This is a genomic window from Moritella sp. Urea-trap-13 (assembly GCF_002836355.1).
Lineage (GTDB): Bacteria > Pseudomonadota > Gammaproteobacteria > Enterobacterales > Moritellaceae > Moritella.
In genome coordinates this window covers 1038090-1095760 of record NZ_PJCA01000031.1, presented here as the reverse complement: position 1 = coordinate 1095760, position 57671 = coordinate 1038090, and the positions used below count along the sequence as shown (strand labels likewise).

The 57671-nt window shown below is 41.5% G+C and carries 48 protein-coding genes (1 of these 48 only partly in view); 26 read left to right on the top strand and 22 right to left on the bottom strand.

Features of this window, described 5'->3' with window-relative positions:
* Positions 1–54 carry the start of a glucose-1-phosphate adenylyltransferase gene (gene glgC / locus CXF93_RS12915; RefSeq protein ID WP_101062901.1) on the bottom strand. The gene continues 1164 nt to the left of window position 1, outside the view, so only the first 54 of its 1218 coding nucleotides appear in the window; its start codon is at positions 52–54; its stop codon lies beyond the left edge, outside the window.
* 309 nt (positions 55–363) lie between these two features.
* On the opposite strand from glgC, the gene CXF93_RS12910 reads away from it, so the two are divergent.
* Positions 364–1197: a patatin family protein gene (locus tag CXF93_RS12910; protein ID WP_101062900.1), complete on the top strand. Its 834-nt coding sequence runs from the start codon at positions 364–366 to the stop codon at positions 1195–1197.
* A gap of 85 nt (positions 1198–1282) precedes the next feature.
* Positions 1283–2740 carry a catalase gene (locus CXF93_RS12905; RefSeq protein WP_304442120.1) on the top strand — a complete coding sequence of 486 codons (1458 nt, stop codon included), beginning with the start codon at positions 1283–1285 and terminating at the stop codon, positions 2738–2740.
* A 119-nt stretch (positions 2741–2859) separates the two neighbouring features.
* Here the strand turns inward: CXF93_RS12905 and CXF93_RS12900 are convergent, their stop codons facing one another.
* The 10 genes from CXF93_RS12900 to CXF93_RS12855 all read right to left on the bottom strand — a co-directional run bounded on the left by CXF93_RS12900 (position 2860) and on the right by CXF93_RS12855 (position 14031).
* Positions 2860–3165, bottom strand: coding sequence for a helix-turn-helix transcriptional regulator (locus CXF93_RS12900; protein WP_101062898.1), 306 nt, complete (start codon positions 3163–3165; stop codon positions 2860–2862).
* A gap of 6 nt (positions 3166–3171) precedes the next feature.
* Positions 3172–3603, bottom strand: a complete 432-nt coding sequence (locus CXF93_RS12895) for a YeeE/YedE family protein (protein WP_101062897.1) — start codon at positions 3601–3603, stop codon at positions 3172–3174.
* A gap of 13 nt (positions 3604–3616) precedes the next feature.
* Entirely contained in the window at positions 3617–4045 is a 429-nt protein-coding gene (locus tag CXF93_RS12890) for a YeeE/YedE family protein (RefSeq protein ID WP_101062896.1), read from the bottom strand.
* Positions 4046–4924 carry an MBL fold metallo-hydrolase gene (locus CXF93_RS12885; protein ID WP_101062895.1) on the bottom strand — a complete coding sequence of 293 codons (879 nt, stop codon included), beginning with the start codon at positions 4922–4924 and terminating at the stop codon, positions 4046–4048. It lies immediately after the preceding gene.
* Positions 4925–5047: 123 nt separating this feature from the next.
* Positions 5048–7264 (bottom strand): acetoacetate--CoA ligase, encoded by a 2217-nt coding sequence (locus tag CXF93_RS12880; protein ID WP_101062894.1) that lies wholly within the window; start codon positions 7262–7264, stop codon positions 5048–5050.
* A gap of 7 nt (positions 7265–7271) precedes the next feature.
* Complete coding sequence (locus CXF93_RS12875; protein WP_101062893.1) at positions 7272–8240, bottom strand: hydroxymethylglutaryl-CoA lyase; 969 nt, start codon at positions 8238–8240, stop codon at positions 7272–7274.
* Positions 8240–10348 carry an acetyl-CoA carboxylase biotin carboxylase subunit gene (locus CXF93_RS12870; RefSeq protein ID WP_101062892.1) on the bottom strand — a complete coding sequence of 703 codons (2109 nt, stop codon included), beginning with the start codon at positions 10346–10348 and terminating at the stop codon, positions 8240–8242. The genes CXF93_RS12875 and CXF93_RS12870 overlap by 1 nt, the downstream gene beginning before the upstream one ends.
* 5 nt (positions 10349–10353) lie before the next feature.
* A complete protein-coding gene (locus CXF93_RS12865; RefSeq protein ID WP_101062891.1) occupies positions 10354–11169 on the bottom strand; it encodes an enoyl-CoA hydratase-related protein in 816 nt (271 codons plus the stop codon).
* 76 nt (positions 11170–11245) lie between these two features.
* Positions 11246–12853: a carboxyl transferase domain-containing protein gene (locus tag CXF93_RS12860; protein WP_101062890.1), complete on the bottom strand. Its 1608-nt coding sequence runs from the start codon at positions 12851–12853 to the stop codon at positions 11246–11248.
* A gap of 5 nt (positions 12854–12858) precedes the next feature.
* Positions 12859–14031, bottom strand: coding sequence for an isovaleryl-CoA dehydrogenase (locus tag CXF93_RS12855; protein ID WP_101062889.1), 1173 nt, complete (start codon positions 14029–14031; stop codon positions 12859–12861).
* 613 nt (positions 14032–14644) lie between these two features.
* On the opposite strand from CXF93_RS12855, the gene CXF93_RS12850 reads away from it, so the two are divergent.
* A complete protein-coding gene (locus CXF93_RS12850) occupies positions 14645–15853 on the top strand; it encodes a NupC/NupG family nucleoside CNT transporter (RefSeq protein ID WP_101062888.1) in 1209 nt (402 codons plus the stop codon).
* 284 nt (positions 15854–16137) lie between these two features.
* Positions 16138–18192 (top strand): methyl-accepting chemotaxis protein, encoded by a 2055-nt coding sequence (locus CXF93_RS12845; protein ID WP_198551655.1) that lies wholly within the window; start codon positions 16138–16140, stop codon positions 18190–18192.
* A gap of 169 nt (positions 18193–18361) precedes the next feature.
* Here CXF93_RS12845 and ugpC read toward each other — a convergent pair whose 3' ends face one another.
* The 4 genes from ugpC to CXF93_RS12825 form a co-directional block, all read right to left on the bottom strand.
* Positions 18362–19465: a sn-glycerol-3-phosphate ABC transporter ATP-binding protein UgpC gene (gene ugpC, locus CXF93_RS12840; protein WP_101062886.1), complete on the bottom strand. Its 1104-nt coding sequence runs from the start codon at positions 19463–19465 to the stop codon at positions 18362–18364.
* Between the two features lie 77 nt (positions 19466–19542).
* Positions 19543–20385 (bottom strand): sn-glycerol-3-phosphate ABC transporter permease UgpE, encoded by an 843-nt coding sequence (gene ugpE, locus CXF93_RS12835; RefSeq protein ID WP_101062885.1) that lies wholly within the window; start codon positions 20383–20385, stop codon positions 19543–19545.
* Positions 20386–20419: 34 nt separating this feature from the next.
* Entirely contained in the window at positions 20420–21301 is an 882-nt protein-coding gene (locus tag CXF93_RS12830) for an ABC transporter permease subunit (protein WP_101062884.1), read from the bottom strand.
* Between the two features lie 72 nt (positions 21302–21373).
* On the bottom strand, positions 21374–22666 hold the full coding sequence (locus tag CXF93_RS12825) for an extracellular solute-binding protein (protein ID WP_101062883.1): 1293 nt from the start codon (positions 22664–22666) through the stop codon (positions 21374–21376).
* 178 nt (positions 22667–22844) lie between these two features.
* Here CXF93_RS12825 and CXF93_RS12820 point away from each other — a divergent pair, with 178 nt between their 5' ends.
* The 7 genes from CXF93_RS12820 to CXF93_RS12790 all read left to right on the top strand — a co-directional run bounded on the left by CXF93_RS12820 (position 22845) and on the right by CXF93_RS12790 (position 28868).
* Complete coding sequence (locus CXF93_RS12820) at positions 22845–23258, top strand: DUF3568 domain-containing protein (RefSeq protein ID WP_101062882.1); 414 nt, start codon at positions 22845–22847, stop codon at positions 23256–23258.
* Between the two features lie 299 nt (positions 23259–23557).
* Entirely contained in the window at positions 23558–24544 is a 987-nt protein-coding gene (locus CXF93_RS12815) for an acyltransferase (RefSeq protein WP_101062881.1), read from the top strand.
* An 82-nt stretch (positions 24545–24626) separates the two neighbouring features.
* Positions 24627–26279: a non-ribosomal peptide synthetase gene (locus CXF93_RS12810; RefSeq protein WP_101062880.1), complete on the top strand. Its 1653-nt coding sequence runs from the start codon at positions 24627–24629 to the stop codon at positions 26277–26279.
* Positions 26280–26512: 233 nt separating this feature from the next.
* On the top strand, positions 26513–27253 hold the full coding sequence (locus tag CXF93_RS12805; protein WP_101062879.1) for a DUF1538 domain-containing protein: 741 nt from the start codon (positions 26513–26515) through the stop codon (positions 27251–27253).
* The gene (locus CXF93_RS12800; RefSeq protein WP_101062878.1) at positions 27250–28062 is read left to right on the top strand and encodes a DUF1538 domain-containing protein; all 813 of its coding nucleotides are present in this window, start codon (positions 27250–27252) and stop codon (positions 28060–28062) included. The genes CXF93_RS12805 and CXF93_RS12800 overlap by 4 nt, the downstream gene beginning before the upstream one ends.
* A gap of 63 nt (positions 28063–28125) precedes the next feature.
* Positions 28126–28476: a P-II family nitrogen regulator gene (locus tag CXF93_RS12795; RefSeq protein ID WP_101062877.1), complete on the top strand. Its 351-nt coding sequence runs from the start codon at positions 28126–28128 to the stop codon at positions 28474–28476.
* Complete coding sequence (locus CXF93_RS12790; RefSeq protein WP_101062876.1) at positions 28473–28868, top strand: CBS domain-containing protein; 396 nt, start codon at positions 28473–28475, stop codon at positions 28866–28868. Before CXF93_RS12795 ends, CXF93_RS12790 begins: the two co-directional genes overlap by 4 nt.
* 153 nt (positions 28869–29021) lie before the next feature.
* Here the strand turns inward: CXF93_RS12790 and CXF93_RS12785 are convergent, their stop codons facing one another.
* On the bottom strand, positions 29022–30356 hold the full coding sequence (locus CXF93_RS12785) for a sodium-dependent transporter (RefSeq protein ID WP_101062875.1): 1335 nt from the start codon (positions 30354–30356) through the stop codon (positions 29022–29024).
* 491 nt (positions 30357–30847) lie between these two features.
* Between CXF93_RS12785 and CXF93_RS12780 the strand changes: the two genes are divergently transcribed.
* From CXF93_RS12780 to CXF93_RS12760, 5 genes are all read left to right on the top strand, one after another.
* Positions 30848–31909, top strand: a complete 1062-nt coding sequence (locus CXF93_RS12780) for a Glu/Leu/Phe/Val dehydrogenase dimerization domain-containing protein (protein ID WP_101062874.1) — start codon at positions 30848–30850, stop codon at positions 31907–31909.
* Positions 31899–33008, top strand: a complete 1110-nt coding sequence (gene pdhA / locus CXF93_RS12775; protein ID WP_232784196.1) for a pyruvate dehydrogenase (acetyl-transferring) E1 component subunit alpha — start codon at positions 31899–31901, stop codon at positions 33006–33008. Before CXF93_RS12780 ends, pdhA begins: the two co-directional genes overlap by 11 nt.
* Positions 33005–33982 (top strand): alpha-ketoacid dehydrogenase subunit beta, encoded by a 978-nt coding sequence (locus tag CXF93_RS12770; protein WP_101062873.1) that lies wholly within the window; start codon positions 33005–33007, stop codon positions 33980–33982. Before pdhA ends, CXF93_RS12770 begins: the two co-directional genes overlap by 4 nt.
* Positions 33982–35136, top strand: coding sequence for a dihydrolipoamide acetyltransferase family protein (locus tag CXF93_RS12765; protein ID WP_101062872.1), 1155 nt, complete (start codon positions 33982–33984; stop codon positions 35134–35136). Before CXF93_RS12770 ends, CXF93_RS12765 begins: the two co-directional genes overlap by 1 nt.
* Positions 35137–35288: 152 nt before the next feature.
* Positions 35289–38882, top strand: a complete 3594-nt coding sequence (locus CXF93_RS12760) for a methylmalonyl-CoA mutase family protein (protein WP_101062871.1) — start codon at positions 35289–35291, stop codon at positions 38880–38882.
* 509 nt (positions 38883–39391) lie between these two features.
* On the opposite strand, the gene CXF93_RS12755 is transcribed toward CXF93_RS12760, so the two are convergent.
* The gene (locus CXF93_RS12755; protein WP_101062870.1) at positions 39392–42328 is read right to left on the bottom strand and encodes an HD domain-containing phosphohydrolase; all 2937 of its coding nucleotides are present in this window, start codon (positions 42326–42328) and stop codon (positions 39392–39394) included.
* Positions 42329–42658: 330 nt separating this feature from the next.
* Between CXF93_RS12755 and hisA the strand changes: the two genes are divergently transcribed.
* The 3 genes from hisA (at position 42659) to CXF93_RS12740 (ending at position 45516) form a co-directional block, all read left to right on the top strand.
* Entirely contained in the window at positions 42659–43417 is a 759-nt protein-coding gene (gene hisA, locus CXF93_RS12750) for a phosphoribosylformimino-5-aminoimidazole carboxamide ribotide isomerase (protein ID WP_101062869.1), read from the top strand.
* A 219-nt stretch (positions 43418–43636) separates the two neighbouring features.
* A complete protein-coding gene (locus tag CXF93_RS12745; RefSeq protein WP_101062868.1) occupies positions 43637–44914 on the top strand; it encodes an HD-GYP domain-containing protein in 1278 nt (425 codons plus the stop codon).
* A gap of 77 nt (positions 44915–44991) precedes the next feature.
* The gene (locus CXF93_RS12740) at positions 44992–45516 is read left to right on the top strand and encodes a type II secretion system protein (protein WP_101062867.1); all 525 of its coding nucleotides are present in this window, start codon (positions 44992–44994) and stop codon (positions 45514–45516) included.
* 49 nt (positions 45517–45565) lie between these two features.
* Here the strand turns inward: CXF93_RS12740 and CXF93_RS12735 are convergent, their stop codons facing one another.
* Entirely contained in the window at positions 45566–46393 is an 828-nt protein-coding gene (locus CXF93_RS12735; RefSeq protein ID WP_232784195.1) for a DUF547 domain-containing protein, read from the bottom strand.
* A 299-nt stretch (positions 46394–46692) separates the two neighbouring features.
* Here CXF93_RS12735 and CXF93_RS12730 point away from each other — a divergent pair, with 299 nt between their 5' ends.
* Positions 46693–48033 (top strand): BamA/TamA family outer membrane protein, encoded by a 1341-nt coding sequence (locus tag CXF93_RS12730; protein ID WP_101062866.1) that lies wholly within the window; start codon positions 46693–46695, stop codon positions 48031–48033.
* A 95-nt stretch (positions 48034–48128) separates the two neighbouring features.
* Here the strand turns inward: CXF93_RS12730 and CXF93_RS12725 are convergent, their stop codons facing one another.
* Positions 48129–48473 carry a YajD family HNH nuclease gene (locus CXF93_RS12725; protein WP_017219807.1) on the bottom strand — a complete coding sequence of 115 codons (345 nt, stop codon included), beginning with the start codon at positions 48471–48473 and terminating at the stop codon, positions 48129–48131.
* Positions 48474–48660: 187 nt separating this feature from the next.
* On the opposite strand from CXF93_RS12725, the gene CXF93_RS12720 reads away from it, so the two are divergent.
* Positions 48661–49188 carry a YgjP-like metallopeptidase domain-containing protein gene (locus CXF93_RS12720; RefSeq protein WP_101062865.1) on the top strand — a complete coding sequence of 176 codons (528 nt, stop codon included), beginning with the start codon at positions 48661–48663 and terminating at the stop codon, positions 49186–49188.
* A gap of 24 nt (positions 49189–49212) precedes the next feature.
* On the opposite strand, the gene CXF93_RS12715 is transcribed toward CXF93_RS12720, so the two are convergent.
* Together CXF93_RS12715 and CXF93_RS22430 are read right to left on the bottom strand one after the other, a co-directional pair.
* Positions 49213–49464 carry a hypothetical protein gene (locus CXF93_RS12715; protein ID WP_101062864.1) on the bottom strand — a complete coding sequence of 84 codons (252 nt, stop codon included), beginning with the start codon at positions 49462–49464 and terminating at the stop codon, positions 49213–49215.
* A gap of 35 nt (positions 49465–49499) precedes the next feature.
* Positions 49500–50018: a type II secretion system protein gene (locus CXF93_RS22430; RefSeq protein ID WP_101062863.1), complete on the bottom strand. Its 519-nt coding sequence runs from the start codon at positions 50016–50018 to the stop codon at positions 49500–49502.
* Between the two features lie 252 nt (positions 50019–50270).
* Here CXF93_RS22430 and CXF93_RS12705 point away from each other — a divergent pair, with 252 nt between their 5' ends.
* The 5 genes from CXF93_RS12705 to CXF93_RS12685 all read left to right on the top strand — a co-directional run bounded on the left by CXF93_RS12705 (position 50271) and on the right by CXF93_RS12685 (position 55992).
* Entirely contained in the window at positions 50271–52823 is a 2553-nt protein-coding gene (locus CXF93_RS12705; RefSeq protein WP_101062862.1) for a YdbH domain-containing protein, read from the top strand.
* Between the two features lie 9 nt (positions 52824–52832).
* On the top strand, positions 52833–53015 hold the full coding sequence (locus CXF93_RS12700; protein ID WP_101062861.1) for a YnbE family lipoprotein: 183 nt from the start codon (positions 52833–52835) through the stop codon (positions 53013–53015).
* Positions 53016–53032: 17 nt separating this feature from the next.
* Positions 53033–53353 (top strand): YdbL family protein, encoded by a 321-nt coding sequence (locus CXF93_RS12695; protein ID WP_101062860.1) that lies wholly within the window; start codon positions 53033–53035, stop codon positions 53351–53353.
* Positions 53354–53563: 210 nt separating this feature from the next.
* Complete coding sequence (locus CXF93_RS12690) at positions 53564–55069, top strand: thymidine phosphorylase family protein (RefSeq protein WP_101062859.1); 1506 nt, start codon at positions 53564–53566, stop codon at positions 55067–55069.
* A gap of 2 nt (positions 55070–55071) precedes the next feature.
* Positions 55072–55992 (top strand): ribose-phosphate diphosphokinase, encoded by a 921-nt coding sequence (locus CXF93_RS12685; RefSeq protein ID WP_101062858.1) that lies wholly within the window; start codon positions 55072–55074, stop codon positions 55990–55992.
* 110 nt (positions 55993–56102) lie between these two features.
* Here the strand turns inward: CXF93_RS12685 and CXF93_RS12680 are convergent, their stop codons facing one another.
* On the bottom strand, positions 56103–57377 hold the full coding sequence (locus CXF93_RS12680; RefSeq protein ID WP_101062857.1) for an aromatic amino acid transport family protein: 1275 nt from the start codon (positions 57375–57377) through the stop codon (positions 56103–56105).
* Positions 57378–57671 lie beyond the last annotated feature (294 nt).

The window sequence follows — 57671 nt, the reverse complement described above, 5'->3', positions numbered from 1 at the left end:
TGAAAGGCGCGCGCCCATTCCACCAGCGAGTACTACCGTTAATGTATCTTGCATATTTAAATCACTCCCTAATTCATTTAAAAAGTCACGGCTAGGTATGCAGTATGTATATCAAAATTCGAGCCAAAAGTTAAACATTTGAAACGTAATAGTATTTATAAATGGGTATATCTGTTTTCACCATACTAAAGCGGAGTTTAATGCTGTAGGCACTAAATTGGTGCGCGATATGTTTAATTAATAAGTTGGCATCTAATTAGATTTTAAATAGGTATTGGCTATTGATAGTTTCGATTAAACCACTTTTCCTTTATGACAGATCCACTATATTCTTTATGTATTGATTTGAAAGGGGATAAGCCAATGCAAAAAAGAGCGATAATAGTTGAAGGTGGTGGTATGCGCGGTATTTTTGCTAGCGGTGTATTAGATGCTTTTATGGAACAGGACTATTTGCCTTATGACTTTGCTATTGGTGTCTCAGCTGGAGCCTCTAACTTGGTTGGCTATCTGGCTAATGCACCACAGCGTAGCTTTAATGTCATTACCACGATGGCAACAGAGAAGGCCTTCTTCAATCCTATTCGCTTTGCTAAAGGTGGCAACCTTGTCGATGTTAAATGGCTATGGGAAGCATCCGTTGAACGCTACCCGATCGATCATGAAAAACTATTTAGCAATATTCCTATGTATGCCGCAGTAACCAATATCGATACCGGGCATGCTGATTATCATCGAATTAAGCCAGACACATTATCCAACGTGCTCGAGGCCACGACCGCGCTACCCATTGCTTATCGTGACACGCCTTGCTTTTCAGGCGGCTGCTATACTGATGGAGGCGTTGCCGATTCGATCCCCGTTCGCAAAGCATATCGACTTGGTGCTCGTGATATTACCGTGGTGCTTTCACATCCACTCAGTTATAAAAAGTCCGTAATTAAATATCCATGGTTAATAAAAAAACTGTTCTCTCAACATCCAAATATCGCCAAATCTATGATGGTAAGAGCGAACAACTATAACGAATCTCTAGAGTTCATAAAAAATCCACCAAATGACTTAACCATTCGGGTCATTGCGCCCCCTGAAAATTTTTCAGTGAAAAGATTAACAATGAATCAGAGTACCTTAAATAAAGGTTATTCAATGGGTAAGCAAGCGGGTCAAACACACATAGAGCATGTTTTTAATTAAAAGAATACCAGTCGCATAGATACAAACAAGATGGAAGTAGCAAGATAAGTTCGTTTCTACAATCATAAATAACATCGATAAGGAATTGGATATGAGTAAAAAATTAACCACAGCAGCAGGTTGCCCTGTTGCTCATAATCAAAACGTACAAACAGCAGGTAAAAGAGGACCGCAACTGCTTCAAGACGTGTGGTTTCTAGAAAAACTAGCGCATTTTGATCGCGAAGTGATCCCTGAACGTCGTATGCACGCTAAAGGTTCTGGCGCTTATGGCACCTTTACCGTGACCCATGATATTACTCGATTTACCAAAGCAAAGATTTTCTCTGCGATAGGTAAAAAAACTGAGCTATTCACGCGTTTTACCACAGTCGCAGGTGAGCGTGGCGCTGCAGATGCTGAACGTGATATCCGTGGTTTTGCGATGAAGTTCTACACTGAAGAGGGTAATTGGGATCTAGTGGGTAATAATACCCCGGTATTCTTCTTACGTGACCCGCTTAAATTCCCCGATCTAAATCATGCGGTTAAACGCGATCCTCGCACTAATATGCGCAGTGCCAAGAACAACTGGGACTTTTGGACGTCATTACCTGAAGCATTACATCAAATCACGATTGTGATGAGTGATCGCGGTATTCCAGCAACCTATCGACACATGCACGGATTTGGTAGTCATACCTTTAGTTTTATTAATAGTGATAACGAGCGTTTCTGGGTTAAATTCCACTTCAAATCACAGCAGGGTATTAAGAATTTAACTGATGCAGAATCAGAAACCTTGATTGGTAAAGACCGAGAAAGTCATCACCGTGATCTATTAGAAAGCATTGATAATCGCGACTTCCCTAAGTGGACGATGCAAATCCAAATTATGCCGGAAGATGATGCGTCGAAAGTGCCTTACAACCCGTTCGATCTAACGAAAGTATGGCCGCATAGCGATTATCCTTTGATTGAAGTGGGTGAGTTAGAGCTTAATCGTAATCCTGAAAACTTCTTTGCGGAAGTGGAACAGTCTGCGTTTAATCCAGCAAGTGTTGTACCTGGTATCAGTTTTTCACCGGATAAAATGTTACAAGGTCGCTTGTTCTCGTATGGCGATGCCCAGCGTTATCGCTTAGGTGTTAATCATCACAGTATTCCAGTGAATGCGCCTCGTTGCCCTGTACACAGTTACCATCGTGACGGTGCTATGCGTGTTGATGGTAATCATGGTGGAACGGTAGGGTATGAACCAAACGATCAAGGTGAATGGGCTGAACAACCTGATTTCTCTGAGCCACCGTTAAGTTTAGATGGCGCTGCGGCACATTGGGATCACCGTGAAGATGATGATTACTTTAGCCAACCAGGGGATTTATTCCGATTAATGACCCCAGAGAAGCAAGCTGTATTGTTTGATAATACCGCGCGTAATATCGATGGTGTGCCAGAAGAAATTCAGCTTCGTCATTTAAGACATTGTTTCAAAGCTGATCCTGCCTATGCCCACGGTATTGCTAAATTGCTAGGTATTGAGGCAAGTAAATATAAAAACTAGGGAGTAGGCTGGTTATAACAGTAAAACTTAGTCAGCAAAAAGGGTGCATATATTTGCACCCTTTTTTACTGTTATCTTTTTGTATCACAACCGTAGAATCAAACTACTGTCTCAAAAGCTTAATCACAAAAGATGTCGTGTAATACGTTAATCACTTTGGTCACGTTACTATCATCCAGCTGGTAGTAGATAGTCTGCGCTTCGCGGCGAGTTTTTACGTATTTCTCACGTCTTAACCAAGCAAGATGTTGTGATAAAGTCGATTGCGGGATCGGTATTAATTCATTAAGCGCTGATACGGACAGCTCACCTTGCTGCAATAAGCACAATATCATTAAGCGATGCTTGTTACTTAATGCTTTCATCAGTGATTCAGCTTTAGAGGCTTTTTTCTCTAATCGCTCAATGCTCATTTGTTCAGTCATAGTTAATCAATCTTTTGGTTTTGATAGGGTTATATTAACATAGTTAGAAATATACATCCCCAGCATCATCGCAAATATAAAGACCATAATCTTAGGATCGCCAGCGCTGACATTAACAATTGCAGGACCTGGACAAATACCTGAAATACCCCAACCGATACCAAATAATCCAGCGCCAATGATGAGCGGGCGATCTATTAATGTTTTCACCGGTAGGCTAAATTCGTTGGCAAATAACGGTTGTTTTAACTTTTTCTTTAAAATTCGATAAACAGGGATGAAAAGTAATAACGCCGACCCCATGACCAAGGCCAAACTTGGATCCCAATCACCAGTAATATCAAGAAAGTTGAATATCTTATTTGGGTTGACCATTTGCGAGATAATTAAGCCAATACCAAATAAGATACCGCTGAACAAGGCTATAAATAATTTCATTCTTTATCCTAACTTATACTGTCGATGACAAAAGGTTGTTGACGATAAACACAGTAATCACCGCTGTGCTCATAAAGATGATAGTGGCGACGAGTGAACGTACTGAAAGGCGACCGATACCACAGATACCATGGCCACTGGTACAGCCGGAACCAACACGAGTGCCGATACCCACAAGCAAGCCGCCGATGACAATAGCAGGCCAACTCACATCGATGCTGCTAGGTAGTGAAAATCCTAAAAAATGAGCAAAGAAAGGACTTATCACTAGGCCGAGGATAAATAATATTCGCCAGTATTCACTGGGCGATTTGCTGTTTTTTAAGTTGTAAAAAATACCGGAAATACCACTGAGCTTACCGATACCAAAGAGCATTAATAAAGCGGAAATGGATAAAACCAGACCGCCTAAAATTGAATCTAAAATAGTTAACTGCGTCATTTATTTGCTCTCTGCTGTTGGTGTATAAACAGGTATTTTGAAAAATACTTGCTTGCGTTTATCTTCTTGAGGGAGTTGTCCTGCTTTAATATTAACTTGCAGTGCCGGGTATAACAGTTTGGGTACGGCCAAGCTTTTATCACGAGTCTGTCTAATCGCGACAAAGTCATCATGTGAGACATTATCACGAATGTGGATATTCGATTTTTTACTCTCTGCCACTGTGGTTTGAAATTGCAATTCTCTGCCGTTTGGTTGGTAATCATGGCACACCCAAAGCTTGGTATTGTCTGGGAGTGAATAGATCTGCATTATGCTCTGGTATAATTCTGTGGCCGAGCCACCAGGGAAGTCACAACGTGCAGAACCGCTATCGGGCATGAATAAGGTATCGCCAGTAAATGCATTATCTTCGACGAGATAAGTGACACTGTCTTTAGTATGCCCTGGTGTTTCAATGACGTTGATGGCGACATCACCAAGATGAAGCGTGTCATTGTGGCTAAGCAGTACGTCAAACTCTTTACCGGAGACTGATACTTCGTCATCACTGAAGCCAAAGATGTCCTTAAATACATGCTGTACTTGAGTGATGTTTTTGCTAATCGCAATTTTACCGCCAAGCTGTGTTCTTAAATAATGTGCTGCGGATAGATGATCGGCGTGAGCGTGAGTTTCAAAAATCCATTCCAGTGTTAACTTGTGGTCTTCTAGGAATTCAATTTGAGTATTAGCAAAATGAAACGCAATGTTGCCGGAGTTATTTTCATAATCGACAGCGCTGTCAATGATTGCAGCTTTTAGGCTCTGCGGATCATAGATAATGTAACTGATAGTAAAAGTATCGTGATGAAAAAATGGTTTAATAATGGCAGACATTTTGACCTCCTCAATACTGTTCGTTACTGATCATTCGTATATCGTACATTGTAAATATGCGATATGCAAGTGGTCAGTAAATCAAGTATAGAAAACAATAAATCAAGTATAGAAAAATGAACACTATTTACATTGTAGTTCAGCTAAATTAGCAAACAAGGCGAGTGCTTCAGGATTGGCGAGGGCATCTTTATTGGTTACGGCAATACCGTGCACCACGTTACGCACTGCGAGTTCGACGATCTTACCACTGATGGTTTTGGGGATATCGGCTACAGCGATGATTTTAGTGGGTACGTGTCTTGGGCTAGTATTGGCTCGAATGACCTGTTTGATTTGGCTTATTAATTGGCTGTCTAACTCAACGCCCTCTGATAAACGCACAAACAAGATCACCCGCACATCATCCTGCCATTTTTGGCCAATAGCGATAGATTCTTGAATGGCTGATAGTTTTTCTACTTGTCGATATATTTCCGCGGTGCCAATACGCACGCCGCCGGGATTTAATACCGCATCAGAGCGGCCGTGAATAATGACGCCTACTTGCTCAATATTGATATCTGTAATGTCATTAATAGCGTGACCTGTTATTTCATTAATATAATGGTAAATCAGTTCACCGTAATCACCGTGTGCCCAGATATTATGGAAACGCGAAAAGTAAGCGTTATGGTATTTTTGATCATCGGGATCTTGCCAAAACCCCGTTGGCATTGACGGGAAAGGTTGTCGGCAAACCAGGTCGCCTTTACCTTTGGCATGACTAAGTCGAAGTGGGATTGGTGACTGATTTTTACTTGTTGCGTTTGTTGCTTCCTCTTCATCACTTTTCATAAACGCCACGTCCATGCCTAGACCTATGCATTGCAGCTCACCGCGGTACACAGGTAAGGTTGGCATACCTAACATAAAGCAAGAAATAATATCAGTACCGCCACAGATACTAGATAGGCACACATCCTGTTTAATATGTTGATAAATATAATCATAGCTTTCATGGGATAGGGTAGAACCCGTGGATAACATAGTTTTTAAATGGCTGAGTTTATAGGTCTGTGCCGGTCGTAACTGGGCTTTATCACAGGCTGAATAATATTTGGCACTGGCTCCAAAAATAGACACTTTTTCAGTGTCAGCCAATTCAAAAAGTATTTGTTTATGCGGGTGAAAAGGCGAGCCGTCAAACAATACTAAGGTTGCGCCCTGAGATAAACTACTGACTAACCAATTCCACATCATCCAACCACAAGTAGTGTAATAAAAAATGCGGTCATGAACTTGTACATCGGTATGTAATGCCAGCTCTTTGACATGTTGTAATAAGGTACCGCCAACACTGTGGACAATACACTTAGGCATACCCGTTGTGCCAGAGGAGTAGAGTATATACAAGGGGTCTGCGAAGGCCATCGCTTCAAAACTTAAAGAGCGTGGGATCGCCGCACAAAAATGTCGCCAGTTACAGGCTGTGGTTTTATGCAATGTACAGGATGTTGCTTGTTCGTTCTGTTCGTTCTGTTCGTTCTGTTCGTCTAAGTCTAAGTCTAAGCCCAGTTTTAAATAGGGAACGATGACCAGTTTTGCTAAGTCTGGTAGGGAGTTTGCTATCGCATTAACCTTTTGGCTAATATCAATTTGCTTACCAGCGTAGTGATAACCGTTGCAGGCGAATAATAGTTTAGGCTGAATTTGGGTGAACCTGTCGAGCACACCTTGATGACCAAAGTCTGGCGAGCAGGATGACCAGATTGCGCCAATACTGGTGGTCGCTAACATGGCAACAATAGCTTCGCTGCAATTGGGTAATATGGCCGCCACACGATCGCCTTTTACAATGCCTACTTCACGCATAGCGCCTGCAATACGCGTGACTTCTTCACGTAGTTGTTGATAGCTGAGTTGTACTCTCCGACCATCTTCACCACAACTGATGATGGCAAGTTTGTCTGGATTGGTGCTGCTGTTACTCGATATGCTGCTCGATATATTGGGGGGCTGCATGTTATCGGTCGAAATTTTATAGTTAGAAATGTTATGGGGAAATAGCAGGTTTTCGGCGAAGTTTAATGTTGAATCTGGAAACCATTGGCAATGATAAAAACAGTCATCGTGGACAAAAACACGCTCAAGATTAAAGTTACCTTTGAGATTAAAAAAGCCAACGATTGAACCCCAGAATACCGCAGTATTGTCGATACTCCATTGATGCAATTGCTGATAATGGACAAACGTCAGGCAGTATTCATCGCGCAAAAACTGCAGGTAACGGGTGATGTTACTGCCATCAATACGCGCTTGGCTTGGGGTCCAGATTGGAATAGTTGACTGCGCTGTCATTGTCACCTCATATTTTCGATTGAAATCGAGCTTGTGCGGTTGGGTAGGCTAACGCTACCTTAGAGCCATTGGCGCGGTTTAAACGTTGGCAAATGAAGTTGCCCGCGGCAATTAATTCATTTAAATCAACGCCAGATTCAATACCTAAACCATTGAGCATATACACCACATCTTCGGTGGCGACATTACCCGATGCGCCTTGAGCATAAGGACAACCGCCTAAACCAGCAACAGCACTGTCGATAACGCTAATGCCTAATTGCAATGCGGCATAAATGTTAGCCAGTGCTTGGCCGTAGGTATCATGAAAATGGACGGCTAATTTTTCGACAGGCACGTGCTGGCTAACTGCGTTAATCATGGCTTTGGCCGCTTCCGGAGTCCCGACACCGACGGTATCGCCAAGGCTTATTTGATAACAACCCATGTCGTGTAATTGCTGCGCCACCTTCGCGACTTTATTTATACTAATATAACCTTCATACGGACAACCTAAGGTACAGGATATGTAACCCCGCACGGGTAAACCTGCTGCGAGCGCTTGTTTTACCACGGGTTCAAATTGATGTAACGACTCGGTAATCGAGCAGTTTATATTTTTACGGCTAAAGCTTTCTGATGCCGAACCAAAGATGGCTATTTGGTCGACGTTTGCAGCTATTGCAGCATTTAAACCGACTAAATTGGGGGCGAGTGCTGAGTAGGTGACTCCATGAATACGTTTGATGCGTTTGAAAAGCTCACTGCTATTAGCCATTTGTGGTACCCATTTAGGTGACACAAAACTACCCGATTCAATCATGGTTAAACCTGTATGACTAAGCATATTCACCAGTGAGACTTTGTCGCTTAGGCTTATTTCAATTTCATTTTGCAAGCCGTCACGAGGACCGACTTCGACTATTTTAACCTGTTCTGGTAGTTGATACCCTTTGTTAGAAAGCTGATTAACGTTTGTTGAAATGAGTGACGCCATTAGGCCTGTTCCTTGTTATCAAGAATGAGAGAAGGGGTTAACTGTATTAATTCAGCACCATCTTCAACCATGTCACCTTCTTGATAACACACGGTGGTAATTGTGCCTGCTATAGGAGCTATAATATTACACTCCATCTTCATCGCTTCCATCACGACTAAAGGTTCACCCGCGTCGACAACTTGATCCACTTGACAAAGGACACTGACGATAACGCCATTCATTGGCGCGGTTATTTTGGTTTCTACTTTAGTATTAATATTAGTTGTTGAGGCCTTATTTTGCATAGCCGCTTGGCGAAACAATACCGTATTGTGACCAGCATAAAATACCGTGATTTGTAATGGCGAGATAACAAGGGTTGCCTTGATTCGATGGCCATCAATAAATGCGCTGAGTTCATGGCCAGCAAGTTCACCGTGAACTGTGTATTCTTGCTGCTTATGGGCAGGGTCACGAAGCTTAATTTGATAACCTTGAGCGAGTGTTCTCACATCTAGGCTGTATTGGTACTGCTCTTGTGCTTGATTGTTATTCGCTGTCGTTAATTTAACGGTGTTGGTCGCCGGTTGATTTAAACGCCAGCCTGTCGTTTGTGCCCAAGGGGAATCACTATCCTCGATGCTGTTATGAAGTGTATTATGCCGTGCTCTAGACTGCTTAGCTTGAAGTTGCAAGGCGAGTCCCGCTAACAGTAAAGCATAATTAATATTCGCGGGCACAACTGATAATAGCGCAGCATGGATCTGCAGGAAGTCGGTGTTGAGATCTGCGCTTTGCAGTGCCGACACTTTTGACAGCTGCGTTAGAAAGCCAATATTAGTTTTAATGCCCGCTATCTTATAGTCCGATAAGGCGGTTTGTAGACGCGTAATAGCCAAGTCGCGGCTATGATCCCAGACGATTAATTTGGCAATCATGGGGTCGTAATAGGGGCTGATGTCATCGCCTTGCACAACCCCCGTATCAATACGTACATGTCTAGATGCTGGTGGTTGATTTAAGTAGGTAATATTGCCGCTGGCAGGCATAAAATCCTTCTCGGTGTCCTCGGCATAAATACGCACTTCGATAGCATGACCGTTGATTTTAACTTGTGTTTGAGTCAGTGGTAATGGCGCGCCGTTGGCAATATGTAATTGCCATTCGACCAAGTCTAATCCGGTGATCATCTCAGTGACGGGATGCTCGACTTGCAAACGGGTATTCATCTCCATGAAGTAGAATTGACCTTGTTCGTCGTATAAGAATTCGACTGTGCCAGCGCCTTGATAATTGATTGCTTGGGCTGCTGCAACAGCTGCTTCTCCCATGGCGACTTGTGTGGCTTGAGGTAATGCGGGAGCAGGGGCTTCTTCGAGTATTTTTTGATGACGACGTTGAATTGAACAATCACGCTGCGATAAGTAAATGCAGTTGCCGTGATTATCGCTAAATATCTGAATTTCGACATGACGGGTCTTGGTTAAGTAGCGCTCGATGAGCATGTCATCATTGCCAAAACTGGCCATTGCTTCACGCTTGGTTGCGGCGAGTGCTTGGCTAAACTCTTCGGGATGATAGACGATGCGCATGCCTTTCCCCCCACCGCCATATACCGCTTTGAGCAATTGTGGGTAACCAACTTGGTGTGAGTGATAGGTTAATGTTTTTTCATCTCGAGCGTTGCCATGATAACCGGGGACAAGTGGTACATCTGCGGTTGCCATAATCGCTTTTGCAGCACTTTTACTGCCCATCGTGGTGATAGCCTCAACACTTGGGCCAATGAAGATTAATCCTTGTTGAGCACAGGCTTGGGCGAATGCTGCGTTTTCGGATAAGAAACCATAACCAGGATGAATGGCTTGTACATTAGCTTGTTGGGCAATGGTGAGTATGCGTTGGCTATTAAGATAAGATTCTGTCGCGGGTGCTGGTCCCAAATAAAACGCTTCATCGGCCATTTTTACATGCCGCGCGTTGCTGTCTGCCGCAGAGTAAATAGCCACACATTTAATACCAAGTCGTTGCGCTGTTGCTATTATGCGGCAAGCTATTTCACCGCGATTGGCGATAAGCAGTTTGTTAAAGGGTTTGGGTTGATTGATTAAGACCTGATGCGACATCGGCGTTATTCCTTGGTCCAGTCGGGTTTACGTTTATTCAGAAATGCATCTAGCCCTTCCTGAGCTTCGTTCGATACCCGAATTGCAGCGATTCGTTGACTGGTATCGGCAATTAATGTGTCGTTGATGGCATGGTTACTAATATCATGCAGCAGCGATTTTACTGCTTGCATCGCGGCGGGACTATTGTCGAGTAAGGTATTAATAAAGGGGGCAGCGAGTGCATCTAAATCATCATCAAGCCGATGGATTAAACCATACTCAAGCGCTTGTTCTGCGCTAAATAGTTCACCGGTTAAACAATAGCGGCGGGCTTGCCTTACCCCCATAGCAGCTACGACATAAGGACTTATCACCGCAGGAATAAGGCCTATTTTCACTTCACTTAAGCAGAATTTGGCCGTTGAGGTCGCCAAGGCAATATCGCAACAGGCCACCAGACCAATTGCACCGCCAAAACAAGCGCCTTGCACAAAGGCAATTGTGGGTTTGGGGAATTGGTTTAGTTTGTCCATCACTTTGGCTAATTTCCCGGCGTCAGCGAGGTTTTCTTGGTAACCTAATTTGACAACATCTTTCATCCAGTTTATATCGGCGCCCGCACAGAAGTGTTCGCCCTGCGCGCGTAATAGCAATATACGTACAGCAGGATCATGCTCTAATACCGCGAGCGTTGTTAACAGATGATTAATCGTGTCGACGTTAAACGCATTGCGCACCTTGGGTCGTGTCAGGGTGATTGTGGCGATACCGCGATCATCAACAGCCGTGTGGAAGTGTTCTGCATTGATAATGTTTAGCTGATCGGATTGTTTTGTCATTCATGGATCCTAACTCTGATGTGTAATGTGTAATGTGTAATGTGTAATGTGTAATGTGCGATTAGGCTTATCGAAGTTACATTCTAAAAATACCAAATTGGGTATCGGCTATCGGTGCGTTTAGGGCTGCTGATATAGCTAAGCCAAGTACCTGTCTTGTTTGTAAGGGATCGATGATACCGTCATCCCACAGGCGGGCGCTGGCATAGTAAGGATCTCCTTGGGTTTCATATTGTTCAATAATGGGGGCTTTGAATTGCGCTTCTTCGTCAGCATTCATGCTTTTATTATGACGGGCTAAGCCGTCTTTTTTAACTTGGCTTAGCACGCTGGCAGCTTGCTCTCCGCCCATCACCGAAATTCTGGCATTCGGCCATATCCATAACATCGTTGGGCTATAAGCGCGGCCACACATACCATAATTACCGGCGCCATAACTGCCGCCAATAATCACGGTAAACTTTGGAACCTGAGCGCAAGCCACTGCGGCGACCATTTTCGCCCCATGTTTAGCAATACCTTCTGCTTCGTATTTTTTACCTACCATAAAACCGGTGATATTTTGCAGGAAGACTAACGGGATCTTACGTTTACAACACAGTTGAATAAAGTGAGCGCCTTTTTGCGCTGATTCAGAGAATAACACCCCATTATTGGCAATAATGCCGACAGGATAACCATGAATGCGAGCAAAACCACAAACCAGTGTGGCGCCGTAGTATTGCTTAAATTCATCGAACTCAGAGTTATCAACAATGCGGGCAATGACCTCTTTAATATCGAATTGTTTTTTTAAGTCGGTGCCGACAATGCCATATAACTCTAAGCTGTCGAATAGTGGTGGGATACTGGGATAGACAGTTAAATTGGGCCGTTTGAGGTGATTGATATTGGCGATAGCTTGACGCACAAGTTGTAATGCGTGGGCGTCATCTTCGGCGTAATGGTCGGCAACTCCGGATATTTTGCAGTGTACATCGGCGCCACCGAGCTCTTCAGCACTGACTTCTTCACCTGTAGCCGCTTTGACCAGAGGCGGGCCAGCTAAGAAGATAGTACCTTGTTGTTTTACAATAATAGATTCATCTGCCATTGCTGGTACATACGCACCGCCTGCGGTACATAAGCCCATAACCGAAGCGATTTGTGGTATGCCTTTGGCTGACATATTAGCTTGATTAAAGAAGATACGACCAAAGTGGTCGCGGTCAGGAAATACTTCATCTTGGCGGGGGAGAAACGCGCCGCCAGAATCGACTAAATAGATACAAGGTAGACAGCAACGTTCGGCAATTTCTTGGGCGCGTAAATGCTTTTTCACTGTGAGTGGATAATAGGTCCCGCCTTTAACCGTCGCATCGTTAGCGATGATCATGCATTCGATACCATTAACCCGACCAATACCGGCGACGACACCAGCAGCGGGTACGGCATCGTCATAATACTGCCAAGCCGCAAATTGCCCGAGTTCCAGTAATGGCGAACCAGGATCTAATAACGCATCAATACGTTCACGGGCGAGCATTTTGCCACGGGCTAAATGCCGCTGTTGAGCTATTTCGCCACCGCCTTGTTTTACTTGTTGAATATTGCTTTCGAGCTGTTGGACAAGTTGCTGCATAGCCTGTTGCTTTGCTATAAACAGAGGGTGTTTGATGTTAAGCGTCGTGCCGATTTTAGCCATGTTCGCTATCCTCTTGATTCGTTAAACAGTTCACGACCAATCAGCATTCTGCGCATTTCAGATGTGCCCGCGCCAATTTCATAGAGCTTGGCGTCTCGTAGTAAGCGACCTGCAGCATATTCGTTACTGTAGCCATTACCGCCTAATAACTGGATGGTATCGAGCGCCATTTTAGTCGCTAATTCTGCGCAATATAAAATCACGCCTGCGCAATCCTTGCGGCTGGCTTCACCGTTATCACAAGCACGGGCAACCGCGTAGGTATAACATTTGGCGGCATTCATTTGACTATACATGTCGGCCATCTTGGCTTGCACAAGTTGAAACTCACCAATGGCTTTACCGAATTGTTGACGCTGGTGAATATAAGGCACCACAAGATCCATACAGGCATCCATGATCCCCAACGGACCTCCAGTTAGTACCAAACGTTCGTAATCAAGGCCACTCATGAGTACTTGCACGCCGTTATTTAATTTGCCAAGGATATTGGCTGCTGGGACTCGGCAGTGTTGAAATACTAACTCACAGGTATTGGAACCGCGCATGCCGAGTTTATCGAGTTTTTGCGCTTGGCTAAAGCCAGCAAAACCGCGTTCAACGATAAAGGCGGTAATACCATGACTGTTTAATTCAGGGGCTGTTTTGGCGTAGACAATATAAGTACTGGCTTCGGGACCATTGGTGATCCACATTTTATTGCCATTTAGCACATAGTCATCGCCGTCTAATACTGCGCTAAGCTTCATTGATACCACGTCAGAACCAGCGTTGGGTTCGGTCATCGCCAGTGCACCTACGTGTTCGCCACTAATCAGCTTAGGTAGGTATTGTTGTTTTTGTTGTTCATTGCCATGGCGGTAAATTTGGTTCACACAGAGATTTGAATGGGCCCCGTAACTGAGTCCAACTGAGGCAGATGCCCGACTTATTTCTTGCATGGCAATAACGTGGGCGAGGTAGCTCATATCAACCCCACCGTATTCTTCACTGATGGTGATGCCCAATAATCCCATATCACCAAACTTGTGCCACATATCTGCTGGAAACAAATTGTCTTTATCGATTTGCGCTGCGCGAGGTGCTATTTCATCATCAGCAAATGCCGCCACACTGTCACGCAGTAGATCGATTGTTTCACCGAGGGCGAAGTTAAGTGAGGTATAGGAATTTGGCATCTACTTTCCTTATTCGAGACTCTATGACTGGCGACTACAGTTAGAGTTAGTCAATAATCTTACTGAATTGGCGAATTAATCTTGTCTTTCATTAGTTTGAGTATGGTCGCTAACGAGGGGGTTGCCAATTTGGATAGTGAAATCTGTGACTGCATGTTTAGTTTAATAATTGCATGTTTAGTTTAAATTTTAATCATTGGTTTGACGTTTGCAGTAAAATTAAAGAAAATATTATTAATGTGAGCTAGATCTCTATATAATTCCGTTCCGGCCAGAACCATCGAGTTTAGCCACCTTAGTTACAAGCCGTCACCAAGGAAATGTGAACGACCCAAGGATTTGGACCAGCGTGACTGTAGCTTGCTATCAAGGTGACTCGTATGTTGTTATTGGGCGGACTGACTAGATTATTTTTCTCTAAAAATGCTGTTTTTCCTCACCTTATATACCAATGCACGTAATACCCATTGCAATAAAATACTGATCATTAATCAGGTCTAAATTAATCCCACTGGGTGTTAATTTCTCCTGCGTTTACTGCCATCTAAATTTTATTCCAATTGGTATCACACCTTCATTTTTATACATCTATTTTTAAGAACAGGATGAAATAATGCAGTTGTTAATTAGTTTAGTTGGTATTTTAGTGCTGATTTTATGTGCATGCGCACTTTCTGAAAACCGTAAAGCGATCAATTGGCGTACCGTGATTGGGGCATTGTTCCTACAAGCGAGTTTTGCTGCACTTGTGCTTTATTCTTCTATTGGTCAAGCAATGCTAGGTGCTATGAGCAGCGGTGTTGCCGGTCTGCTTGGATTTGCTGATGTGGGTATCCAATTTCTATTTGGTGATTTAGCGACAGAAGGCTTTGTCTTCGCGATCCGCGTATTACCTTTAGTTATCTTTATTAGTGCGCTTATCTCCTTACTGTATTACATCGGTGTTATGCAGTGGGTGATTAAAGTGATTGGCGGTGGTATTCAGAAGTTTCTTGGTACCAGTCGTGTGGAATCATTAGCAGCAACAGGTAACATCTTCCTATCACAAGGTGAATCACCATTATTAGTAAAGCCTTTCTTACCAACAATGACACGTTCAGAATTGTTTGCAGTGATGACGGGTGGTATGGCATCGGTTGCTGGTAGTGTGCTGGGCGGTTACGCAGGTTTAGGCGTTGAAATTAAATACTTGATCGCTGCAAGTTTCATGGCGGCGCCGGGCAGTTTATTGATGGCGAAGTTATTAGTGCCAGAGCAAGAAACAGTCACTGAAGGCGCTAATGTTGAAATGGCAAAAAGCGAGCACAGTAATGCGATTGATGCATTAGCCGGCGGTGCGATGAATGGCATGAAGGTTGCTGTGGCAATTGGTACTATGCTCATCGCCTTTGTGAGTGTGATCGCCATGGCCAATGCAGGTTTAGAAGTACTTGGTAACTGGATAAGCATTGAAAACCTGACATTACAAAGTGTACTGGGTTACATCTTCGCTCCACTGGCCTTTATGATTGGTATACCTGAAAATGAAATGCTGATTGCTGGTTCGTTCATTGGCCAAAAAATGATTTTGAATGAATTCGTTGCCTTCATGGACTTCGCTGCAGTGAAAGAAACTATCTCTGAGCATAGCCAAGTGATTATCACGTTTGCATTGTGTGGTTTTGCTAACATTGGTTCAATCGCCATTCAAATCGGTTCTATCGGTGTTATGGCACCAGAGCGTCGTTCAGATGTGGCAAGCTTAGGCTTTAAAGCGGTACTTGCGGCTACATTGGCTAACTTAATGAGTGCTGCATTAGCGGGTATTTTCATTAGCCTATAATGGCTGGTTAGAATAACGCGGTAAACATAATTAAACTGAAAAGCCCACTTTAACGCTAAGTTGAAGTGGGCTTTTTTTTATCTCTTAGATTGTTTCTATTTCACGCTATTTTCCTGTATCCTCGCGCCTCAAATTCAATGTAAAAAATATTGAATAAATCAAATTTAATTTAATTTAATTAAATCGAATATAAAGGTAATCCGTTGAGCGTTTATAAACAAATATCCTTAAGAAGTAAGCTACTGATCACTAGTTTTGCCATTATTGTGTTAATGGTGCTATTTATGACCATTAATCTGGGTAACTCGTTAGCAAGCATGAATAAGGATATTGCCGATAAAACCTCGCTAGCGATGGATGAGCAAGTGATTGCCAGACTGACATCGGAAGCAGATAGCTTTGCACAAGAAGTCAGTGGTTTCATGAATGAGTCTTACAAAACCCCACTCATCGTCAGCAATATAATTGAACAGAGTATGTTGGATGACAATCAAGCCTTTAATCGCGAGCTGATGAGTCAATTAGTGGGTTCTGGCCTGGCTGAAAATAATAATTTAAGTTCGATGTATGTGCAGTTTGAGAAAAATGGTTACGATGAAAATGACCACTTATACTTAAACTCCGAGGCTCTTCATAGTGTGCCTAAAACGGGTAGCTTAGAAATTTATTGGTTCAAGGAGTCTGCAAATAACTTAAGCCAAGAACAAGTGGAAGATCCGAACGAGAAGTATATTGATACTAAAAATGAATTTGGTATTCGTGAAGCAGAGTGGTTTCTTTGCTCGAAGGAGTCTTTACAACCTTGTGTGATGGAACCTTACCTTGCCGAAGTTACCACTGGCCATTCAGAGATGATGACTAGTTTGACGGTACCAGTGATCAATAATGGCCAATTTAAAGGCCTTGTTGGCGTCGATCTTAATCTGCCTGTCTTTAGTAAGATGACGACCGATCTGAGTCGTAAATTGTATGATGGTAAAAGCAAAGTCACGCTCTTGAGTTCGTTAGGACTGATAGTAAGTTCGAGCCATTATCAAAACAAATTAGGTCGTCCATTAAAAGAAGCCCATAGTGACTTTGATAGTAAATTATTAACCCTGTATAAATCCGGTGGTTTTTTAGAAAAAAATGGCATTTATTACGTTAGTTTACCGATCTCTATTGCGGCGGCTAACACCACTTGGTCAATATTAATTGAAGTGCCTAAAAGTGTGGCCCTGTCAGCGCGTGATGAGCTAACGGAATTAATTGATACTATTGTGGCATCTATTATTACTCAGCAGATCGTGATTGCCTTGATCTCATCTGTGCTGGCATTGCTGGTTATGTTTGCGTTAGTAGCATCAATTGTTAAACCTATCAACACCTTAAATAGTGCGATTAAACGTCTGGCGAGTACCGATGGTGATTTAACTCAGGAAATAAACATTGATACCCACAAAGAGTTGATTGAGTTAAGTGATAGCGTTAATCAATTTATGTATAAATTGCGAGTGATGATTGATTCGTTGAAATCGGTCAACAGCAAGGCACAAGGATTGTCGAAAAACGCGACAGTTATCAGTGATAATACTCGCCAAGCGACAAGTTCACAGCAGGCTGAGATCATCAGTGTTGTTACTGCGACTAACGAAATGTCGACTGCAGCGCACGAAGTATCGCGATTTGCCTCTGATGCGGCGGATAATACCACAAAAGTACGTGATGAGATTAGAGGCTCAAGTCAGTTATTAGCCGATTCGGTTACTATGGTTAAATCATTGACCGAAGACATGCAAGCTGCGACAGTTTCTATCTCTGAGGTGGCTTCTCGCAGTGAAGATATCAATAAGATCATTGATGTTATCCGCGCGATTGCACAGCAAACCAATCTATTGGCATTGAATGCGGCAATTGAAGCCGCTCGCGCCGGTGAGCAAGGCCGTGGTTTTGCGGTTGTCGCGGATGAAGTTCGTAGCTTAGCATCTAAAACCCAAGCGTCGACGGAAGAAATAAATAATATGATCAATGCCTTGCAGCTTGGGGTTAACTCGTCGGTGACAATTATTGAACAAGGCGCAGATAAAGCTAATCAAGCAATGTTGAAAACGCAATCGTCTTATGATTCGTTGCATACCGCGCTACAGGATGTTGATCTGATCAGTGACGACATTACTCATGTGGCGACAGCGGCAAGGGAACAGAAAGCGGTAAATGAAGATATTAATCGCAATTTAACCTCGATTGGCGATGAGTCTTCAGCTCTGGCAACAATGGCTGAAAACAGCGCTGAGTTAAGTGATAAACTGCAAGCCGAAATGAACGCAGTAGAACATCAGTTAGCGTTATTGAAAACCTAATTTTTTGGTTAAACTGTCATTTTATTAACAGCATGACTTGATTAAGTTCGCGTTGTTGAAATAACAGCACATATTGGATCTGAGAACAAAAAGGCACACTTTACCATTTGGTGAAGTGTGCTTTTTTGTTATTGCGGTTTTTAGCATTACCGATTTATCAGGTGAGCAGTTAACTTGCTTGGGCCAATGTTTGGTCTGCTTGGGCTAATACATTGCTATCAGCGATTAAGCGTTTACCTCCTTCATCAAACAAATGTAAATGTTGTTTGGCGATATTCAGGGTTAACACTTGTTTGCTTGCAAAGTGCAGTTCGGGTGTTAATGCAGTAAATACTTTGTCATTGACTAAACCATGTACCAGCTGATTTGGCCCTAATGGTTCAACCGCTTGCACGGTAAGCGAAAAACTTAATCCTGACTTTGAAGGCTCTAAAACAGCATGCTCAGGTCGAATACCTAATTGGATATTCTGTGCGGATAAATGCGCGTATTCAGCGAGAAATATACTCTGATGCTCAAAGTTGATCACGCCATCAGCAATTTCTGCTTGATGAAAGTTCATCGCCGGACTACCAATAAAGCTAGCGACAAAAGTACTTGCAGGCTGATGATAAACTTCAGCGGGCGTACCAACTTGTTCTATTTCACCCTGATTCAAGACAATAATACGGTCAGCTAAAGTCATGGCTTCTACTTGGTCATGAGTAACATAAACACTCGTCACCGCTAATTCTCGCTGCAGCTTCTTAATTTCTAAGCGCATATGCGCACGTAATGATGCATCTAAGTTTGACAGTGGTTCATCAAATAAAAACAGCTGCGGGTCACGTACAATAGCGCGTCCCATTGCGACTCGTTGACGTTGGCCGCCAGATAACTTAGCTGGTTTCCGATCTAAATAATCAGTAATCTTTAAGGTAGCCGCGACTTTTTCAATTTTTGATGCGATCGTTTGTTTATCTACACCACGGTTTTTTAAGCCATAGGCTAAGTTTTCATATACGCTCATATGCGGGTATAACGCGTAGTTTTGAAATACCATGGCAATATCACGACTGGCGGGTTTTTCTGTATCAATACGACGATTATTCAGCTGTATCTCACCACCTGTGATTGATTCTAAACCGGCGATAGAACGTAAAATAGATGATTTACCACACCCTGATGGGCCAACTAATACAATGAACTCACCTTGTTTAATGTCGATTGAAACGCCTTTTACTGCTTGGTGGCCGTTGTCGTAAGTTTTAACTAAGTTTTTAAGTGCTAACATATTTTATCTCTTTACAAATTAGGTGCTGGCGATGTTGCCGATTATGCTTGTGGTTATCAGCATAATCACAACAAGGACTATTTTTCTGTTTCAACGAGGCCTTTAACAAACCAACGTTGGAAAATGATGACGACTAAGATGGGCGGTAGCATGGCGAAGATAACTAAGGCAAATGCTTGGTCATAACGGGGCTGGCTGCTTTGGCTAATGTCACTGAGTGTTTGCTTAATACCCATGACAATGGTGTTGTAGCTTTCATCTGTGGTCATCATGATTGGCCATAAATACTGATTCCAGCCGACCACAAACATAATAATGAAAATTGCGGCGATCATGGTTTTCGATAACGGCAGTAAAATATCTAAAAAGAAGCGTATCGGTCCGGCATTATCAAGCTGTGCGGCTTCGAGTAATTCATTGGGAATAGTGCGGAAAAACTGGCGAAAAAAGAAAGTCGCTGTTGCCGACGCAATGAGTGGCAAGATCAAGCCTGAAAAACTGTTGAGCATGCCTAAATTGGCAACAACTTCGTATGAAGGGATGATGCGAACCTCAAGCGGTAGTAGCAAGGTAACAAAAATAAGCCAAAACCACAGCGAAGCAAACGGCATGCGGAAGTAAACCAGTGCGTAAGCGGCCATCATTGAAATGATGATCTTGCCGATAGCAAAACCAAGCCCCATGATCATCGAGTTGATAATCATAGATTTAGCGTTTACATCACTGCTAAAGCCGATACTCTTGTTCCACACTTCGGTATAAACACTGGTGAAATTACCACCGGGTAACCATTGTAGTCCATCACTGATAATTGTATTTGGATTGTGTGTCGAGCTGGCGAATATTAGCCAAATCGGGATGATCATAAACAGTGCGCCGATAATCAGGATCACATGATCGAACCATTGATTTTGTTTCATAATAAAATTCTCATTATTGTTAATTGAGCTGCTATTAATAGTGCACACGTTTTTCGACAAACTTGAATTGCACCCAAGTCAGCGCCAATACTAAAACCAATAGCACCACTGATTGAGCGGCACTGCCACCGAGGTCTGTGCCAATGAAACCATCACGATAAATCTTATACACCAGTGATGTGGTACCGCCACCAGGACCGCCTGACGTCAAGGTATCGATCACCCCGAAAGTATCAAAGAAGGCATAGGTCAAGTTGATTACCAATAAGAAGAATCCGGTTGGCGCAAGGAGTGGGAAAGTGATAGTCCAGAATCGGCGACGGTCACTTTCACAATCGAGCATTGCGGCTTCATTCACTGCATAGGAAATGGACTGTAAACCAGCTAGAAAGTAGATGAAATTGACGGAGACTTGTTTCCATACCGAGACTAAAACTAATACAAACGACGCATCAAAAGGATTTGTATATAAGCTAAAGTCCCAACCTAAGCTAGCAAATATATCGGTGAAAACGCCAATGTGCGGATTGAAGATAAACCCCCCCATAATACCGGCTACGGCTGGTGCTACAGCATATACCCAGGTCAAGGTGATCTTGTAAGCGCCTTTGCCATGCAAAATATTATTAGCTTTAACGGCCAGTAGCAGGGCTATAGACAAAGATAAAAAAGACACGACCACAGCAAAACCAAGGGTAAAAAATACGGATCTTAAATATTCTGCAGAATTAAACAGGATGCTGTAGTTTTCTAAACCGACGAATATCGATGATTGACCCCATGGGTCCTCTAACATAAATGACAGATAAACAGCTTCAGTAGCGGGATAGAAGAAAAATACCGCGATAATTGCAATTTGGGGCACTAATAGAATATAAGGCAATGCCGAATGGGTAAATTGTTGGCGTTGTTCCACAATGAAAACCTAATGAATTGAAAGGGAAAGGTAACTGTGGCGCACGTAACGTGAACCACAATCAGTAGTAGACTATCGAACAGTACGTGCAAAACGGCTTAAGATAACCTGGCTTTCTTTATCGATATTGCTGAGTGCTTTTTCTACCGAAGTACGGTTAGCAAAAACATTATCAAATTCACGATGCATGATCTCTTGGATTTGTGAGTAGAAACCTAAGCGATAACCTTTGGTCCATTCACCACCCGGTAAACTTAATTGTTTAACACCTACTTCAGCATCCGGTTGTTCTTGGTAGTAACCTGATTTTTTAGTGAGTGCATAAGCGGCTTTCGTTACTGTTACGTAACCAGTCGATTTATGCCAGAACATTTGGGTTTCAGGGCTGGTTAAGAAGCTAAAGAATGCGGCAACGCCTTGCTGTTGTTTTTTGGGTTTACCATCAATAGCGAATAGTGCTGCACCACCAATAAAGGTACGGCCAGCCTCTGCATTAATCGATTTCCAGTACGGTAGGTAGGTTGTACCCAAATCAAAATCAACGCGATTACGTAAGCCACCAAATGAACCTGATGAACCCATCCACATTGCTACTTGTTGTTTTTCAAATGGTGTTTGGTTAGCATTCCAGTCAGAACCGTAATACTTGTAATAGCCTTTGTCAGACCAATCTTTTAACTTGTTAAAGTGCATCGCTATATCAGGCGTATTTATCATGATTTTGCTTGCTGGTGCATCAAAGCCATTATGCTCATTGGCGACAGGTAAGTTATGGCGTGATTTGAAGTTTTCGAACATGATCCAAGGCGTCAATGATTGTGAGAAGGTCGCGTAACCTTGGTCTTTTAGTTTCTTCGCGACTTGTTCCATTTCTTCATAAGTCTTAGGTGCATCAACACCCACTTTAGAAAGAATGTCTTTGTTGTAATAAAGCACTGGTGTCGAACTGTTGAACGGCATGCCAATCATTTTGCCATTACTGTCAGCGTAAAAGTTACGCACACCAGCAATATAGTCTTGATTGTTAAATCCATAACCTGATTCAACCAGAATATCTTCTACTGGCTTCGCCACGCCTCGGGCATTGATGATCGTCGCTGCACCGACATCAGCAACTTGTAGAATGTTTGGCGCTTGGTCTGCACGATAAGCTGCAATACCGGCGGTAAGTGTTTCAACATAAGAACCTTTAAATACCGGAGTGATGTTGTATTCATCTTGTGAGGCATTAAAGTCACGCGCAATTGTATTTACGGTTTCACCAAGTTGGCCACTCATCGCGTGCCACCAAGTAATATCTGTTGCAGCCATCGTTGTGCTTGATAGTAATGTTGCAAGAACACCTGTCATCAATTGTTTTTTCATCTCAATCCCTAATGATTATCTAGTTAATCGCTATATTTGATGTTCATTGTAGGGGTTGATGATGACAGTTATGTTTCACTTTTGTTGTGCTAGTGTGACAATTAAACTCCTGTATCGGTAAAGTAATATATAATCTATTATATTATGATATTTTTTAGTTAATTAGCAGGGATGAAATATGAAAAAAAGTCTTATCGTTCTATTATTTACGGCACTATTTCCGGCATTGTTATCTGGTTGTGCAGGCCTAGGTGTAGCGACAGTCGGCGCGGTTATGTATTACAAAAGTCAAAGCCATGAAGTGGCGACGGTCGACATTAAAGCGCCTGCTGCTAATATTTACAACACCGCACTTAATATCGTTAATAACAACGCCAATGTAGCGCTTGTACAACAAGATGATGCTGCAATGTTATTGGATATTAGCCAAGATGATACTGCTGCAAGTATTAAAGTTGCGCAGGTCAGCCGTAGTATTTCGCAATTAACGATTAGTGCAGATAGCAGTGAAAGTGATGGCGCTAGTCGTGTACTGGAAGGGGTATTTAAGATCTGTAAAGAACTGAATGTAGAATGTCAGCTAAGCGAATAGTTCGTATTAATAAAAATATACATGGATATTGAAGGCTTATGCTTACTTTTGCTTATCCTACATATTAAATTAAACCTGATACATTAATCTTAAAATTTTAAATAAACAGGATTAAAACTTCATATCTTAGCCATTTTTTAGATATTGGCATATAATTGTATTCCATGAAGTAGGGTTGTTATAGACCCTTACATTTGACTAATCGACGTCATAAAAGGCTAGCCGTTACGACTATCCTTTTATAGTGACCAACGAGTGAAAACTGGTTGTAGTGGTAGAAGTTGAAGGTAGAGAATACAATGCAATTTATAAATAATTACAGAGGAATTGCAATTTTATTGATCGTACTGATCCATGCTATCGGCACGATTAATAATGATGACTCGGCTATTTTGCATAGTCTCGGTTTGTTACTCGATAACTCAACAATTTTGTTTGTTGTTGTCGCTGGTTACTTATTCTCATCGTTATCAACAAACTTTAATTACCTACAATATTTAAAACATAAATTTAAAATCATTATTATTCCTTATTTCTTTTTTTCTCTTCCGGCTATTTTCATCTATATGTCGGGGCTTAAAAGTACCCATTTCTGGATTGATATGGATTGGATTAATAGCTTAAGTTTTGTTTCTCAGTACTTGTATTTTATGGTGTCGGGAGCACACCTGGTCACGCTGTGGTTTATCCCCATGATCATTCCCCTGTATCTTTTTAGTCCGGCCATGCTCTATGCTAAAAATAAAAAAATATTAGGGATTTTTTTTCTCGTGTCTTTAATTCCTGCATTGTGGTTTGGGCGACCGGAATTTAGCGTGAATAATGCAATTTGGACGGTATATTTTTTACCAACTTATTTACTTGGCATGTTACTTTGGCAGCAACCACGTATTTATGAAAAATTAGCAAAATACAGCGGATTAATTTTATTTAGCTATATAGTTGTTTACCTTTGGTTGTCATGGGATTCTGCATTTAGTACCTCGGTAGATCTGTTGTGGAAAATGGCCTTATCGGTGATTTTGATAGCATTCTCAAAACGTCATTTAGCCAAGAAAAATAAGTGTCTAAATATGTTTGCACGGTTAAGTTTTTATTTATATTTTGTACATGGCTATTTTATTGCGGCGTTCCGTATACTGTATACCCAATACTTTAGTGCCGAAATGACGGGATTATTTGCAGCATCAGCAAGCTTCGTATTAACACTGCTTTTCACGTTAGCCTCGTTTGTGATGATTAAATTAATCTTACACGAAAAATCAAAAATTTTTATCGGATTGTAAACTCGTTTTTTGATACCTAAATATTGTCGTGTCATAGATACAAATTGGACGTGCCTATGCTTATAAAGGTAAGGGGGTATGTATGTTTTTTAATGATTTACGACGATTTGAAAATAATATTGCGGTAATTGATACAGCCAGTGGTAATACCATAACTTATGCGAACCTTGATCATCAAGTCGATATATTAGCGCAGCAACTTGGCGATAATAAAGCCTTGGTATTTATTGAATCAAAAAACACTATTCAGTCGGTGGTTTGTTACTTAGCCTGCTTAAAGAGTAACAAGGTCGTTTATCTTGCCGATGATTTTGCTAGTGATAAGTCAATTCAACTGATTAATCATTATAACCCAAATATACTGATTAATGGCCTCGGTGAGATTTATCACCATTCGCAAAACTGCTACCGGTTACATCCAAATCTAGCCTTGTTACTGTCGACATCGGGCACCACGGGAACGCCTAAATTTGTAAAATTAAGCACGATTAATATCCAGTCTAATACAGAGTCGATAGTTGAATATCTGCAGTTAAATGAGGACGATATTGCTTTAGCACATTTAAAGCTGCACTATTCTTATGGTTTATCTATTTTACATTCTCATCTGCAAGCCGGTGCATGTACCGTATTTACCCCACACAGTGTATTAGATGCCGGTTTTTGGCATGACTTAGCTATGTACTCTGCGACTAGTTTCGCTGGTGTACCTTATACGTTTGAAGCCTTGTTAAAGACCGATTTTGATTTTAAAAAATACCCTACGTTACGCTATGTCACTCAAGCGGGTGGTAAGTTAGAGGGGTATTTGGTGAAAGAGTATGCCTTACAAGCACAAGCAAGTGGGGTTGAATTTTTTGTCATGTATGGCCAAACAGAAGCCTCGCCGAGGATTTCTTATCTTCCTCCGCACCTCACTGTCGATTTTCCAAATACGATCGGGCGGGCTATTCCGCAAGGCGAGTTGTCTATCGTTGATGACGAAGGTCACGAGATTAAGGCATTAGATAAGTCAGGTGAACTTGTTTATCGCGGTAACAATGTGATGATGGGTTATGCGCAGTCAGTTGCTGATTTAGCTGGTGATGAGACGCCTGAACTGTTGTTGACAGGTGATATTGCTTGTCGTACACAACACGATCTGTTCTATTTAGTGGGGCGAACCAAGCGGTTTGTGAAGTTATTTGGGTTGCGAATAAACCTGGATGATGTACAAAGTTTTGTTAAAAACAATTATCCACATAGTGCGGTAACAGGTAATGATGATGCCATTATGATAGCCCTAGAAACGGCCGATGATAATGTCGATAACACACAGCTGTTAACGCTGTTAAGTGAAAACTATTCATTGCCGCGCGACAAATTTATCATCACTACATTTAATGCAATACCGCTATTGTCTAATGGTAAATATGATTTTAGAGCAATAGCAGCGCATATCTATAAAAAGCCTGAGCTTGGTTTTATTCGACGTACGCTACGTTCTATTTCAACTATTTTAGAGTTGGACGAGAAAGAGTGGGAGAGCATTAGCCACTTATTTATTGATGCATTAGGTCTAAATGAACTATCCCCCAATGAAAACTTCCACAGTTTAAATGCCGATTCATTATCCTTTGTTTATTTATCTGTTGAGCTCGAGCACTGTTTAGGCAGCGAGTTACCTGAGCAATGGCAGCAATGCAGTGTGGCTGAATTAGAGCTGATTTATGCGACGGTGCGCTTTAATGAATAGATCACCCGCTATTTATTGATGGTTTTTTGCAGTTTAGTTAATGGCGATGGTTTAGTTAATGAATCACCGTATAATTTATTTTATTGTTCATTATTGTTGTGTTTAGGTTAAATCAAGGTTTACCTGTCGTTAAATGCACCTCCATAGGGTTGTTTTTAAGAATGTTGATTTAGATCAGTTTTTTAGTTTTCCAGTACGCTAGTATCCGCGTGATTAATCTAATCAAGGAGGCTATGTTGGTTAACACGTTTAAAACCCTACTTAAATTTATGTTGGGCAGTATCAGGGATCTTGCTCCCATCATTGTTGTTATCTTATTCTTTCAGTTAGTGGTTATTCAACAGCCGCTGCCGAATGTCGGCCAACTGCTTATTGGCGTCTTGTTTGTATTATTAGGACTCACCTTCTTTATCCATGGCCTTGAACAGGGCTTATTTCCTATTGGCGAATCAATGGCGCATGCGTTTGCGCGTAAAGGCAGCGTTGGCTGGTTATTAATCTTTGCATTTTGTCTTGGTTTTGGAACGACAGTTGCTGAACCCGCATTAATAGCGGTTGCTGCGGAAGCGGCGAGAGTGGCAGCCAGTGGTGATCTTATTGGTAGCACCCAAGTAGCTATGGATGAATACGCACAAGGCTTAAGAATGAGTGTGGCCTTGAGTGTCGGTATCGCAATCGCAATCGGTGTAGTGCGTATTATTAAAGGCTGGCCACTGCAGTGGTTTATCATCGGTGGTTATGTGCTGGTGGTGATCATGACTATGTTTGCGCCGCCAGAGATTATTGGTATTGCTTACGATTCCGGCGGTGTCACGACATCTACGATCACTGTACCACTGGTTACCGCGCTCGGTGTTGGTCTTGCTTCGTCTATTAAAGGCAGAAATCCGATGATTGACGGTTTTGGTTTGATCGCGTTAGCGTCGCTTAATCCGATGATCTTTGTAATGGCTTATGGAATGGTGATGCTATGACCTTGGTTGATATGTTCAGTCAGATTGGTTCGACGATTGCGACCACGTTTCATGATGTGTTGCCGATTGCGGCGATATTATTTGGTTTCCAGTTTGCCGTTATTCGTAAACCGCTACCGAACCTAGGCCGTGTACTAATGGGCTTTTTATGGGTATTGATCGGTTTATCGCTGTTTTTGATTGGTCTGGAGTGGGCGCTATTTCCACTTGGACGCTTGATGGCTCAGCAGCTAACAGATCCGGCTTTTCTGGCGAGTGTGAACAATGTCGAAGTCGTTACTGAAAGCGTACGTGAACTGGTTTGGACTGATTATTACTGGGTTTATCTATTCGCCTTCTTAATTGGTTTTGCGACTACGATTGCTGAACCATCTTTGATTGCAGTCGCGATCAAAGCCAATGAAGTTTCAGGTGGCGCGATTGGCGTTTGGGGTTTACGTCTATCTGTTGCCTTGGGTGTGGCGATTGGTATCTCACTCGGTTGTTATCGCATTGTGGTCGGCGACCCTATTCATTGGTACATCATGGCGGGTTATGTGGTTGTGGTCTTGCAAACCCTTGTCGCGCCTAAATTAATTATTCCATTGGCTTATGATTCAGGTGGTGTAACGACATCGACAGTAACAGTACCGTTAGTTGCGGCACTTGGATTAGGTTTAGCGGAAACGGTACCGGGACGTAACCCTATTATCGATGGCTTTGGTCTTATTGCCTTTGCAAGCCTGTTTCCGATAATGTCGGTAATGGCGTATGCACAAATATCGCAATGGATTAGTACTCGTGACAAAAAGTCGCAACAAACTAGTTAGCGCATGTTTACGAGTTATTGCAATTACAGTAACAGTTAAATTTATGAATTGTTGGAGAATAAAATGCATTTTAAATTAATCGTCGCCTTTGTCGATGCTGGTCTTACTGACGGGATCATGGATACTGCACGTAGTGCGGGTGCGACAGGCGCTACTATTATTAATAACGCCCGAGGCGAAGGGCTTAAGCAATCGAAAACCTTCTTTGGTTTAACGCTAGAAACCCAGCGCGATGTTTTATTATTTATTGTTGAAGAACATTTAAGTCGACATATTTTAGAAGAAATCAATAAAGTCGGTGAGTTTGATAAAAAACCAGGTTCAGGTATTGCGGTACAAATCGATGTGGAAGATGCCGTCGGTGTGAATCATCAAATTAGTCAATTAACCAAAACTGTGGAGAATGAACTGTGACCAAAAATCCAATTAAAGCCAATGCTGTTATGACACAAAAGTATATTTGTATGGACGGTATGCAGACCATTCGTGAAGCGATAGATGCCATGAAAAAGCATGATTCTAAAGTGATCATTGTTAATAAGCGTGATCAACATGATGCTTATGGTATTTTGGTATTATCAGACATTGCTAAGCAAGTATTAGCCAAAGATCGTTCACCCGATCGTGTTAATATTTATGAAGTAATGGCAAAACCAATCGTTTCTGTACCGCCAGAAATGGACATTCGTTATTGTGCACGTTTGTTTGAGCGCTTTGGTTTATCCCATGCCCCGGTGATTGAGAACGAAGGTATTCTGGGTCTGATTGGTTATAAAGAATTGGTTTTACACGAATTAGAGAATTAGCTAGATAAGCTATTTGTTTATTTGTGACAGTCACAAAATAGAAAAATGGCGGTTATGTTCTATTGTAATAATAGTGACATAGCCGCCATTTTGTTATCTAAAAACTGTTCTAAATTATATCGGTAGTTATTCTAACGATATAAAGAGCCAGTACTAAGATGCCAGAACTAAAATGATCAGTACAGGGCATACCACGCGTACATACCAAGGCCAGATTTTCCAGAATAAACCATCTTCTAGTTCAGGATTGCCTTGTTTTATCTCGCTAAGCAGTTGATCACGATGCCATACCCAACCAACAAGTAATGCAAATAGCAGAGAAAGAATTGGTTGTGCATACACAGTTGTTGCCGTGATCACTAACCCGAACAGATCTCCGAAGTTGAAGATGATAACGGTTGAAACTAGCGTAATAATACCGCCAATCCACCATACCACCGTACTACGTTCTTTATTCAATTCTTCCGTTGCACATGATACTGGTACTTCTAACATTGCAATTGATGATGTTAGGGCAGCAATCAGCATTAATAGAAAGAACAAGATACTGATGACAATGCCCATAGCGCCCATGCTATCAAACATTGCAGGAAGCACGGTGAACACTAAAGTATCAGAACTCAGCAGTGCGCCGGCAGCGTCGTAAATCTCAACCCCGTTTTTCTGTGCCACAAACATTGCTGGTAAAATGAGTAGACCAGCGCCAAATGCAACACCGGTATCAAGCAAGGCAACTTGTGCGGCTGTTTTTGGAATGTTGGTATCTTTGCTTAAGTATGAACCGTATACCATCATTGCACATACGCCCAATGATAATGAGAAGAACGCTTGGCCCATCGCACTGATCACTAAATCTGAACTTAGGTGTGAAAAGTCTGGAATCAGGTACATTTTAAGACCTTCAGTTGCGCCGTCTAAGGTTAGGATATACGCTGTCATCAAACCAAATAAGATAAATAGTACGGGCATTAAACGTGAAGACCAACGCTCGATACCGTCTGTTACGCCACTTCTTACAACGCGAACGGTCATTATCATGAAGATAATCATCATCACTAAGTTACGCTCGGTACCAAATGCATTCACCCATTCAGCGGCGCTATCTAGCCCTACAAGCGTAAACAGTGGTGATAATAATGAACCTAATAACCAACCCGCGACAATTGCGTAAAAGCTTAAGATCAACGATACCGCGATCATGCCTGCGATACCGAGACCCGTTGCAGCCATTTTTTGTTTAGGCCAAATCGATTTGATTGATTTAATCGGGTTTGCTTGACCATGACGGCCTATGGTTAGCTCTGCTACTAGTAATGGGTAAGCGAGAATAAACACCATAAGTAAGTAAACAAGTAAAAATACAGCACCACCATTACTGGCTGCTTGAGTTGGAAAACCCCATATATTACCGACACCTACAGCAGAACCAGCTGCTGCCATGATGAAGCCGAAACGAGACGAAAATTGTGCTCTTGAACCTGTTGCCATTATTTATTCCAACGTATTTCTTGCCGAGTTAGTGAATGATTTTGTTCAGTATATGGAGGCGCTACAACTCATTGTAAACATTTCTATACACCTAGTTAAAATTAGATTTCAATTAGATTGATGACAAGTAGACCAGTTTTATCGTAATATTAAAAGCCCGGAGGGCATATATTTCATTTAACCCCCTTTTATTAGTTTATAATTTAATCTATTCGTTAATATCCAGCTTATGCGTCTTCTTCAGATCTCTACATCCAAGATATAACACTGTAACTAAATTCCTTCTGTTTTATGCTTTTGACCTTACTGTTTGTCTTTTGATATAAATCATTAATCGCTACTTCCTACTCACGATAACGTATTTGCTAATGGGCACTGTTGCGTATCGTGTCTATAGTTATTCTTAGAGTAACCTCCTGCATACCCAATGACTTAAAATGTAATTAACTGTGCGTTCAGGGTATTCACAACCCAAGGTTGGAGAACCGTTCATGGCAAGCTTCATAGAATCGACCGATCTATTTGACATGGCTGAACAATATCCATTCAGCGATGTGCACTTCTGGCGTGATCCAGAAACACAATTACAAGCAATTATCGCTATTCACAGTACCAAGTTAGGTCCTGCTATTGGTGGCTGCCGAATGATTGATTACCCATCTACTCATGCTGCAATTAAAGACGCCTGTTGTTTAGCCGCTGGCATGAGCTACAAAACCGCCATTAATCGATTGCCCTTTGGTGGTGGTAAAGCGGTTATTTTAAAGCCTAAACACTTAATCGATCGCAAAGCATTGTTTTCCTCGTTTGGGCGGTTTGTTGAGAGCCTAAATGGCCGCTATATTACCGCGATGGACAGTGGGACAACGATTGCTGATATGGATGTTATCGCCAGTCAAACCAATCATGTTATGTGTACCACCACTGCGGGGTTAGCCTCGGGAGATCCCTCCCCACATACCGCCAAAGGGGTTTATTACGGCATAAAAGCCGCGGTGAAGTTTAAGTTAGAGCGGGAGTCACTTGCTGGTTTACATATTGCCATTCAAGGCGTGGGGAATGTCGGTTATGCGTTAGCTAAGCTACTGCACAACGACGGTGCTAAATTAACAGTAGCCGATCCAAATCCGATCGCTACACAACGACTTATTAACGAATTTGGCGCGGATGTCGTTGTTGGTGATGATATTTATGCCATCAATTGTGATGTATTTTCACCGTGCGCCTTAGGCCAAGTGATTAATGCCCATTCTATCGCCCAATTCAACACTTCAATTATTGCTGGTTCTGCTAATAACCAATTAAAAAGTCCGGATATGACCGATGCGTTAGCAGCCAGAAATATTTTATATGCACCTGATTACGTTATCAATTCAGGTGGTGTGTTGCAGATTTCCTATCTTAACAAACCGGATGTAGTACAGCACAAACTGGCCGCTTTGTATGACACATTACTGGCTATATTTACCCAAGCTGAGCAGCAAAATAGCTCGACAGTTAATATAGCTAATGGTTTAGCTGAAAAGATACTAGCGGGAGTGAATGATGAATAACAACACTGAAAAAACTGAGAACATATTCCGCGTTGGTTACACCCAATATCTTAATGAAAAAGGCAGACTATTAGAGTCCTTAAAGAATCTATCTGTCGCGGGAGTGAGCAGTGAATTACTAGTTGAATTTTACCATTGGATGTTATTTACCCGCACTTTTGATTGTAAAGCGATTGCGCTACAGCGTACTGGCCGCCTTGGTACTTATGCTTCTTGCCTCGGTCAAGAAGCGGTTGGCGCGGCGATTGGTAAGGCGATGCGCGAAGAAGATGTATTTATCCAGGCTTATCGAGAAACGGCTGCGGTACTTATCCGCGGGGTAAAACCGGAAGAGATTTTAATGTATTGGGGGGGCGATGAACGCGGTATGGACTTTCAAGGGCCGCGACAAGATATGCCTTGTACCATCCCGATTGCCAGCCAATGTTGTCATGCGGTGGGTATCAGTTATGCCATGAAATTACGTAACGAGCCGCGTGTTGCCGTTGTTGTTTGCGGCGATGGTGCGACATCCAAAGGTGACTTTTATGAATCAGTCAATGCGGCAGGGGTATGGCAGTTACCACTGGTATTCATTATCAATAATAACCAATGGGCTATTTCGTTACCGCGTGATGAACAATCGAGTTGCGAAACGCTGGCACAAAAAGCCATTGCTGGTGGTGTTAGTTGTGAACAAGTAGATGGCAATGATGTCATCGCTTGTTATATCAAAATTAAAGCGGCTATCGACAGAGCAAGGCAAGGACAAGGTCCTCATCTTATTGAAACCATTTCTTATCGTTTATCCGATCATACCACTGCCGATGATGCTTCTCGCTATCGTGACGATGATAATGTCGGGGAAGCTTGGCAGAAAGAACCTATGATTCGGTTACGAAGTTTGCTCTTGGATGAAATGATCATTGATAACACCGGTATCGAAAAGCTAGAAAAACAGTGCAGTGATGAGATCGATGCCGCGGTGGCGCGTTATCTTGCCATTCCTCCTGCATCGCCAACCACTATGTTTGAATATCTGTATGAAACCTTGCCCGATCATTATCTAGACCAGTTAGAGCAAGTACGCAATGCGCTGTTACAGGAAGGTGAAGAATGAAGGACATGACACTTATTGATGCGGTCAATAACGCCTTATTTGATGCAATGGCTGAAGATCAGGACGTTATTGTACTTGGCGAAGATGTTGGTGCTAATGGTGGCGTTTTCCGTGCTACAGAAGGCTTGCAGGCTGAGTTTGGCCGGGAACGGGTTATTGATACACCGTTAGCTGAATCACTGATTAGCGGTATGGCGATTGGGTTAGCTGCGCAGGGCATGAAACCTGTGGTCGAAATTCAATTTATGGGCTTTATTTATGCCGCCTTCGATCAATTTTTATGTCATGCCGGGCGGATGCGTAATCGTACTCGCGGCCGTTTAACTTGCCCTATGGTATTGCGTGCGCCCTATGGGGGCGGTATTCATGCTCCAGAGCATCACAGTGAAAGTACCGAAGCTATTTTTGCCCATATTCCCGGTATCCGTGTGGTTATTCCGTCTTCACCTGGTCGCGCTTATGGATTATTGCTTGCCGCTATTCGCGACCCTGATCCTGTAGTGTTCCTTGAACCGAAACGTATTTATCGATTACAAACAGAATCAGTCGACAACAATGGTCAAGCATTACCGTTGGATGTGTGTTTCACCCTGCGCGAAGGTTCTGACGTGACGCTCATTAGTTGGGGGGCAATGTTATATGAAACCTTACAAGCGGCTGATCAATTGGCTGAACGGAATATATCAGCAGAAGTTATCGATCTTGCCTCGATTAAACCGATAGATAAAACCACGATATTAAGCTCGATAGCGAAAACCGGTCGCTGTGTGATTATCTCAGAAGCCGCGCGCAGTGGCGGCGTCGCCTCAGAGATTGCCGCCATTATTGCTGAAGAAGGGTTAATGACATTATTAGCACCGGTAATGCGCGTAACCGGTTATGACACTATTATGCCACTGGCTAAAATGGAAAAATATTATATGCCCAGTGTTGAACAAATTATTACCGCCGTTAACAACGTCATGGAGTTCTGATGCATATTTTCAAATTACCTGATTTAGGCGAAGGCTTACCCGAAGCCGAAATCGTTGAATGGTTCATTAAACCTGGTGATGTCGTGACTGCTGACCAGTTAATGGTGTCGATGGAAACGGCAAAAGCAATTGTTGAGATCCCATGCCCTGAAAACGCCACTGTGGTGAAACTGTATGGTGAAAGCGGTGACATTATTCACACTGGCGATCCACTGGTGGAATTCTCGGAGGAGGGCGCGGTATTAACGAGTCAAACTGAGGAAAAAACCGCACCAGTAAAAGCATCGACATCTGTCGTCGGTGAGCTGCATACATCCGAAGGTAAATTAAAAGAAACCCCGCAATCTGTGTCGGGTAGCAGTATTGGCGTGAAAGCGACACCGGCAGTTCGGGCATTAGCACACCGATATAATATCGACTTGGCGATTGTCACGCCTTCAGGCCCGCATAGTACCATTACCGCTTCTGATGTAGAGCGTGTGGTTAAAATATTTGCCGATGTCGGGGAGTTAGTGCCACTGAAAGGCGTGCGCCGTAGTATGGCAAAAGCCATGACACAATCCCATGCTGAAGTTGTTCCAGTCACACTGCATGATGATGCTGATATTACCATTTGGTTTGCACAAGGTGATATTACAGTACGCATTATTCGTGCAATGGCAATGGCTTGTGAAACTGAGCCGACATTAAACGCTTGGTATGACAGCCACGCTATTGGTCGACGAATTATCCAACCCATGCATTTAGGCTTAGCGGTTGATACGCAAGATGGCTTGTTTGTACCGGTGATCCGGGATGCTCAAAGCTACACTCCACAAGAGATGCGCGATAAAATTAATACCCTGAAAGAGCTCGTGTCACAACGAAAAATAGCAGCGGATGACCTACGTGGCAATACCATCACCTTATCTAATTTTGGCAGTATGGTGGGTAAATATGCCAACCCGATTGTAATGCCGCCGACCGTTGCAATATTGGGTACTGGACGCTTATTTCAACAACTACTCTTTGCTAAGAAGGCTGATGAACAGTCCGGTGTTGTTGAGCGTACCTTATTACCTTTGTCCTTAACATTTGACCACAGATCTATTACAGGTGGTGAAGCCGCTCGATTTCTAGCGGTATTAATGGCTGATCTCGCACTGGAAAGCTAATTCAAGCACCCTGTGGTTGCGAGCTTTTACAGCCATGCTTCACAGTGATGTTTTATAATCTGCTTTATGACACTGTTTTAGAAAACCTTTTGTAACAATGTTTACAGCAATCTTTTATAACACTTTTTATAAAAAGTGCGGAGTGAAGAGTGATGAAAATGACTTCAACCAAGTATCCCTTACGCATTTTAACTGCGACCTGTTTGTTTGACGGTCACGACGCTGCAATTAATATTGTACGGCGGTTATTACAAGCGCGGGGAGTTGAAGTTATACACTTAGGTATTAACCGTTCGGTGCATGATGTGGTGACCGCTGCATTACAAGAAGATGTTGATGCCATTGCTATGAGCTCCTATCAGGGTGGGCATAATGCCTATTTCGGTTACTTATTATCTAGTCTCGCCGACGTTGGCGCTAAACCAGCGATATTTGTTGGCGGCGGCGCAACTATCTCGTCAGATGAAGCGAGAAAACTAGAAGTTCAAGGTGTTTCGCGGGTTTATACCAGTGCTGATGTACTTAGTTTAGACGAGATGATCAGTGATTTATTAAGCCGTTTAATCGCGCTTAAGCCCAAAGTTAAAGCGAAATTAAGGATTAAAAAACTAGGGGTAAAGCCTGCAACAGATTTGTATCTGGGGCAATTAATCACCGCAATTGAGCAAGACCGATTGGCGAGTAACAGCACTACTAGTGGCAATGTCAGCTCTAGCTCTAGCAGTAAAGCTAATGTTTCATCCGCATTATCTTCTCGCTTGCCAGTCAAAAAATCGCTGGTGATGGGGATAACAGGGACGGGTGGTGCGGGTAAAAGTACGTTTAGTGATGAGTTATTAACGGCGTTATTACAGCTTTATCCAGATATTAAGATTGCCTATTTAGCCGTAGATCCCAGCGCTCAAAAAACCGGCGGTGCCTTGCTCGGTGATCGTATTCGTATTAACACCCTGCCGCACGACCGATTATTCATGCGGTCGATTGCCACGCGACAAGCCAATGTGTCGGTCAGCCAATCCTTACAAACTTGTGTGCCGATGTTAATTAGCCAAGGCTTTGATCTGGTATTAGTGGAGACTGCGGGAATAGGCCAAAGTGATAGTGCCATTGTTGATATGGTTGATTTTAGCCTCTATTTAATGACCAAGGATTATGGTGCCAGTAGCCAATTAGAAAAAATTGAAATGTTACAATATGCTGATGCTGTGGTGCTGAATAAAGCCGACCAACAAGGTAGTGAAGATGCTTTTAATGATGTGCAACAGCAATGGCGTTTTAACCAGCAAGCAAAGCATTTAGCTAACAATGAACTGCCTGTCTTTCCTATGGTAGCAAACCACTATAACGATCATGGTTTCGGCCGATTTATTGCATTCTTGATGACTAAGTTACCTTTTCCCGCACAGGTTGATGTCGAAAAAAATTACCAACAAATATTAACTCGCTACCCCCGTTATGATTGGACACTCAACGTAAGTCAGTTAAAGTTACAAAATTCGGATTATTTAACCGCAATTTGTAACCATTACACAGATCTGTCCGAGAGTAATCAGCAGCAAATAGAACAAGTACGGGCACTACATAGTTGTTATCAAATGTTAGCTGATCTCGGAGATCCTTGTTTACCTACTAAGCTAGCGCGTTATCCCCAAGCAAATATAGAGAATGAATCTGATGAACATAGTTTTTTAGTCACAGATGCATCCTTGAAAATGTTATTACCACCGCTCCGTTTACGTTATAACAAACTTTTAGCTCAGGTTTCAGTGCCGCTTAGACATGCCTTATTGGCTTGGTTTAGAGACGATGAAGAGCTCGCGTTAAAGCGCATTGAAGAGGGCGTTGATACCATCGCTTCTCATCAATCATATGGTGAACATAAAGATCACTTTGTTAGTCTAAGTGGTACTGTGATACCGCATGTCGCTAAACCAGTTGAGGGGCATTGGGATAACATCACCGCTTTTTTGCTTAATGAAAATTGCCCCGGGCAGTTTCCTTATACCGCGGGTGTTTTTCCGAAAAGGCACAATGATGAAGACCCCACGCGGATGTTTGCTGGAGAAGGCTTACCTGAAGATACCAATAAGCGCTTTCATTATTTAATTAAAGGCCAAAAATCGATTCGTTTATCCACGGCATTTGACCCAAATACCCTTTATGGACACGATCCTGCAATAAGCCCTGATGTATTTGCCTGTATTGGTATGTCTGGTGTATCGATTGCAACGCTTGATGATATGAAAGTGCTGTATTCCGGCATTGACTTGTGTGACGCCAGCTCGTCGGTATCGATGACGATTAACGGCCCTGCGCCAATTCTCATGGCATGGTTTTTACATACCGCCATTGATCAACAAGTTGAGTTGTATTTAACCCAAGAGAATCTATGGAGCAAAGCCAACAAACTCACTAAAGCGTATTTGTTATCTTCTGGCTGTCGTGGTAATGGTAAGGGCAGTAATAGCACAAAACAACGGCCTACTTATCGTGGTGATCTGCCGCAAGGGCATGACGGTTTAGGGCTTAAGTTACTGGGTATATCTGGACAGGTGTTAATGACTGAACTGCTTGGGTTAGAGGATGAATACACTGCGTTGAAAACCGCGACTTACCATAAAGTCAGAGGAACACTGCAAGCTGACATTTTAAAAGAAGAGATAGCGCAGAACGAGTGTATTTTCTCATTAGACTTTGCGCTTAAGTTAATGGCCGATATGCAAGGCTACTTTAGTGCGAACGCCATTGCGAAATTTTACCCTGTTTCAGTGAGTGGTTATCACATTGGTGAAGCGGGCGCTAATCCAATTACTCAACTGGCATTTACACTCGCTAACGGCTTTACCTTATTAGAATATTATTTAGCGCAAGGATTAGACATTGATGATGTTGCACCACGATTGAGTTTCTTTTTTAGTAATGGCATGGATCCTGAGTATGCCGTGATAGGGCGTGTTGCACGGCGGATATGGGCGCGGACATTAAAGTCGGTATATAACGCCAATGAACGTAGCCAAAAATTGAAGTATCACATTCAGACATCAGGGCGCAGCCTGCAATCGCAAGAAATTGATTTAAATGATATACGTACCAGCTTACAAGCCATTTACGCACTTTGTGATAACTGCAATAGCCTGCATACCAATGCGTATGATGAAACCATTACCACACCGACTGAAAATTCGGTCTATCGTGCGCTCTCCATTCAATCCATTATTAATCGAGAATTTGGGCTGAATAAAAATCAAAACCCCCTGCAAGGCAGTTATGTGATAACGCTGTTAACTGACCTTGTTGAAGAAGCTGTCTATGGCGAATTTAATCGTTTAGCCCGTCGTGGTGGGGTTCTGGGAGCGATTGAAAGCGGCTATCAACGCACGCAGATCCAGCAGCAAAGTATGTATTACGAAAAATTAAAAGGCAGTTCCAAGCTGGATATGGTAGGGGTTAATTGTATGTCCAGAGATGAGGATACGCATGATTCGATGCCATTGAGTGAGAATCAATTGGTACGCTGTAGTGATAATAAAAAGCAGCAACAAATAGACGCAGTACTAGGATTCAAGCAGCAAAACAATCAACAGGGTGAGTTGTCATTGGCTGTAATGAAAGTGGCGCTGTTATCTAATCATAACTCTGCAAATAATAGTTTTGCAGCGCTAATGGGAGCCGCACCATTTGCTAGTCTATCTCAATTGACGGACGTGCTGTATGCAGTTGGTGGTAAATATCGTCGCAATATGTGAATAGATGTTAGTAGGTGTGGATAGATGTATGACGGCTGTCACGTTTATAGGTCACGTCTTGGTTAGAATATTTGTTTGATTATGTGATGGGTTTCAAATGAAAGCTTGCGTAATGGTTTTTTTATGTTACATTGGTCACATCTTCTGAACGAGAAGATAGAAAAATGCTCAAAGGATGAGTCCGTTAAACCGCCTCCAAGGAACCGAGATCAACTGAGCCACGTGGTTCAATTTTTGATTAATGATTTAGAAGGTGACCCCTATGAAAAATTCAGTACCTGCAACTCCTGTTTTTGGTGATTTATATAACTTAAAATTCACTTACCCAAGACATTTAGGCTACTAATATCTAGGAATTCATAATTTGACGCCATCTATTTATAGATGGCGTTTTAGTTTCTGAAACAAAAAATTCTCTATTCTCTCTATTCTCTTTGTTCAGCTCTTATCTTTCTTATTCTTTCGTCTAATTTACTGCATCCATCGTACTGCTTAAATAATTAATATCATCATAAATACGCGGAAATATCGACGTTATCGATTTGTTCCGGTTTTAAGTATTTATGTGCATACTCAAGATAAATCCCCGAACTTAAAAACAGTTTAAACAGATCGCTATCGATATGCCTGTCCTTACTCATGAAGCTTAGTATTTTAATACTTTGGCTCAGCGACTTGGCTGTTTTATAAGGCCTATCACTAGCAGTAAGGGCTTCAAATACATCCGCAATAGCTAATATACGTGCTTCAAGCGATATTTCTTCTTCTTGATAGCCGCGCGGATAACCACGGCCATTTAATTGTTCGTGATGACCACCTGCAATCTCGGGTACACGGCTTAGATGCGGCGGTAATGGTAGTTGCTCCAGCATGGTAATTGTTTGGATCACATGATGATTAATGATGTAGCGCTCTTCAGCATTGATTGTGCCACGTTGGATCATCAGGTTATGTAGTTCACCCTGGTTATTACGCTGTAGCGGACGTTTCATGTTAAAGCGTAAATGCGCCTCTAATTCCAATGAATTATCAATGTGTGAGATCATGTGTTCAGCACGATCAGATAACACCGGCTCCATTATAGGTAAGGTGATAGGAGCTGTTCTGTTTTTTTGGGCAAGTTCAGCCGGTGAAAGTCCGAGTTCATCATCCAGAAAACGTAACCAAGTTTGCTGAGATATAGATTCTATTCTGGCAATCGCATCATCATCAACCACGTTCTCGCCGAGATTACATTTCGCCAAAAATGCAAAGTCATCTTCAATTAGGCGTATGTTGTCGGCCAATATATTATTGGTTTGCTTGGCACATTCACCCTGTGAAATTGCCGTAAGGGCTTGAATTTGCGCATCACGAATAAGCACTTCAAAGCGCATTCTTATTTCGTTAATTCGATTGTAAATAGTCTCTAATTTCGTTGCTTTATCTATCACATATTCAGGTGTTGTGACCTTGCCGCAGTCATGTAACCAAGCCGCGATGTTGAGCTGCTCCCAACCCTCTGAATCTAGATTAAATTTACGAAATTGTGTGTGTGTTGATTTACACGCTGCAGCAGCGAGCATACTCGCAAGTTCAGGTACGCGTTGACAATGAGCGCCTGTGTAGGGCGATTTTGTATCAATCGCGCCAGCAATCAATTTGATAAATGAGTTGAGCAGTTCTTTTTGCTTGGCAATTAAATCTTGGCCTTCAAAAGACAGTGATACAAAGTCTGATAACGCTTTTGCTACGCCCATGACATGCGTGAGATCATCTCCACCAAGACATTCGTCGTAACTAAAGCCAAGTAGACCTAAAATGTGACCACTGCGATCGACCAAGGGGATCGTTAAAGTATAAACATTACTATTTTCTGGGTGGATGCCAGCTTTAACTAATGCTGTTTTTAGCATTGGATGGATAAGATTAAATTGAATATCTTTAACATTGACATTGTTTCTTAATTTTTCATACGGCCATTGTGTCGACAGGTTAGGGCACTGGCTAATATCAGCATTTATACTGTCATTTTGAGTATGTAAAATAAAGGGCTCTAATATGCTGTCATCCTCAGCGGATTTTAAATACACAAAAGCACAGTCTGCTTCGAGCATGACACTGGCTTTCGAACAGGTTTTTTCTAGTAAACTATGAATATCCTGTTCGTTAGAAAGCATGGTCAGCAAGCGTAAAAAATCATCCAACGTTTTACGCATTTTCGCAGTGGATAGTTGCAGATCGGCAATTTCGTCAATATGAGAGAGCGTTGTTGTGGTTTCTGAAACATCTAAGGCGGTTACCTGTTTAATTTGCTCTGATAACGTGCGTAGTGGTCGTGTTAATACTCGCGCGAAAAACCAGCTTAGTGGAATAAATAAAAATCCGATTGAAACCAACATCAGCATGGTTTCTTTAAGCATCTTCTTGGACGGTGCTAAGATACTATTCTTGGGTACAGCAATAATAAGATGCGCTTTGTTACCTTGAAAAAAACCAATCTTGTGGCTTTGTGCTAACCATTTTTCGCCTTTGAAATCAAAAGTAAAAAGTTTATTTTTATTCAGATTATTACGCACGATCTGCTTAAATTGATCTTTTTGTAACAGGCTCGCCATATCAGTATCAGTATCAGTATCAGTATCAGTATCAGAAGTATTATTAATATTAGAAAAGCGGCTATCGTTATTGTGATAAATGATGAATTGTCCTTGGTCACCAAATAATATCCGTATTGCGTCATGGCTAAGATCGGAAGATTTTAAGCTATCAACGATGGTTTTAATATTTAGGTCTGTGGCGATAACAACATCGGCGAATTGGTGTTTTTGCACCAAGGTTAATGAGTCTTCATTGGTTCTTAAATCTTTATATACTGGAGTGGGGACTAAATTAAGACTTTGAATACCAATCTTGTACCAGGTACGTTCAAAAACGTTTAATGAATCATTATTCGTCACTGTAGTATCAATTATTTTGAAATCAGGACTGAGATAAACACGAGTCAGCGTGTTTGAACCCGCTTGTTTGTATTCTAATGTTTCTATTACAAATGTAGCGTTTTCGGGGGCATCATAATAATATTGTTTAGTTTTAGAACTTAACTTATGCGCACCAAGTAGGTCACCGTTAGAGAACCCCATATAAATGGAGTTAGTTAGGGTATCTTTAGCAAGGTAGCGGGTAAGGTCAATGGCTTTGATTAAACTAATGTCTGAGGCTTTTTCATAATCCCAATCAGAACTGGTAGTTAGATAACCAAACAGTTGCGTAATAGGCTTATATTTATCGTTTACTGACGTATAAATATCATCAACATAACGTTGGAATTGTTGAGCTGTGGCATCGTGCGCCATCTCTGACATACGATTATAGCTGACGATGATGAGAATACTGATAGTGATAAATAGAAATGATGAGAATGCAATTGCAGTATAATTTGTCAGCGACAATTTAATCTTTTGCAAACCTAGCTCCGGTTTTATTAATGCGATGCGTTTCGAGAAAAATAATACAATGCGCTACGAGAATAGTGCTATTTGTTATGAGAAAAGTACTACGTGTCGCAACTAACACTTATGAGTTACTAATAACGGGTTAGTATACAATGTAAATGTTGTGAGTGGAATGTTAACTCTAATTTAACATTTTTTATGTCATAAATATTAACCATTTAAAATACTGAAAATGACCGCATTACGTATATATTGTGGTTATACTATTAAACCAAATATTTATACGTAATGCGGTCTATGATCAGGAATTGATCGTTTAGTCTTTAACAGAGGAGTGTTGTTTTGACTCAGTTTCGTCCTTGTATTGATTTACACCAAGGTAAAGTAAAACAAATTGTTGGTGGTAGCTTGAATGATCAAGGCGCTGCGACTAATTTTATTAGCCAATATGATGCTGCGTATTACGCAAGTATTTATCGTCAACACGATCTGCGCGGTGGTCATGTGATTGCATTAGGCCCAAATAATGAAGCTGAAGTAATCAAGGCATTAACGGCATGGCCACAAGGTTTACAGTTTGGCGGCGGGGTTAATCTAACTAATGCCGCTAAGTATATCGAGGCGGGTGCATCGCATGTCATTGTAACCTCATATTTGTTTGATGGTGATGAGTTTAGCTGGGATAAACTCGCGCAGTTAAAAGCATTGATAGGTAAAGAGCACTTAATTTTGGATTTGAGTTGTAGGAAAACTGCACAAGGTTGGAATATAGCGACGAATCGTTGGCAAACTGTAACAAGTACTGTGGTTAATGCTGAAACATTACAGCAACTTTCTGAGCATTGCGCCGAATTTTTGATCCATGCTGCGGATGTTGAAGGGCTGCAAAATGGTATCGATCAAGAACTTGTCAGCTTATTAGGCCAGCATACTTGTATACCGGTGACTTATGCTGGTGGTGCGCGCAGTATTGAGGACTTGGCTTTAGTTGAGCGTTTATCAAATGGTAAAGTGGATTTAACCATTGGCAGTGCGCTGGATATATTTGGTGGCTCTGGTATTACTTTACAGCAGTGCATTGATTGGAATCAGCAACATTAGTATTCAATCAGTTAATAGAATCGAAGTTAGCAGGCTCTCATAATCATGTGTATGAATAGTAGCCTGCTATTTATTGGTATGAATGGTAAATAACTATTAACTATATTTTGTGAATGAAATCAACTTTATATATTATTATCGTCACGTTCTACAAAAACACCTTTAAAATACTAGTTTGTTCCACTAATATACGACTTCTGTTTTGTTTTGTGGTTTATTATGAGTAGTATTAAAGTAACAGTTGATCGTATCCAGATCGGGAATTATATAAAATTACCCTTGGGTTGGTGTGATCATCCTTTCATGTTCAATAATTTCAAAATTGAGTCTGAAGAGCAACTATTACTTATTCGTAAATTGGGTGTTTCACACGTTGCCGTTTATCCACAACGTAGTGATAATGGCTTGTTACCGCCGCAGACATCGACCTCAGGTTCAACAGCCCCTTCTTCTGATATCTCCAACATTGAGCTAGAGAATATTCAACGGGAACTGTGGGAAGCGAAGCAAGAGAATATTGAAAAACTAAAAAACCACCGCCGCAAAATAATTAAGACTGAAAAAAACTTCCAATCAGCAGCTGTTCAAGTACGTTCTGTGATGACGAAACTTGCTAGTCGTCCACTTAATGCTATTGATGAAGCCACTCAACTTGTAGGTAATATGGCGGAGTCACTGTTAAAAGAAGAACATATTGTTTTACATTTAATGAGTGAAACCAAAGAAAGCGAAAGCATTTATTATCATTCGTTGAATGTGTCAGTGTTGTCTATGTTGCTGGCGAAAATGAAAGGTTTAGATCTAAATGAAATTAAAACCATTGGCATGGGCGCGTTATTCCATGACATGGGTAAGCTAAAAATCCCACCGCAAATACTACGAAAAAAAACCACACTGACGAGTGCCGAACAGAATTTTTTAAAACTGCATCCTAAATATGGACTCGATTTTGTTAATTTAGTGGATACTTTTCCAGAAGATGCTAAAGCGATTATCTCTCAACATCATGAACTTTTAGATGGTAGTGGCTACCCGAAAGGCTTGGCGGGCGATGATATTGACCCACTCGTGCAACTGGTTAGTATCGTGAATAAATACGATACGCTTTGTCATCCCCTGGATATAACTAAAGCTCGCGTCCCGTCTACTGCATTGTCTTGGTTGTATAAAAATAGTGCAAATAAATATAACCAAAGTGATTTGAAATTATTAGTAAAGATATTAGGGATCTATCCTCCTGGTAGTGTTGTGCGATTATCGAATGATCAAGTGGGGATGGTACTGTCGGTCAATTCAGAACGCTTGTTATTTCCTAATATTCTTATTTACGATCCTGAAGTACCGCGTGCAGAAGCCCCTATTATTGATTTAGAAGCACGTAAGTTAACTATTACTGGTGTGCTTAAACCGGATAAATTACCGGAGCGAATTTACGAATACCTTAACCCAAGAAGTCGAATTAGTTATTATTTTGAAAACGATAAAAGCGACAAGTAATATTACATCTATACAATTAGAGCTTATACCCTATAATGGGCTGCTAGTTATTTATTATAAAGGTTTAAATTTTGAAAATGCGTCAACATGGTTTTACCCTTATTGAATTAGTTATTGTGATTATTGTCCTTGGGGTATTATCTGCAACCGCATTACCTAAATTTTTAAACTTAGCTGATGATGCTGAAATTGCGGTTGTCGAAGGCACGGCTGGCGCGTTGAAAAGTGCGGTTAATCTCGCTCACAGTAAATGGGTGATCATGGGGTCTGCAACCGATATCACCTCAAATGATGATGTACAGTTGTATGGTGCTGGTGCTGAAGGAACTATTGATTTTAACGCTGTTGGTTGGCCTGCACAAAACTATCCTGATCCTGATACCACTCCAATTAAAACTGATAATGTAGATGACTGTGTGTCGTTATGGAATACAATTTTAAATACTGGTAGTGATAAGATTGATGACACTGAAACGAGTACACCATTTGTTGTGCAGAATATTCGGGATGATCTAGGTATTTGTTTGTATAAGTGGAGTGATAATCAAGCTTTATACATCCGTTATGATACTAATACTGGTAGCGTAACAACTTTCCCTTAAAAAGTAATAATGATCCATCGGCAGATGAATCCTTTTTATTAAAAATTTATTACTCAGCTTTATTTAAACGCCAATCATACTCATAATCTATGTCACCGGGGCTTTGTTGAAATAATTGCAAAGCTTGTTTTAATTCTGGCTTGGCATAGCGCTGTAAATGTTCAATTAATGCTTTCTCGTTATCTCCAAAATCCTCTGAATACCACTTATAGATACTCGACACTTCCAAATCATTACCTTTCACTGTCACGCCGCGTGGATGATTTATGTAAGCATAAGCACCCGCCGTTAATAACGCTTCTATATTACTCGCGGTAAATGCGCTTGCTGATAAGTTAGGGCAGCCATAACTGGCACAATTCACCGCATAGTGAATACGTGGGTCTTGCCAGATTGGGCGCAGTATTTCATGTTCGATATCATTCAAACTCAGTGTTTTACCATTGACTACCGTTGCATCATCATCCCATGGACCAAATGAAAAAAACCGTTCACCGAGTTTAGTAATCGATTTGACGGGATAGTTATCGAGTATCAACTGAACGGTCAGCGCATTATATAAATTAATCCAATAAGCTTGCTGCTGCACTTTGGTATGCTGTAACGGGTTGATGCTTTGCAGTTGAGTGAGGTATTGTTTAAGAATAATTTTATCTGCACTGGTTACTCCCTGATAATTGAATAAGGTCATTGCAGTGCTGTCTTCACCGACGATTAAATAGCTATTTAGGATGTGTTGCCACTGACTGTGATCAACATCTTGCACCATTGATAGATTACTTTTATCCCAATAGGATAGCGGCTTGGCGATACTAGCAGCAGAGTAAAAACTACTCATTAGTATAATGCATAAACTCAAAAAACCTTTTGTCATCATAAACCTTACATCCTTAGCCAAAATAAACTCTGACTTTATCATACCCTTGTATTCATTTTATAACGCGTGTTTTGACTATTGCTCTTAATATTAATCATAGTTGAGCAGTGTGAAGGATACAGTTATTTACATAAGTGGAGAAAATAATCACTGTTTACTGTTATTTATTATGTTTAATAATTAATTAGATTGAAGTCGGGGGTTTAGTGCCTTACTACCGTGTACAAACAGAGCGTTTTGGGCTATCTTCCTGACCTATATTGATTACTGCCTTTATTTACTACCCCTTTGGAGTATAAGTGTCTTATAAGAATATTTGTGTCTCATTGTTATGTAGCGCATTGCTGATGCCAAATCAGGTGAATGCTGAAGAGACTACAAAAAATAACATTGAGAATACCAGCGGAAATAGTGCGGAAAACAGTACTGCAGAAAATGATACAGGAAATAGCACTGAAAGTAGCACTGAAAGTAGTGATACTACAGTTAGTACTAATGCCGGCCAAGCAGCAGCTATGCCTCACTTTGATACTGAAGTCGCAGGTGTGCCTTTCATTATATCAACAGAACAATTAGGTACTGCCCTTGGTGTGTCAGGCATTATTAAGCATGCAGGGCAGCCGCAAGCATCGATATTCGGTTTGGGTTTATACAGTGAAAATGACAGTAATATCGGCTTTATCGGACTTAATAATTATGCATTACCGGGTTTAAAGCAATGGCTGTTCTCGACAGAATATTATCGTAGTTATCTGAGCAATGGTATTTATTATGTTCCTTCGGCAAGAACACCAAGCGAACCACTTGCAACCAATAAAATTATTGCAGAGGGTTCTGAATCATCGCTGCGTGTTAATGCTAAATATGTATTACCATGGGGTTTAGGCGCTAATGGTGGCGCCCGCAGTTTGGTGCCACAGCGTGGTGATATTACGTTTAACCCGCTAGAATCAGGCGTTACCAGTATTAATATTACGCCATTTCAACAAAAGCGTGATGTGACGAATTATGATCACTTACCTAATGTTGCTCAAGGATTAGAGTTACAGCTTAATTGGGATAATCGTGACAGTATTGGTGATACCGAATCGGGTAGTCAAACTCGATTTACTGTGCGTCGTGACTTTGGTGATGATGAGCGTAATAGCTGGACAACATGGGAAGTCGAGCAAAGTGCGTTTGTGCCGTTTGATGGCAATGTGTTGTTTAAAGAACAAGTCTTAGCATTTAACTATTACCTTGCCGACACACCGACTTGGGATAATGGTACTACTGATAAGCATCGACCGCCTGCTTTTGCTGGTATTAAACTTGGTGGTTTTAACCGTTTGCGTGGTTATTCATCAGGGCAGTTCTACAGCCGAAGTGCTGTCGCATATAGTGCTGAATACCGTGTAAAGCCGCATTGGCAACCGCTGCATAACTTACCATTTTATAGCTTCCCGTGGTGGCAGTGGAGTGCATTTGTTGAAACTGGGCAGGTCGCTGATAGTTTTGATATGGCCGAGTTGCACGATGACTTAAAATGGACTGCAGGTTTAGGCTTACGTTTTAATGTTGAAGGTGTACTGGTTCGTATTGATTACGCGAAAAGTGAAAATGATGCTCAGATGTGGTTTATGGTTAACCAGCCCTTCTAACGGTATATTAACGATATAAAAAACATAAAAAAGCCGTAATTTCGACCTATTTAAAGGGCATGAAATTACGGCTTTTAAGTATCTAAAATCAGTTGTTACTTCTTGAACATCGATTTCAAGTCAGCAAATGGATTATAAGTCGCTGATTCTTGATTGTTATCACCGGCTTCAACTTCAGTCGCGTACTGATCTTGTTCTGTGTATTTTGAATGCTCGTTGTCATGGCAATATAAGCACAGTAATTCCCAGTTACTACCGTCATTTGGGTTATTACTGTGGTCATGGTCCATGTGGTGAACCGTTAACTCTCTTAAGTTAGAATAAACAAATTCGCGTGTGCAGCGGCCACATATCCATGGGAATAACTTAAGTGCTTTTTCGCGATAGCCTTGTTCCATGCGCTTATACGTTGCGCTAGAACCTAAAGTATCTGATGACATGATGATTCATCCATAATAATAAAAAGGTTATTGTAAAAGTATATCGAACACTGATCAACTGCTTATTTAGCTCGGCCATTTTAGTCTGTCATTAGGTTCAGAGCAAATTAGATAAGGTAAAGTAGATAAGGTAAAGTGAATCGGGTAAAATACCACACATCCTAATTATCAGTATCTAATCTTACTTATGTCCGCTTCAAAAATAGATTCAACCGCACTTAAATATCTTTCTTCCTATTCAGACCAAGTCAAAAGCAAAGTCAAACTGATGTTAGAGCAAGATACACTGGGTAAATTCTTATTAACTAAATATCCGCAAACCCATGAAATTACCAATGATAAAAAGCTGCGTGAATTTGTGATGGATTTGAAGAACAATTATTTGAAGAAATCATCGCCGATCAGTAAGATAATTTATGATCCTAAAATTCATGTGGTCAATAACGCATTGGGCTTACATACCTTTGTATCACGTGTGCAGGGTAATAAATTAAAGAGTAAAAACGAGATCCGCATCAGTGAGATGTTTCGACGTTGTCCTGAAGTCTTTTTACAAATGATTACGGTTCATGAGCTATGTCATGTCAGATTTAAAGATCACGACAAGGCCTTTTATAAGCTTTGCGAGCATATGTTGCCTGATTATCACCAGTTCGAATTTGAAATGCGCTTGTATTTAACCCAGGTGGAATTTAGAGGTGAGATTTATAACTAAGCAGGATTTATTCTTACTCAGTTATTATTTCATTGTTACTTTACCGCCGACCATCTTATAAGCAGGCGTACCGTGAATCAGGGTGTCTCTTGCGAATACTTGCCCACACTTAGGGCAAGTGCAGGGCGTTTCGCAGTAGTCTGTGACGATACGTTCTTTAAAACACTTCACCAGACTTCCTTTACCGCCTTTACGATACTTAAACAGCAGCGATTTACATTTACTGCATGAGATTTCAACTGTTTGAGTAGGGCCTTTTTTATTCGGTTTTGCCATTTAAGTGTATGTATCAAAGTTAATGGGACGTTGTCTTATAGTTTACACACCTCAGACTCTATTTCACCAGTAAATTGGACACAAATAGAATTGCTTTCAGGAGTGTATAAAACCGAACCTATATCTTTGTAAGCATAATTACAGCGTATTGTTTCAAGGTCTGGATTTGAATTACTACTTGTTTCGATTTTAGTCAAAAGTGTTCCATCTGTAGGGATATCGGAAGCAGTGATTCCTGTCGTGTTTTTATTCCAGATAGCCATACAATCAGGTGTATGACGAGTAAATGGATTACTTCTAATTTCAGACTTATATTGAGACATAAAAGAAAATATATATTTGTCTATTATTAGTATTTCAGGCTGACCATCGACGCCATGCTTAGACCCTAAAATATTAAGGCCTCCTTTCAATGCACCAGCAAAACCCCTTAATGTCGCTTTTTCTGCATCGTCCTGCAAGTTTAAAAACTTAGGCATTGCTGTTGCCGCTAATATGCCTAGAACAATAATGACAACGACCAATTCAATGAGGGTAAAACCACGATGTTTCATGCTAACACTTTAGAGTTATATAGGATGCGGCATATTACCTAAATGAAACACAGTGTTAAAGGCTTTAACTTAATTAACAAGGTGTTTGGCAGTAATCAATAATCATGCATATGTATATATAAACTATTGTATTTGGCGTGCTTACCGTGGAATACACAGAGTGAGATACTTGATTTGATTACACATGTAGTTCAGGATGTAAAATCAGCACATAGTTATAATTATAGTAATATTTATAGGGATCATTTTTTAATGTCGGCACAGCAAAAAACAAAAAAATCATCATTTAATATAAGACATTGGATCTTCGGTCTATCTATATTGATGATGTTAAGTGTTGCCATTACATTGATGTATCGTGAACGTATTATCATCAAAGTGAGTAACCACTTAGCTAAAAACTATGGCGTTAAAGTCGAGCAGTTAAGTGGCTTAGTGATGACATTTGATTTACAACAGCCTTGGTTTATTGACAAAATCACGTTAGATAATCTTGATCTAACGATTGATTATTTACAGTTTCAGCAAGCGACTCAAGGTAACACCGCAGGAACCGCCCCGGAAACCACTGCCACAGCGCTGATAATTCCCGCATTACCTGATTGGATACCCGATCTCCATATTACCAATATCACAGTGCAAGGTGATAATTTACCAGACTTCGACGCGGATAAATTACAGTCTTGGTCAAGCCTTAAATTAAATACCCTTGATGTTAAAAATATTATGTTTCGTTATAGCGATGCGGAGCCTGAATTTGGCTTTTCTGTGTGGCAGCAAGACCAGCAATTACTCACTGTCCAGTTTAACTACAAAACAGATCCTCTTAATTACAAAAGCAATGACAGAGACAGTAACAAACAACTTAACGGAACATTGATGACAGACTTGGCGAAAATTAAGCCAATAATGGATCTGTTATTACCTGAGTTTAATGGTTTGCTATCCGGTTCGGTCAAACTAGAACTCGCGCTCAATCCAGAAAAGATAGATCGTATTGCAATGTCTGTTTCGCTTAATGATGGGGGGCTAAAGAAAGCGCAACAAGCCCTCATTACCAGTATAAATCTAACTTTAAGCACCGAGTTAACGCTGGCTGATAAAGGCTGGTTAGCTGATGTTGTTGATTTAAAATTGATTAATATAGATCCTATTACTATCTCTGCAGATAACTGTGCTTTATTTGGCTCATTAATTAAAATGATAAGCGCAGTGTGCCAACCTTTTCAGCAGACCGATTCATTAACGCTAGCGCCAATCATCATAACGCCGAAATTACCACTGGCATTACAACTGAGCATACAAGACCGAAATATAGATAACTGGCAGGTTACAGCGGGGCAACTTGCGACGACGGTACACATGTCGGAAAATAGACTTGCGCTACAAGTGAATCAACAGTTACTTACCCCTGAATCTTGGCAAGGTGGTTGGACTATTTCAGCAGTTGGTAACAGCCGATTTTTCAGTGCTGTTGATGGGCTACAACCAATGTCGGTACAAGTGGCTGGGAAAGGACATGTGGAAATCAACTTTGTTGGTACAACGTCACAAACTAAGTTACTCGTTAACCAGGCAAGCATAGCAGCGCAGAAGTTTAAATATACCGACATGTCGAGTGACAATATTACAGTTAAATTATTGACGCCGACAAGGATTAACATCAAGGATAATAAGGTGTCATCGTTTACTAGCGCTTTCGAAACCACTTTACAGAATAACCAATATCAACAAACCTATAAAATAAATACGTTAACCGCGCAGCATAAAGCTAATTTTAGCACGAAGACAATTGTATTTAATTCTGATTGGCAACTCGATGATGTGGTGTTAAAAAGTAAAAACACCTTGAGTTTGTTAGATCTGGTGCCAATTAAAGCCGAAGGTGAATGGCAGCTACCAACACAAAATATCCCACCGTTAATTACCGATATCTATCCTTTACCTAAAGGATTAGATCTTACTGCGTTACTAACCAATAAGCTTAACTACAGATTAAACTTAAATGCACAGCAACCGTATTTGGCGGCTAACATTGTCGGTGAGTTAATGGCAGATAGTGCCCATTTCAATGATATTAGCGCCGCAGAACTGCAAACCAGCTGGCGCTGTAACATAGATAGCACCAACGCTGATATCGCGGCATCATTAGTAATGAAATGTACCGTCAATAGTGACATTTCCACCGTTAATATGGGCCCTGTGGTTAATAATATAAATGTGTCAGGCTTAGTCTCATTGGTCGATGGACAACTACAAGTTGCGGTTGATAATGCCTCGGGCGAGGTTTTTTCAGGTCTGGTCTCGGTTTCACCGTTGTTAATTACCGATTTTGATCATATTGTTGGTCAGATACAGGTTCGCAACCTATCTTTACCAGAGGCTATTGAATTATATCAAGTTCCGGGTGTGAAAGTGACAGGCTTATTAAAGGCAGATTTACCGTTTGTGTTGCAAGGGACTGAGGTGTCGATCACCGATGGCATAATAGAAGGTCAAGGCCAGGGCGGTATTATTCAAATTAAAGATAATGTCACTATCGACCAGTTAAAGCTTACCCAACCACAATTACGTTATGCGTTGGAGTTATTGGAAAACTTACATTATGAGCGTTTGCACAGTGACGTGGATTTTAAACCAAGCGGAGATACTAAATTAACGATTAGTATCAAGGGCCGTAATCCAAGTGTAGCGCGACCAATTGAATTTAATTATTCCCATGAAGAAAATATATTACAGCTATTTCGTAGTTTAAGAATTAATGATTCGATGTATGATGCACTGGATAAAATGAATAACCCATAAGGATATTTTATGAAAGTACTGTTATTTAGTGCAAGTTTACTTGTACTTATTGCCGGTTGTACCCCAACAGTACAGCTTGCTGTTCCCGATAAACCGATTGTGATTAATTTAAATGTAAAAATTGATCATGAAATCAAAGTGAAAGTTGATAAAGAGCTAGATGATGTATTTAGCGACGATGAGTTATTCTAGCCAAAATGGAGCTTACAATGAAAAGAATTTTTTCAACCTTGATTATTTTATTTGCGATGTCTTTTTCGGTACAAGCAATGGATTTACAAGCCGCTAAGCAAGCTGGCTTAGTTGGCGAGCAAGTTAATGGTTACCTCGGTGCAGTAAAGCCAAGTGCTGAAGTGAACGCGTTGGTTAAAGAAGTAAATGAGAAACGTAAAGCTAAATATCAAGAATTAGCAACTAAACATAATGTTACTGTGCAAGCTATCTCTGCGCGTGCCGCGAAAAAAGCCATGTCGATGACAGAGCAAGGCCAGTTTATTGAATCTGCTCCAGGTCAGTGGAAGAAGAAATAGTAATAACATAACTCTTTATTTATAAAGGAAATGACGTTTATAAAAACAATGGCGTTTATAAACGCACAAGCCCTACTGTGATGTATTGATAGCATTATAGTGGGGCTTTTTCGTTTTTACCGCGGGATAACTGCTTGTTTCTGCGTAAGGCATAACTGTATTTTCAGGCTATTATTAGAGGGAGATTAAAGACTGGCTGAATGGGTGGATATGGGTAAAAAACAGCAACTAACAGTATACGATATGGGCATTGATACCCATCAAGAACCAGTCGTTTACATGAGAAATGATTGTCACATATGCCTAGCAGAAGGCTTGATGGCAAGTTCCCGGGTACTGGTAATATCCGGTGGTCAGCACATCATCGCTACACTTAACGTTGTTGAGCAACACGTCCTGCCTGTCCAACATATCGGTTTCTCTTTGGTTACCTTACAGCGGCTTGGTGTCGTTAGTGGCGAAAAAGTACAAGTCAAACACGCACCTGTGGTGTTATCAACCAGTGCCGTTCGGAAAAAGATCTATGGGCATGCACTAAGCGAAGCGGAGATTCGCTCTATCGTGGTAGACATTAGAGACCATCGTTATAGTGATATTGAAATCACCAGTTTTTTATGTGCTTGTGCAGGTAACAATTTGAGTGCCGCCGAGATCGTATCCTTGACCCGCATGATGGTCGATAGTGGTAAGCGATTAAGCTGGCCCCAGCATACCAATGTCTATGATAAACACTGTATCGGTGGTTTACCTGGCAATAGAACGACTCCCTTGGTGGTTGCGATTGCCAGTGCTGCTGGTTTGATTATTCCTAAAACGTCTTCACGCGCAATAACTTCGCCAGCAGGTACCGCTGATACCATGGAAGTGTTGATGAAGGTGAATCTTGATCTTGATGAGATCCAAGCGGTTGTTGAGAACACCGGGGCTTGTCTGGTGTGGGGCGGGGCGGTGAGTTTAAGCCCGATTGATGAGATCTTAATACGTATTGAAAGCGCATTAAATCTTGATGGTGAAGGGCAGTTAATTGCATCTGTCTTATCGAAGAAAATTGCCGCGGGTTCTACCCATGTACTCATTGATATTCCGGTAGGTGATACCGCTAAGATCAGAACTCAGGCTGATGCCGAGCGCTTGGCTGACTTATTTGTTGAAGTCGGCACGGCATTAGGCCTAGGTATACGCTGTGTTATCAGTGATGGCAGTCATCCTATTGGCCATGGTATTGGCCCTGCAGAAGAAGCGCGCGATGTGCTCGCTGTGCTAAAATTAGAGAAGCAGGCACCACTGGACCTACGCTTACGATCGTTGACGTTATCTGCTGAATTACTCAATTTCGCCCATGGTTATGGACTTGATTTGGCCTTGCAAGTGGCGACCGAAATACTTGATAGTGGCCAGGCATGGCAGCAGTTCCAACGTATTGTTGATGCACAAGGTGAGGGTAAAGCAATACCAACTGCAAATCATCATCGTATTGAATATGCCAAACGTAATGGTTATGTGCGCAGTATTGATAACCGGCGTCTTGCGCGATTGGCAAAATTAGCGGGTGCACCGAAAGAGCGAGGTGCTGGCATTCGGTTGCATGTTGATGTTGGTGATAAGGTGCTAAAAGGTATGCCGTTGTTTACCTTATTTTCCGATACTTTAGGGCAGCGTGATTATGCATTAGGTTACTTTAACGATAATCGTGATTTGTTTGAGATAGGAGAGTGAGCATGGATGTCGCATTGACACCAGCTATTTTATTCACGCTGAATGAGCATCCGCTACAAAATCAGTTATGTCTGCGGCTACCTGCAGTGAACGGGCAATACAGCTATCGACGATTTCCTGATGGAGAGTCTTACCTGCGTATCGATATGGAAGTGCGAGATCGGCACTGTATTGTGCTCGCGGACCTTGCTTATCCTGATGATAAATTTCTATCACTGATATTCTTAGTGGCAACATTGCATGAGTTGGGCGCAGCATCAGTGGGACTCGTTGCGCCTTATCTCTGTTACATGCGTCAGGATAAGCGTTTTTCTGCTGGTGAAGCGGTTACCTCGCGTATTTTTGCTAGTCAGTTATCATCACAAATAGACTGGTTAGTCACTGTTGATCCGCATTTGCACCGCTATCATTCCCTTGATGAAATTTACGCCGTTCCCAGTCAAGTTGTACAGGCCGCGCCGTTACTATCACAATGGCTATTGAGTCAAAATGAAATGTTATTAGTTGGTCCAGATGCTGAAAGTGAACAATGGGTTTCGCAGGTTGCAAGTACCTGCAACCATCCCTACGTGGTGGGGAGTAAGCAGCGTCTAGGCGATCGAAATGTAATTGTTTCCTTACCAGATTTAAGCGATTTTAAAGACTATACCGCAGTGATCATCGATGATGTGATAGCCAGTGGCCAGACTGTACTAAAGTGCATTGATGCGTTACATAAGCAGGGTGTTAAACGGATTTTTTGTGCCTCGGTGCATGGTATTTTTGTTGATGGTGTCGATGAATTATTGCTGAGCAGAGGCGTGAGTCAATTAATTACCACTAACTCAATACCACATGCTTCTAACATGCTGGATCTGAGTGGTATTTTAGTGGAGCCAATAAATCAGAGTATTGCCTTGTTAGCCAGCGCAAGCACGCCGTGATCAAAACGGCTGTTGGCTATTGAGAATTAGACGTAAAAAGCCCAGCTATGATGATTAACATCTTAGCTGGGCTTTTATATTACTTACTCAGAATGTTGGTATTAACGGCTCTAACCAACTGCTGGGATCACGTCCGCCATTTGTAAAAACTGCGAAGCGATAATTAAACAACCCATTAAGCTGGCAAGTACGAGTGTGGTATTACCACCGACAACGCGGTAACCACTTACTTGGGTTTTACGCTGTTTCGATACCATAGCAACAGGTAAGAAGATTGCTAAGATCACCAGTGCGATTGCTGCATAACCTAACGCGGCAATGAAACCTTGTGGGTAAAACAGGGCAAAAGCCAGTGGCGGTAAAAATGTCACGAGGGCTGTTTTTACTCGGTGTAATTTACTGTCAGTGTTAGTGCCAGAATGAGTGCCTGAGCTATCGCTACTATCATCACTGCTATTGATAGGATTAATACTGCTGTTCGTGCGTTTCATCATGCCAGATAACAAATCAAACAAACCTAAACTCACGCCTAAAAATGACGTTGCCAAAGCAAGATCTGCAAATACAGAGACAGACTGGCTGACTTGCGGTTGTTGTAATACTGAACTGAGTGATGCAATGAAGCTAGTTAACGAGTTATTGGCCATCAAATCTGTCTGGCTTAATACACCTTGCGTAGCGACTTGCCATAACAGGTAGATCACCAGCGGGGCAGATGCACCACAAATCATCACTTTCTTCAGTGTTTTAATATCAATACCGACATAACGTACGATTGACGGGATACTACCGTGGAAACCAAACGACGTAAAAATTACCGGTAATGCTGACAATAACAAACCTTGCTGTACTGGCATTTCTAATAGATTAATCGCTTCAACGTGTGGAAATAGCAAGCTGAGCGTCAGGGCTAAAACAATGATTTTAACACTAAACAATACGCGATTGACTATATCCACTGAGTGCGTACCGATAGATACTACCGTCGCGACTATGATTGTCAGCAGTATAGCGCCAAACTGAGGCGTCAACTCTAAACTCATTAACTCATTAATTTTGTGGGTTAACTGTGAACCGCCACCGGCAATATATGCAGCGCAAAGCGCATAGAATAAGAAGAAAGAAGCAAATGTCGCGAGATATTGACCAGGTCTACCCAGTAAATTTTTTGCCAGCGAGTTAAGCGTTGCGTCTTGCTCAGCGTGCTGATGAATTTCTAACATCAACAAAGCCGTGTACGTCATTAAACCCCAGTTAGCTATGATCAAAAATGCCGCGGTATAGAAACCTAAACCAGCCGATGCCAAAGGTAATGCTAACATACCACCACCAAGTGCGGTGCCAGCAACAATAAGGGTACTGCCTACTATCTTATTCGAAGTCATAAAAATTCCATTACGGATAACAACCAAGGGTGTAAACTTATATTTACGGTTAATACCTTGAACATATATAAAGCGTTAAGGTATAGCGAGTTTACTTATTTTATAGGGCTTAGTGCAATAGCTTTAGTGTGAAATGTGTAAAATAACATGTAAACCATTATTTACACCCGTCAGTGTGGTTGTATTGTGATATAAATTACTGCTGTAAGTTTATTGATCTTCTTATGTAGACTACGCACTGACCCAATTACGTAGTACCATAGCGGGGTCTTTAAATTGCTCAGATAATAATAC

Bases quoted from the DNA above. Each gene is read 5' to 3' on its own strand.
- CXF93_RS12890 (WP_101062896.1), bottom strand. From the start codon at position 4,045: ATGACGCAGTTAACTATTTTAGATTCAATTTTAGGCGGTCTGGTTTTA.
- CXF93_RS12820 (WP_101062882.1), top strand. From the start codon at position 22,845: ATGAAAAAAAGTCTTATCGTTCTATTATTTACGGCACTATTTCCGGCA.
- CXF93_RS12910 (WP_101062900.1), top strand. From the start codon at position 364: ATGCAAAAAAGAGCGATAATAGTTGAAGGTGGTGGTATGCGCGGTATT.
- CXF93_RS12725 (WP_017219807.1), bottom strand. From the start codon at position 48,473: ATGTCATCAGATACTTTAGGTTCTAGCGCAACGTATAAGCGCATGGAA.
- CXF93_RS12680 (WP_101062857.1), bottom strand. From the start codon at position 57,377: ATGACTTCGAATAAGATAGTAGGCAGTACCCTTATTGTTGCTGGCACC.
- CXF93_RS12895 (WP_101062897.1), bottom strand. From the start codon at position 3,603: ATGAAATTATTTATAGCCTTGTTCAGCGGTATCTTATTTGGTATTGGC.
- CXF93_RS12875 (WP_101062893.1), bottom strand. From the start codon at position 8,240: ATGGCGTCACTCATTTCAACAAACGTTAATCAGCTTTCTAACAAAGGG.
- CXF93_RS12800 (WP_101062878.1), top strand. From the start codon at position 27,250: ATGACCTTGGTTGATATGTTCAGTCAGATTGGTTCGACGATTGCGACC.
- CXF93_RS12860 (WP_101062890.1), bottom strand. From the start codon at position 12,853: ATGGCTAAAATCGGCACGACGCTTAACATCAAACACCCTCTGTTTATA.
- CXF93_RS12865 (WP_101062891.1), bottom strand. From the start codon at position 11,169: ATGACAAAACAATCCGATCAGCTAAACATTATCAATGCAGAACACTTC.
- CXF93_RS12885 (WP_101062895.1), bottom strand. From the start codon at position 4,924: ATGTCTGCCATTATTAAACCATTTTTTCATCACGATACTTTTACTATC.
- CXF93_RS22430 (WP_101062863.1), bottom strand. From the start codon at position 50,018: ATGAAACATCGTGGTTTTACCCTCATTGAATTGGTCGTTGTCATTATT.
- ugpE (WP_101062885.1), bottom strand. From the start codon at position 20,385: ATGAAACAAAATCAATGGTTCGATCATGTGATCCTGATTATCGGCGCA.
- CXF93_RS12715 (WP_101062864.1), bottom strand. From the start codon at position 49,464: ATGGCAAAACCGAATAAAAAAGGCCCTACTCAAACAGTTGAAATCTCA.
- CXF93_RS12810 (WP_101062880.1), top strand. From the start codon at position 24,627: ATGTTTTTTAATGATTTACGACGATTTGAAAATAATATTGCGGTAATT.
- CXF93_RS12845 (WP_198551655.1), top strand. From the start codon at position 16,138: ATGACCATTAATCTGGGTAACTCGTTAGCAAGCATGAATAAGGATATT.
- CXF93_RS12700 (WP_101062861.1), top strand. From the start codon at position 52,833: ATGAAAGTACTGTTATTTAGTGCAAGTTTACTTGTACTTATTGCCGGT.
- CXF93_RS12780 (WP_101062874.1), top strand. From the start codon at position 30,848: ATGGCAAGCTTCATAGAATCGACCGATCTATTTGACATGGCTGAACAA.
- CXF93_RS12870 (WP_101062892.1), bottom strand. From the start codon at position 10,348: ATGTCGCATCAGGTCTTAATCAATCAACCCAAACCCTTTAACAAACTG.
- CXF93_RS12720 (WP_101062865.1), top strand. From the start codon at position 48,661: ATGTCCGCTTCAAAAATAGATTCAACCGCACTTAAATATCTTTCTTCC.
- CXF93_RS12805 (WP_101062879.1), top strand. From the start codon at position 26,513: ATGTTGGTTAACACGTTTAAAACCCTACTTAAATTTATGTTGGGCAGT.
- CXF93_RS12760 (WP_101062871.1), top strand. From the start codon at position 35,289: ATGAAAATGACTTCAACCAAGTATCCCTTACGCATTTTAACTGCGACC.
- CXF93_RS12685 (WP_101062858.1), top strand. From the start codon at position 55,072: ATGGATGTCGCATTGACACCAGCTATTTTATTCACGCTGAATGAGCAT.
- CXF93_RS12770 (WP_101062873.1), top strand. From the start codon at position 33,005: ATGAAGGACATGACACTTATTGATGCGGTCAATAACGCCTTATTTGAT.
- CXF93_RS12735 (WP_232784195.1), bottom strand. From the start codon at position 46,393: ATGATGACAAAAGGTTTTTTGAGTTTATGCATTATACTAATGAGTAGT.
- CXF93_RS12785 (WP_101062875.1), bottom strand. From the start codon at position 30,356: ATGGCAACAGGTTCAAGAGCACAATTTTCGTCTCGTTTCGGCTTCATC.
- CXF93_RS12815 (WP_101062881.1), top strand. From the start codon at position 23,558: ATGCAATTTATAAATAATTACAGAGGAATTGCAATTTTATTGATCGTA.
- CXF93_RS12765 (WP_101062872.1), top strand. From the start codon at position 33,982: ATGCATATTTTCAAATTACCTGATTTAGGCGAAGGCTTACCCGAAGCC.
- CXF93_RS12855 (WP_101062889.1), bottom strand. From the start codon at position 14,031: ATGCCAAATTCCTATACCTCACTTAACTTCGCCCTCGGTGAAACAATC.
- CXF93_RS12740 (WP_101062867.1), top strand. From the start codon at position 44,992: ATGCGTCAACATGGTTTTACCCTTATTGAATTAGTTATTGTGATTATT.
- CXF93_RS12745 (WP_101062868.1), top strand. From the start codon at position 43,637: ATGAGTAGTATTAAAGTAACAGTTGATCGTATCCAGATCGGGAATTAT.
- CXF93_RS12690 (WP_101062859.1), top strand. From the start codon at position 53,564: ATGGGTAAAAAACAGCAACTAACAGTATACGATATGGGCATTGATACC.
- CXF93_RS12695 (WP_101062860.1), top strand. From the start codon at position 53,033: ATGAAAAGAATTTTTTCAACCTTGATTATTTTATTTGCGATGTCTTTT.
- CXF93_RS12880 (WP_101062894.1), bottom strand. From the start codon at position 7,264: ATGACAGCGCAGTCAACTATTCCAATCTGGACCCCAAGCCAAGCGCGT.
- CXF93_RS12795 (WP_101062877.1), top strand. From the start codon at position 28,126: ATGCATTTTAAATTAATCGTCGCCTTTGTCGATGCTGGTCTTACTGAC.
- CXF93_RS12825 (WP_101062883.1), bottom strand. From the start codon at position 22,666: ATGAAAAAACAATTGATGACAGGTGTTCTTGCAACATTACTATCAAGC.
- pdhA (WP_232784196.1), top strand. From the start codon at position 31,899: ATGATGAATAACAACACTGAAAAAACTGAGAACATATTCCGCGTTGGT.
- CXF93_RS12900 (WP_101062898.1), bottom strand. From the start codon at position 3,165: ATGACTGAACAAATGAGCATTGAGCGATTAGAGAAAAAAGCCTCTAAA.
- CXF93_RS12705 (WP_101062862.1), top strand. From the start codon at position 50,271: ATGTCGGCACAGCAAAAAACAAAAAAATCATCATTTAATATAAGACAT.
- ugpC (WP_101062886.1), bottom strand. From the start codon at position 19,465: ATGTTAGCACTTAAAAACTTAGTTAAAACTTACGACAACGGCCACCAA.
- CXF93_RS12850 (WP_101062888.1), top strand. From the start codon at position 14,645: ATGCAGTTGTTAATTAGTTTAGTTGGTATTTTAGTGCTGATTTTATGT.